Origin of the sequence: Oricola nitratireducens (genome assembly GCF_014904745.1) — a bacterium.
Classification (GTDB): Bacteria; Pseudomonadota; Alphaproteobacteria; order Rhizobiales; family Rhizobiaceae; genus Oricola; species Oricola nitratireducens.
On the sequence record NZ_JACZCS010000048.1, the window covers coordinates 1 to 57,671 of the forward strand.

Below are 57,671 nucleotides of genomic sequence, written 5' to 3' on the forward strand. Positions count from 1 at the left end.
AGATCGGCGGGCACTGCATCCTCGAAATCGTGGAACGGGGCGAGGCCGACGCCGCCGTTGGCGAATGTACCGACCAGCACACCGCCCTTGAAGGAGCCGTCGGAGACCTCCTTGATCGCCTGATAGACGGTGGCGTCGACATTCTTCTGAACCGAGGTCAGGATGACGCCCTTGTGTTCGGGATCGGTCAAGTACCAATCGGCGTCGACACCGACAATCTTCAGCTTGTCGGGACCGAGTTCGGCGGCAAGCGCCGCGGAACCAATGCCGACGGGGCCTGCGACCGGCATGACAATATCGGCGCCTTCATCGTAGAGGTTCTGGGCAAAATCACGGCCGTCGGAAAGCGACTCAAAGTTGCCGACGAAAAGGCCTTCCTTCGTTGCGGGATCCCAACCCAGCACCTTCACCGACGCGCCCTTCTGCTTATTGTAGTATTCCGCGCCCCACACGAAGCCGTCCATGAAATCGGTCACTGGACCACCGATGTTGATACCGCCGAAGGTGCCGATCACGCCAGTCTTGCTGACACCGGCCGAGACGTAGCCGGCAAGGAAAGCCGCCTCGTGAGTGGCAAACACCTGGCCAAGGACGTTCGGGATCGCCGGATCGTAGGCGTAGTCGACGATGGAGAATTTCTGGTCCGGATTGGCTTCGGCGGCCGCCTTGGTGGCGTCGCCGAGCAAGAAGCCGACCGTCACGATAATTGCGCAGTCCTGGGACAAGAGCGAGTTGATGTTGGGAACGTAGTCCGTTTCGGCATTGGACTCCAAGACCTTGGCTTCCATACCGAAGTCCTTGGCAGCGCGCTGCGCGCCTTCCCAGGCCAACTGGTTGAACGACCGGTCATCCACACCGCCTGTGTCCGTCACCTGGCAGGCGTTGGAGGCGAATGCCATCGAAACCGAGCCGAGGAGAAGAGCCGTCGAGACGACCGTGCCGCCCATTATCCTGCTGAAATTTTTCATCACTTCACTCCTTCAAAAAACCAGAACCGCAATACAAGCCGAACTTTTCGCCGTTGGGAAGTGATGACTTTTACATCTCTTTTTCCCGAACCGCTTTTTCCGTCCCGTCGGCGCCACCGTAGCACGGCTACGACGTGTATCAACGGTCAAGTTGATCGCCGTCATTGAACCGGCCCGCATTCATTCGCTACAGTTATTCTTCAAAAGAAACATGACGTTGCGTGTTTCACGCACCGAACGCGTTTCGATCCGGAAAACGGAAGCAAGATCATGATGCGGGCAATGCAGTTTGAGGGGGTTGGCAAGCCGCTGAAGATGGTTGAGCGCGAAGTTCCCGCGCCCGGCCCGGCGCAATTGCTGGTCAGGATTTCCGCCTGCGCCGTCTGCCGGACCGACCTTCATCTCATCGACGGCGATCTGCCCGACCCGAAGATCCCGGTGGTTCCAGGCCACGAGATTGTCGGCCACGTGCTGCAAACCGGCGACGGCGTCTCGGATTTCGCCGTCGGCCAGCGCGTCGGCATTCCGTGGCTCGGCCATGTCTGCGGGCATTGCCATTTCTGCGACAGCGGGCGCGAGAACCTGTGCGACGAGGCCAGGTTCACCGGCTACCAGATCGACGGCGGCTACGCGACGCATGCGGTTGCCGACGCCGACTTCTGCTTTGCCCTGCCGGACAGCTACGACGACGCGCATGCGGCGCCGCTTTTGTGTGCCGGGCTGATCGGACACCGCTGCCTTAAGGCAGCGGGCGAGGCGCGGCGCATCGGCATCTACGGTTTCGGCGCGGCCGCGCACATCATCACCCAAGTGGCGATCGCGGAAGGCCGGGAGATCTATGCCTTCACCAGCCCGGGCGATACAACGGCGCAGGACTTCGCGCGGTCACTCGGCTGCGTGTGGGCCGGCGGTTCGAACGCGTTTCCGCCGGTCCCGCTGGAAGCCGCGATCATCTTCGCGCCGGTCGGGCCGCTCGTGCCGGTCGCGCTTGAGGCCGTCGAGAAAGGCGGCACCGTTGTCCTCGGCGGAATCCACATGAGCGACATCCCGTCGATGCCCTACCGCATCCTGTGGGGCGAACGGGTTGTCCGCTCGATCGCCAACCTGACGCGCGACGATGCGCGGGAATTCATGCAGATCGCCGCACGCGTCCATATCGATACGTCGGTGACCACGATGCCGCTGGAGCAGGCGAACGAAGCGCTTGCCAGGCTCCGCGCGGGCAATGTCAGCGGAGCCATCGTGCTCGTGCCCTGAAGGCGCCGGCTGTCATATCCGTATCGCGAATATCGGATTACTTGACCGCGACCGCGCGACAATTTCGCGACATGGGAAGTTTTCGCCCATTTTACGCCGCGGGTATGTCCGTATATGGAAATAATGGCATATTACTGTTGCATATTTTGAAAGAGTGCAATCCCTGGATCCGCGATGAACTTTCTTTCCGCAACGAGGCCCGCCACATCGAAATGCGACGTCTGCCCGGTTCGGGAGAACGGGATTTGCGGTGCCGCCGACCGGCAGGCGCTCGCCGAACTCGACCGGCATTCGCACCTGAAAAATTTCGAGCGGGGCCAGACGATCATGTCGCCGGAGCATAACCCGCCCTTTGTCGGCATTGTCGTGCAAGGCGTGGTCAAGCTGGTGAACAACCGCGCCGATGGCGGCGAAAGCATTGTCGGCCTGCTTTACCCCTCCGCCTTTTGCGGACGCCTGACGACGGAAAGGCTCGGCTTTTCCTGCGAGGCCGTCACGGATGCGGCGATCTGCTGCATCGACCGGACGGTCTTCGACAAGCTGCTGGCGGCGCAGCCGGCAATCGAGGCGCGCCTGCTCAAGGCCACGATGGACGAACTGGACTGGATGCGTGTCTGGCTCGCGCTGATATCGGGACGCACGACCATGCAAAGGCTGACCACCTTCCTGGCCGTCATGGCTTCGCGCGCCGGCACGAGCACCGGCCAAGAGACGGCGACGCGCGACGGAGCATATGTCAAGCTGATCCTCGACCGGCGCGACCTCGCCGAAGTACTCGGCACTACCGTCGAGACGCTGAGCCGGAATTTCCAGTCGCTTGCGCGACAAAACATCATTGAGGTCAAGGGATCGCGGCTGTTTCGCGTCATCGACCAGAATCGGCTGATCTGCGAGTCCGGCGAAACCGGGCGCACCATTTCCAGGGTCGCGGAGGGCCGCCCCTATATCGATCCGGACAGCGCCCGCCCTTGCGGCACGTCTTCGACTGCGGCGGATCGCGATCTGGAAGACGTGAGCGACAAGCGACGCGTCGGGTAACCTGCGCCGGGATCAGGACGCGCCGGACGACAGTTCGATGATCTCGGTGGTCGTCTCTTCCTGGCGCGCCTGGTGGAACTTGCGCTGCAAATCCTGGGCGATGTGCTTCACATTGGAGCGCGCCCGCGTCATGGCGTTCATGCGGGCATCGTTCTCGGCGGCAAATCCGAGCATCAGCGCCTCGCAGATCTCGGTAAAGACATACTCCTCGACAAGGCGCGCGATCAGCAATTGCGGGTCGATCATGGTGAGTGGCGGAACGAGGCTCTGGGCCCGCTCGATGCGGCTGAAATCGAACGGCATCAGCGTCCGCACGGTCAATGCCTGTCCGGACGAGTCCGGATCGACATAGACAACGCTGACGCTCTGCACCTCGCCGCTGTCGAGTCGCGAAAACAGCGCATCGACGATGTTGCTGGCAAGCGCCGGCACTTCCGCCGCATGGGCGACCATGCTGGCCGACCAGTCCGGCGTGATGCCGCGCTCGGCGAACTCCGACAGGCAACGCTGGCCGACGAGCATGAAGCAGCGGTTTTCTCCCTTCTCGCCGAGTTCGAGTGCGCCGGAGACGATCCTCTCGTTGTAGAGGCCACTGAAGCCCTGCGCCGCGCCAACCACGATCCGCAGATGCCTGATGGCTCCGCGCGGCGGTGGCCCGGATTCGCCGGCCGGCGCCATCGACAGGGCTTCGGCCATGGACCGGGCTACCGTCGCCTCGTGCTCGCGGATGGCGCGCAGGTGCTTGCGGGCCTCCTGGGCATGAGCGGCCGCCATCGCCCGCATGGCGACAATGACGCCCTCGATCTGGCCGACATTGGCGATCCGGTCCCTGATTTCGTCGAGATGGGGCATCAGCCGGGCGCCGCGGGCACGGGCTTCTGCGCCCTTGCTGCCGCCTGCCGGACGCAATCGACGAGGATAGCGCGAATCTCCTCGGTGAGTTTCTGCGGATCGGCCCGGAATTCGGCGAGCGCGGGATTGGCGCTGATGACGGCGGGCAGGATGTCCTTGACCGTCTCGATGGCATCGAGCGGCACGTCCTCGAGCGTGCCGGCGTCGAGCGCCGCGAGCAACGCCACCTGGTCCGCTGGGCCGAGAGGTGAAAGACGGCGCTGCGCCAGCAACGCCCCGATGCGGTCGCCATGGGCAATGCGTTTTTTCAGCGATTCGTCGCCGAATCCGCCAAAGCGCGAGAACACCCGCAGCTCGAGATATTGCGCGTAGTCGAGGCGCACCTTTCCGGCGACCTCCTTGAGGGCATCGGTCTGCGCCTTGCCGCCGACGCGGCTGACCGACAGACCGATATCGACGGCGGGGCGCTGATTGGCCGCGAACAACTGGTTCGACAGGACGATCTGGCCGTCGGAGATAGAGATCAGGTTGGTCGGGATATAGGCCGACAGGTTTCCGGCCTCGATCTCCGCAATCGGCAGCGCGGTGAGCGAACCTCCGCCCTTTGCCGGAGACAGCTTGGCGGCACGTTCGAGCAGGCGCGCATGCAGGTAGAATATGTCGCCGGGATAGGCTTCGCGGCCCGGCGGCTGGCGCGCCAACAATGCCAGTTCGCGGTGGGTCACGGCATGCTTGGTCAGATCGTCGAGGACGATCAGCGCATGGCCGCCCCGGTCGCGGAAATATTCCGCGACGGTCATGCCGGCGAAGGGTGCGAGCCAGCGCAGGCCGGGTTCGGCCGTCGCCGGCGCAACGACGAAGACGCAGCGTTCGGGCGCGCCCTTTTCGCGGATAGCATCGATCGCGCGGCGCACGGCGGTCGTCCGCTGGCCGATGGCAACATAGACGCAGACGAGGTCGCTGTCTTTCTGGTTGATGATCGTGTCGACGGCGATCGACGTCTTGCCGGTCGCACGCTCGCCGATGATCAGTTCGCGCTGGCCGCGCCCGATCGCGAAGAGCGCGTCGATGACCAGGATTCCCGTTTCGACGGGCTCGGAGACGAAATCGCGGTCGATGATGGACGGGGCGGGCTTCTCGATCAGTTCGTAGCCGGCCGCCTCGACCGGTCCGCCCTCGTCGAGCGGGCGGCCAAGCGGGTCGATCACCCGGCCGAGAAGGCCTTCGCCGACCGGTATGCTGACAAGGGCATGAGTGCGGTGGACGGGATCGCCCGCTTCGATTTCGACGCCGGGATCGAGCAGCGCCGCCTGCAGGCTGTCGACATCGAGATTGAGTACAAAGGCGCGGCTGCCATCCTCGAAGGCCAGCAATTCACCGAGGCGCGCCGAACCGAGGCCGGAAACATGGATGAGCCCGTCGGCGATCTGGGTGACGCGACCGATCGCTTCGGCCTCCGGACCGAGCTGGACGCGGTCGATGACCCCGAACAGGTTCTCAAGCGCCGTTTCGCCGGCGGGTTTGCGGGGATCAGGCTTGTTCATCGCTGGCCAGAGCCTCCGCCACGCGCCCCAGGTCGGCGGCGAGCGAGTTGTGGACCACGCCGTGGCGCGAACGCAGTTCGAGCCCGGCGATCAGCGAGGGATCGACCTCGACCGGAAGCTGCCCGTCATGCGGCACCGCCGAGGCGATCTTCTTCGTCACCGCCGCCAATTCCGCCTTGCTCAATTCTCGCGGCGCGACAAGCCGCAGATCTTCGCCGGCGGCAAGCACCGCGGCCCGTTCGTCCGCGCCAAGCGCGGCAAGCGCCTCGACCAAACGTTCGGCATAACCGTCGATGCGCGCGTCGGCGGGCAGGCTGTCCATGAGCCGCCGGGTAATGGCAACCGACAATTCGGATGCCCGCCTGATGCGTTGCTCGCGTTCCTCCTCGGCGGCCTGTTCGGCGGCGGCGCGCACCTTGCCCACGACCTCGTCGGCCTGACGCCGGGCCTTCATCAGCAAGTCCTTCTTCTGCGCTTCGGCCTCGGCGCGAGCGTTTTCCAGCAAATCGACCCGCTCGGCGTGGATGCGGTCGCGCTCGGCGCGGGCCTCGGCCTCGGCTTCGTCGGCGGCTTTCCTGGCCTTCCCGGCGTCTTCAAGGACACGCGCCGTCTCGGCCTTGCGCTCGTCGATGATGCGCGCGACGGGGCGGAACAGGAAGCGGGCGAGAAGCCACAGCAAGACCCCGATATTGACGACCTCGAAAAAGAAGGTCCACCAGTCGAACTCCATGAAAACAGGACTTTCCTAGAGGGTATAGGGATTGGCGAAGAGCAGCAGCAGCGCGATGACGAGACAGTAGATCGCCATGGTCTCGATCATGGCGAGGCCGACAAAGAGCGTGCGCGACAATGTTCCGGCGGCTTCGGGCTGGCGCGCGATCGCGTCCATGGCGGCAGCCACGGCGCGTCCCTCGGCGAGCGCCGGGCCGATAGCGCCGAACGACACCGCCAGCGCGGCGGCAATGATGCTCACGATCTTGATATAGTCCATCAGTCGGTTTCCTTTCGAATGTCCTTGCCGCTTTCCGGCAGGCGTGCCGCGCCATTGCCTTCACCGACGGCCGCGCCGATGAAGACCGTGGCGAGCACGGCAAAAATGTAAGCCTGGACGGCGCCCGTCAGCAGGTCGAGCGCCATCAGCGGGATCGGTACGAGGAGGCCCGCGAGCGATAGCACGATGCCGATGACGAAGACGCCGCTCATCACGTTGCCGAACAGGCGCACCATCAGCGAGAATGTGCGGGTGATCTGTTCGATGAGATTGAGCGGGATCATCACCCATGACGGTTCGGCGAATGTCTTCAGGTAGCCCAGCGGACCGTTGACGCGGATGCCGTGATAGATCGTTGCCACAAAGACGACGAAAGCGAGCGCGGCGTCGGTTTCCAGATGCGCGGTCGGCGGCTCGATATGCGGCACCAGCGACGTCCAGTTCGCCGCGAGTATGAACAGAAACAGCGTTCCGACCAGGACGCGGTAGGGCGCGGGATCGCGCTGCATCGTCCCTTCGATCTGCGCGTCGACCGTGATGACGATCAGCTCCAGCACCGTCTGTACCGAACCGGCCACGAAACGCAAACGGCGCGTCAGCAGGACCGCGGCAAGCGTCAGCCCGGCCATCACGAACCAGGTCGTCACGACGATCGTGGTGACCGGGACCGGCCCGATATGGAAGGCAACCTGAACGGAAAGCGGAGAGTCGTTCACAGTTCGGCCTCCGTTTGCGACAGGACACGGCGGCGCGCCAGCAGGATGCCGGCGGCGCCGGCGATCAGGACATGAGCGCCCCATCGCGTAAACAGGAAGAGAAGGCCACCAAGGACCGCAAGCCGTGCGACCTGAATAAGAACGGCGGTCCAGTCGCCGTCAAGGATGCGCTTCGCCACCGTCTTCAGCGACCGGAAATGGAACAGGCCCGCGCCGTAACCCACCGCAAGCGCGATCAGCGCCGCCGCGATCCAGGCGGGCGAAAAGGCAGTCAGGTCGTGCGGCGCAAGCAGGTTCATTGTTCACGCATCCAGCGAAAGGCGAGCCACAGGCCGAGAGCGGCACCCAGCATGGTCATCGCGGTGGAAAAGACTATGCCGGTATGAAACATCCTGTCGATCCAGTGGCCGAGCAGAACGGCACCCAGCACCGGCGTGACGATCATCCAGCCGAGAATGCCGATCTGGCCGAAACGGCGGGCGAGCGACGGTTCCGGGTCCCTGACCAGGAGTTCGTCGCGGTCGGCGGCCTCGCGCGCAGCCTGGCTCAGATGGTTCTGTTCTTTCGCCTTCTTGTCGTCGCTCATTGGAATATCTCGTCCATTGAGGAGCTGACGGACATGCCGTGGTCGGTGGACAGATGGCGCATGATTTGCCGGATCGCACGCGCATGCAAGCGCGCCTGGCTGACGCGGGCTGTACTCGCGGCCTGGGATTCGACCGCACGTTTCTGTTCCACTTCCGTTTCCAGCGCGAGCAGATCGGCGCCGACGACACCTTCGCGGCAGGCGATGCGGATCGTTTTTCCGTCCTCGACCGTGATGACGCCGCCATAAAGCGCGCAGAAGCGCCAGTCATCGCCGGCCTCGCGCCAGCGCACGACGCAGGACTTGAGCACGCTCAGGAGATTGGCGTGGCCCGGCAGGATGCCGAAATCGCCGCTGTCGTCGGCGGCGCGAAACGAGGTGACCTTGTCGGCGCTGACGACGACCTGCAGCGGCGTCGTGACGATCAGCGACATGGTGTGCCTGGTCATGCCGCAGCCTTTCCGGCCTTCTTGCGCGCCGCCATCTCCTTTTCGCGCGCCTCTTCCAGATTGCCGATCATGTAGAGCGAACCTTCCTCCCAGTCGTCGCATTCGCCGTCGAGGATGGCGCGGCAGCCGGCAACCGTGTCGGCAACAGACACCGAGCGGCCGGGCGCGCCGGTAAAGGCCGCGGCGACGAAAAAGGGCTGGGTGAGAAAACGCTGCAGGCGTCGGGCGCGCCCGACGGCGCGGCGCTCCTCGGCGCCAAGCTCCTCGACGCCGAGAAGGGCAATGACGTCGCGCAGTTCGCGGTAATGCTCGATCACCTCGCGCACCCGGCCGGCGACATCGGCGTGCTCCTGGCCGATGACCAGCGGATCGAGCAGGACGGACGTCGTGGCGATCGGATCGATCGCCGGATAGATGCCTTCGGCGGCGAGCTGGCGCGACAGCACAACCATGGAATCGACATGGCTGGCAATCGCGCCGACCGCCGGATCAGTGAAATCGTCGGCGGGCACATAGACCGCCTCGATGGCGGTCACCGAGGCATTGCCGACCGAGGCGATGCGCTCCTGCAGGTCGGCAACCTCGGTTTCCAGCGTCGGCTGATAACCGACACGCGACGGCATGCGCCCGAGCAGGCCGGAGACCTCCGACCCCGCCTGGATGAAGCGGAAGACATTGTCCATCAGGAGAAGCACATTGCGTGCCTTCTCGTCGCGGAAATATTCCGCGACGGTCATCGCCGTCAGCGGCACGCGCCAACGCGTGCCGGGCGGCTCGTTCATCTGGCCGTAGACCAGAACCGTCTGGTCGAGGACGCCCGAGCTTTTCATCTCGTTGAGCATCTCGTGGCCCTCGCGGCAGCGTTCGCCGACGCCCGCGAAAACGGAAATGCCCTCGTAGCCCGACACCATGGCGTGGATCAGCTCCATCACCAAGACCGTCTTGCCGACGCCGGCGCCGCCGAACATCGCCGCCTTGCCGCCCTGGGCGAGCGGTGCCAGCAGATCGATCACCTTGATCCCGGTTTCGAAGATGTCGGTCGCGGCCGTCTGACGCGCAATCGTCGGCGCAGGACGATGGATCGGGCGGCGCGGCGTCTCGGGGCCGAACGGTTCGCCGTTATCGGCAGGATCGCCAAGCATGTTGACCAGGCGCCCGAGCACGGTCTCGCCGACCGGGGCCATGACCGGGTTTCCGGTCAGCGTCACCGGCGCGCCGCGCCACAGGCCCTGGGTCGGTTCCAGCGCGATCGCGCGGACCAAGGTCTCGCCGAGATGCGCCTGCACCTCGGCAACGATGGTGGTCGCGCCGGCATTGACGAGGACCGCCTCGTTGATCTCGGGCAGACCGCCCTCGACCTCGATGTCAAGCACGGGCCCGCGCACGGCGACGACGCGGCCGGCGCGCTGTGCCGCAACGGGAGGTTTCTTCGTCCCGTCAGCCACTTGCCTGCTCCATTCTCGTCCGCCCCGGTTGCGATCGTTTCATGCATGGTAATGCGATTCAACGCCCGCCACCACATTGACCTTCGTCAATCGACGAGAAGGAACCGGTATCAGTCGAGGGTACGGCGGAAGCGGAGCAACGCGATACCGGACAGGACCAGGACGAAGAGGATCAGCGCGGCGATATGGTTGGCTACCGTGTCGAAGGTCGCGCCCTTGAGCATCACCGCGCGCACCATGCGCAGGAAATGGGTGAGCGGCAGCAATTCCCCAAGCCATTGCGCCCAAACGGGCATTCCGCGGAACGGGAAGACGAAGCCGGAGAGCAGGATCGACGGCAGGAAGAAGAAGAAGGTCAACTGCATCGCCTGCATCTGCGTGCGCGCAAAGGTGGAAATCGTGTAGCCGAGCAGCACCAGCGCCAGGACGAAGATCAGCACACCGGCGAGCAGCAGGCCGAGTCCGCCGACGAAGGGTACGGAGAACAGCACCTTGGCGGCGACGAGAATCACCGCGACCTGAACCGCGCCGACGATGAGATAGGGCAGGATCTTTCCGAGCATGATTTCCAGCGGCGTCGCCGGCAGGGAGAGCAGGTTTTCCATGGTACCGCGCTCGAGTTCGCGGGTCAGAGCGATGGAGGTCATCATCACCATGGTCATTTGCAGGATCACCCCAAGGAGACCGGGCACGACGTTGTACTGGGTGATGCCTTCGGGATTGTAGCGCTTGTGCACGACCACCTGGAGCTGGCTGTCCAGCGCGGCTGCGGCCTCTGCGGCGGCCGGTTGCTCGCGCAGCAACGCCTGGGCGGCAACGGTGCCGAGCGTGGAAACGGCGCCCGAGGCAACGGAGGGATCGGTCGCGTCGGCCTCGATGAGAATCTGCGGATGATCGCCGCGCTGGACGCGGCGGGCAAAGTCCGACGGAATCGTGACGACAAACGATACCTCGCCCCTCTCGAACAGCTTCTCGGCTTCCTCGGCAGTCTGGACGATGTGGTTGAAGTGATAGTAGCCGGTCATCTCCAGCGCCGTGACCATGGCGCGGGTGTAGTGATCCTGGCTGGTCGTCACCAGCGCGGTCGGCAGGTGCTTGGGATCGTTGTTGATCGCGAAACCGAACAGCACCAGCAGGATCAGCGGGATACCGAGCATCATGGCGAAGGTGATGCGGTCGCGCCGCATCTGGATCGATTCCTTGTCGAGGATCGCGCCAAGACGACGGAAGGAGAATCCGGGAATCACGACGGCTGCCCTCCCGGGTTGCCCATGAGCTGGATGAAGACGTCCTCGAGGCTGGTGACGCCCGGACGCGCGGTGACGCCGTCCGTCGCCAGCTTCTCGATTGTCTGGCGCAACCGGTCCGCGTCGCGGCCGACCACATGCAGCGTGGTGCCGAAGGGCGCGACCTGATCGACGCCCGGCGCGCCCTGCAGCTCATGCATGATCTGCGCGAGGCCGGTCCCTTCGAGAACGTAGGTGGTCAATCCGGCTTCCGAGACGACCTCGTCGACCGTGCCGCTCGTCAGCACCTTGCCGTGGGAGATATAATGGATGCGATGGCAGCGCTCGGCCTCGTCCATGTAGTGGGTCGAAACCAGCACGGTTATGCCGCCGGCGGCGCGTTCGTGGATCTCGTCCCAGAATTCGCGCCGCGCCTTCGGATCGACGCCGGCGGTCGGTTCGTCGAGCAGCAGCAGTTTCGGCTTGTGCATGACGCAGGCGGCAAGCGCGAGACGCTGTTTCCAGCCGCCCGACAGCTGGCCGGCAAGCTGGCGGCGACGCTCGGTCAGTCCGAGATCCGCCAGCGTGTCGCGGACATAGGTCCGCACGGGATGGAGTTCGTAGAGCCGGGCGACGAAATTGAGGTTCTCCTCGATCGACAGATCCTCGTAAAAGGAGAAGCGCTGCGTCATGTAGCCGACCTCGCGGCGGATGCGCCGGCCCTCGTTGCGAATGTCGAAACCGAGAACCTCGCCGTCGCCCTCGTCCGGCGTCAGCAGGCCGCACATCATGCGGATGGTCGTGGTTTTGCCGGAGCCGTTCGGGCCGAGGAAGCCGGAGATTTCGCCTTCCGCGACCTTCATCGAGACGTGGTCGACGACGGCGCGCCCGGAATAGCGCTTGACCATGTTCCGGACATCGATGACGTCCACTATTTCTGCTCCGGAATGATGGCGTCGACGATCTGGCCGGGTTTCAGCGCGCGCGCCGTCTCGTCCGGCCGCGCCTCGACGAGATAGACGAGCTTCTGGCGGTTATCGAGCGAATAGATGACGGGCGGCGTGAATTCGGGCTCGTCGGAGATATAGCTGATTGTCGCATGCATGCCCGGAGTGCAGCCGTCGCAGCGCACGTCGAGCTTCGTCCCGACCGAAATCGAGGACAGCGCGGTTTCCGGCACATAGACGCGCAGCTTGGTCGCCCCGTCGGGCAGAACCGAAATGATCGGCGCCTGCGGGCCGGCCGTGTCGCCGTCATTGCGGATCACGTCGAAGACCATGCCGTCCACCGGCGATTCCACCGTTCGCTTGCCGAGCCGCCATTTGGCGTTGTCCAGAACCGCTTGGGCCTGGTCGACGGCGGCCTCTGCCGCCGCGATGGCGTCGGGGCGCGCCGGCAGTTGCACGACGGCGAGATTGGCCTCCAGTTCGGCGGTTTTGGCGTTCGCCAGTTCCAGACTGGTGGCCGCGGAGTCGTAACTCGCCTGCGAGGTGATTCCCTGCGCCAGCAGGTCCTTCTGGCGGGCGAGAACCCGGCGCGCCTCGTCGGCCTGGGCGCGCGCCGAATTGAGCGAAGCCCTGACCATCTGGATTTCCTCGGGCCTCTTGCCGACCTTCAGGTCGGAAACCTGACTCCTCGCCTGCGCCAGAGAGGCTTTCGCCTGGGCGACGGCGATCTCGGCTTCCTGACGCTCCATGCGGGCAAGAACCTGGCCGGATTCGACACGGTCGCCGCGGCGGACCTCGACGGATTCGATCTGCGCGGCCTCGATGGGCGCGATCAGGACATAGTCACCTTCGACATAGCCAACGGCGGCGCCGCTCGGCTCCGCGCAGGCAGTGAACAGGCTAGCCACGAGCGGAAGCGCGCACAACAGTCCCATCATCGGCTTATCATCCTTGCGTCGCAGTTCGCGGAATCGGGTTCGCGGAGCAACCTATACGATTTTGGGGCGCCTGCACCAGCCCTTATTGAACTCATGGGTCATTAATTATTTGTGAGGCTTTTGGACCATATTCGGCTTTGCCGGCGCCACAATCGAAGACTAGTGTCAGGCCATGTGCGGAACCGGAAAAAGACGGCCACGATGAGCGCGGAACCGGAACCGCCGGGCAAGCCCGGCATCGATCCGACATGGTCGTCAAGCGCCAAGGACGCCGTCTCGACAGCGCTCGGAACGAGCCGTATCTGGGCGACCTTCGGACACGGAATCGTCAACGAAGTCTACTGGCCGTCGACGGGCCATCCACAAATCCGCGACCTGGGTTTCATCGTCGCCGGTCCGGACGGCTGGACAGAACTCAAGCGCGCATACCGATATTCGATCACGACGCCGCAGGCCTGCGTGCCCCTGCCGCATGTCGTTCACGAAGGTGATGGCTTCCGGCTCGAGCTGGAGTTTCTCGTCCATCCCCTGCGCGATGTGCTGATGATCCGCCACACGCTGTACGGCGACGGATTTCGCCTCTATGCCCTGCTCGCGCCGCATCTGGCGGGGGCGCGCAACAACAGCGCACTGGCCGGCGAGGATCTCCTCGCCCGTGACGACGGAACGGCGTTGTGCCTGCGCAGCGATGCCGGCTTCTCGCGCACCAGTGTCGGCTATGCCGGCTTTTCAGACGGATGGCAGGACTTCGCCCGCAACGGCGCGATGACGTGGACATATCGGCATGCCGGGGATGGCAATATCGCGATGATGGGCGAACTCCCGGTCGCGTCGGGCACGATGGCGCTTGGCTTCGCGGAAACGCCGGAAGGCGCGCGAACGCTCGCCCGGTCCAGCCTTGCCGACGACTACGACGAAACGCGGCGCATCTTCGTCGAGCAGTGGGAAAACTGGGCCCGGACGCTGAGCCTGCCCGACACGTCGCCCGGCATGGCGCGTGAAGCGGAACTGTCGGCCACCGTCATCAAGGTGCATGAGGACCGCACCTATGCCGGCGCGATCGTCGCCAGCCTGAGCGTGCCGTGGGGCAACCGCCACGACGACACCGGCGGATATCATCTCGTCTGGACGCGCGACACGGTGGAGGCATCGCTCGCGATGATCGCGGTCGGGCAGGTCGACGACGCGTTGCGCACGCTCGATTACCTCATCGGCACGCAGGCCGACGACGGAAGCTGGCCGCAGAATTATTTCCCAGACGGGCGCGGTTACTGGAGCGGGCGCCAGCTCGACGAGGTGGCGCTGCCGATATTGCTGGCGGCAAAGCTGAACGCGCGCGGCCGATCGCACCATTCCGACGCTGCGGACGCGATGGTGGGGAAGGCGGCGGAGTTCCTTGCAAGAAACGGCCCGATCAGCCCGCAGGACCGCTGGGAGGAAAATGCGGGCGCAAGCCCGTTCACGCTCGCCGTTTCGATCTGTGCGCTCGTCGCCGCATCCGAAGCGTTCGGGGACGCCGAGCGCGACTACCTGCTGTCGCTCGCCGACAGCTGGAACGAATGCATCGAGGAATGGACCTATTCGGACGGCGGGCCCTACTGCGCCGATTATGACGTCGACGGCTACTATGTACGGCTGGCGCCACCCGAGAACGAGGGCGGGCTTCACGCCACGATCAGCGTGCGCAACAGGGTGCAAGGCAGCATTCCCGCCAGCGATATCGTCGGGCTGGAATTCCTCTATCTGGTCCGCACCGGGCTGCGCGCAGCCAACGACAAGCGCGTGACCGACACGGTCAAGGTCATCGACGCGATGCTGCGCGCCGATACGCCGAGCGGTCCGTGCTATTACCGCTACAATGGCGACGGATACGGCGAACACGAGGACGGGTCGCATTTCGACGGCACCGGCGTCGGACGGCCGTGGCCGCTCCTGACGGGCGAGCGCGGCCATTACGCGGTCGCTGCGGGCGAGGATGCCTCACCCTATCTCGACGCCATGACCCGCATGACCAGTCCGGGTGGCCTGATCCCCGAGCAGATCTGGGATAGTGCACCCATCCCGGAGCTGGGCCTCGAACCGGGAAAACCGGCCGGCAGCGCCATGCCGCTGGTCTGGGCGCATGCGGAATTCCTGAAACTGCTCGCCGCGCAGGCCAACGGACGGCCGGCGGAACTGCTGGATGCGGTCGAGAATCGCTACGGCGGCAAGTGGCGCGGCGCGACGCGCTGGCACTGGCGCGAGACGTGCCCGTTCAGGACCCTGCCCGCCGGCCGGGCGCTGCTGATCGAGGCGACCGAACCCTTTGTGCTGCACTCGGGCCGCGACGGCTGGGATCTCGCCGCGGACCGGCGTTCGGCGCCGACCGCCTTCGGATTTCACGGAGTCGAATTCACCGCCGCGCAACTCGCAAAAATCGGGAAACTGAAATTCACGTTCTATTTTCCCGAACGTGACGCATGGCGCGGCGTTGATTTCGAGATCGCGATCGGCGGTCGACCGGACAATCTTTAGCCGGCAAATTATGAAACGCTGGAGCACGCCCATAAAAGCTTTCCGGACCGTTGCACCCTGCACCAGCTCAGTCAGGAAATTCGGATATCGTCCGATAGCCGGCTAACAATTCTTTCAGGTGCGGACGTCAGGCTCCGACCGGCCGGTGAAACGGGTAATCCCGCCGATCTCGTCGGCGGCGGATATCACGGCCGACAGCGCCTCCTGGGCGTCCCGATGCATCTTCGCCGGATCGGACTCGACGTCCTCGAGATAGACGCGTAGCGTCGCGCCGACGGTTCCGGTACCGGACAGGCGATAGACGATGCGCGCGCCGCCCTCGAAGGCCACGCGGATGCCCTGATTTTCCGACCGCGAACCGTCGACCGGATCGTCATAGGCGAACTCGTCCGCCGTCTCGACCGTGAGCCCGGAAAAGACCTTGCCGGGCAGATCGGCGAGCCTGGCGCGCAGATCATCCACCAGCGTGTTCGCCTTGTCCGTCTCGACGCCTTCGTAATCGTGGCGCGAATAGTAGTTCCGGCCGAATTCGGACCAGTGTACCGTCATCATGTCGGCAACCGCCTGGCGTTTGACGGCGATGATGTTGAGCCACAGCAGAACGGCCCAGAGACCGTCCTTTTCGCGGACATGGTCGGAGCCCGTGCCGGCGCTCTCCTCGCCGCACAGCGAGACGCGGCCGGCGTCGAGCAGATTACCGAAGAACTTCCACCCGGTTGGCGTCTCGTAGCAATCGAGCCCCTTGGCGGCGGCGACGCGGTCGAGCGCGCGGCTGGTCGGCATGGAGCGTGCGACGCCTTTCAGCCCCGCAGCGTAACCCGGCGCCAGATGGGCGTTTGCGGCCAGCACGGCGAGGCTGTCCGACGGCGTCACGTAGATGCCGCGGCCGACGATCATGTTGCGGTCGCCGTCGCCGTCCGACGCCGCGCCGAAATCCGGGGCGTCGGCGGCGAACATGGCGTCCATCAGCTCCTTGGCCCAGATCGGGTTCGGGTCGGGATGGCCGCCGCCAAAATCGGGCGACGGGACGGCGTTGACGACGCTGCCCGCCGGTGCGCCGAGTTTTTCCTCCAGGATCGCCTTCGCATAAGGTCCGGTGACCGCATGCATGGCGTCGAAACGCAGCCGGAAGCCGGACGCGAGAAGGCCGCGGATGGCATCGAAGTCGAACAGTGTTTCCATCAGCGCCGCATAGTCGGCGACGGGATCGACGATCTCGATCTCCATGCCGGCAAGCCGCATGGCGCCCAGCCGCGACAGGTCGATGTCCTGGGTCTCGACGATATCGTAGGACGTTACCTGTCTGGTTGCCTCGAAGATGCGGTTGGTGACGTCCTCCGGCGCCGGACCGCCGTTCGGCGTGTTGAACTTGACGCCGAAATCCTCTTCCGGCCCGCCGGGATTGTGGCTTGCCGACATGATGATGCCGCCGCCGGTCTTGCGGATACGGATCAGGTTGGAGGCAGCCGGAGTCGACAACAGCGCATTCTGGCCGACGATGACCTTTTTCGCGCCGCTCGCCGCCGCCATGCGCAGGATCACTTGGGCGGCGCGGTCGTTGAAGTATCGTCCGTCACCGCCGAGGACGAGCGTCTTGCCGGCTACGCCGCCGATACCGGCCCAGATCGCCTGGACGAAATTCTCCAGATAGTGCGCGCCCATGAAGACGCGGGTTTTCTTGCGCAATCCGGAGGTGCCGGGCTTCTGCCCCTCGATCGGCGTCGTCTGGACGGTGATACGCTGCATCCATTCCTCCTATCGCCCTGACCGGGCCATGATGTCCGCCGTGCGCCGGAACCGTTCGTCATCCGCGAAGCAGGACGCTGCAACCGGCAGGCGGCGGCGCCAGTTCGCATGTTCGAAGACGGTGCCGGGCAGATTGGCCTGTTCCTCGACCCCCAGAATATCCTCAACCTGCAGCGCGACAAGCCGTGAACTGGCATTGGCCAGAAAGGCGTGCATGGTGTCGGGCGATCCGGAATGATCGCCGACCATGTCATCGAAGGCCGCGACATCGCCGTGGCGCTGTTCGGTTTCGAACTGCGCGGCGCCCGGATCCATGTGCCCGAGCCTCTCGCGCCACGCGATATCGAGCCCCTTGCGCCAGCCCAGCCAGGTCGGCAGGTCGTGCGACGCAAACGAGGCCAGCGTCTGCGCGTCGTAGGACGAGGATGGCAGAAAGCCGCGCGAGCCGTGCCAGTCGCGCTCGAAGATCGCGACGCGGCAGCCGAGAATGCCCGACGTGTCGAGGTCGGCGCGCAGTCCTTCGGGGATGTTGCCGAGGTCTTCGCCGATGATCGCCGCGCCGGCGCGCGCCGCCTCGATGCGGGCGACCGCCAGCATCGCCGCCTTCGGCATGGAGACGTAGAGGCCAGGCAATCCCTCTGGACACCAGAAAGCGCGGTCGAAGCCGAGGATATGGTCGATGCGCAAAAGGCCCGAAAAACGGAACTGCTCGCGCAGCGTCTCGGCGAGCACGCAGAACCCGGTATCGGCAAGCGCGCGCGGCGACAGTGGCGCGACGCCCCAGACCTGGCCGTCCGGCGAGAACGCGTCCGGCGGCGCGCCGAGCGACACGCCGCGCGCAAACAGCGACGGATCGGCCCAGGTCTCGGCCCCGGCCGGATGAGTGCCGACGGCAAGATCGAGATAAAGTCCGTAATGCATGCCGGCATCCTGCGCCGCCTTCTGCGCGCCGCCGAGTTGCGTTTCCGCGCGCCATTGCAGCCAGGCATGGAAGCGAACGTGATCGGCATTGGCCGCAGCGAAGTCCTGCACCGCCACGTTTCTCGGATCGCGCAATTCCTCCGGCCAGTCGGTCCAATAGGCACCATGGACGCCGGACAGGGCCTGGTGGATCGCGAAGCGGGCGAGTTCCTCGCCACGCGCCGCGCGCCATGCCGCGAAAGCCGGATCGCTACCGCCCGCCGCAAAACGGGCATAATCCGCTTCCAGCGCATCGCGCCTTGCGGCGAGCGCGGCGGGATAATCGATCAGGTCGCCGTCGCAGGTTCCGGCATCGCCCTCGACCGCGATGTGATTGACGTTCAGGTGCCGTCGGCTCGACGGCGCGTAAGGGCTAAAATTGAGCGGGTCTTCCGGAAAACCGGCGTGAACCGGATTGATGCCGAGAAAGGACGCGCCGAGGCCGCCGAGCGTTCGCGCCGCGCGGGCCAGATCGCCGTAGCTGCCGAGTCCGCCGCCCGACTCCGGCTTCAGGCCGTAGAGCGGCGCCATGACGCCCCAGGCGCGCGGCGGTTCATCGAGACGGTCGGGCGCGACGAGCAACGTCGTCGTGTCGTCACCGACATGAAGCGCGTGGCGTCCCGCCGGAAGCCGCTCGAATTCGATCCGGCCGTCTGACCGGCCTTCGGCGGCATCGCCGTTTTCGAAATGCAGCCGCCACTCGGGCGACCCATCGCCGCAGAATTCGATATGCGTCGGTCGGTCAGCGGATAGTACCAACCATTCGGGCAACCGGCGACGGGCACGATCCTCGCGCAGGAAATGCACGTTTTCCCAGGCCGCGGCATCGTTATCGGCGCCGTATCCGAGCGCGGCCAGCACGGCCCGCAGGCTTTCCGCCGGCGCTTCGCGCCACTGGTTCGAACCGTCATTGTAGCGCCAGACCAGCCCGGCTTCGGTGGCCAGGGCCTCCAGCGCCTCGCTCACGCCGCCTTCTCCAGAACCAGGACGACGACCGATTCCTCGGTAACGGTAATCTTGCCGCCGTGAACGGGTTTCGCTTCCGTATCGGGATGGGCGGTGTCGATCTGCAGGCACCAGATCTGGCCGGGCGGCTCCTGCGGGACGATGACCTCGGTGGCCGGCCCGGCGTTGAAGACGGCGAAGATCGCGTATTCGAGCGCGGCGTAACGCGGCGTGCCGGACGCGGTGCGCATCTCGACGCAAACAAGGCGCAACTGGGGATCCTCCCAGTCGGAGCTGGCCATCGGCTCGCCGTCGGCGCGCCGCCAGAACAGGTCTTCCTTGCCGTCGATGACGCGCTCGCGGGCATGCAGGAAACGCTTCTGGCGCAGGATCGGATGGGCCTTGCGGAACGCGATCATGTGCCGGGTGAATCCAAGGAACGCCTCGTCGGCGTTGTCCCAGTCGATCCAGCTCGTCTCGTTGTCCTGGCAATAGGCGTTGTTGTTGCCGCCCTGGCTGTGTCCGACCTCGTCGCCGGCGAGGATCATCGGCGTGCCCTGGGCAAGCAGCAGAGTCGCCATCATGTTGCGGCGCCGGCGGGCGCGCGCCGACAGGATGGCGATATCGGCGGTCTCGCCCTCGATGCCCATATTGTCGGAAAAATTCTCGTTGTGGCCGTCGGCGTTGTGCTCCCCATTGGCCTCGTTGTGCTTGTGGTTGTAGGCGACGACATCGGCCAGCGTAAAGCCGTCATGGGCGGAGATGAAGTTGACCGACGAGGTCGCCGGCCGGCCGGAATGATCGAACTGCAGCGCCGATCCGGTCAAGCGGTCGGCGAGATCCGGCGCACGGCCCGGATCGCCGCGCCAGAACCGGCGCACGCCGTCCCGGAAGCGATCGTTCCACTCCATGAAGGGCGGCGGAAAGGCGCCGAGCTGATAGCCGCCGGGACCGATGTCCCAGGGCTCGGCGATCAGCTTCACCCGGGCGAGGACCGGGTCCTGGCGCACCGCGTCGAAGAATGAGGCGCCGCGATCGAAGCCGGCGTCGGTGCGCCCGAGCGTCGAGCAGAGGTCGAAGCGGAAACCGTCGACATGCATGTACTCGACCCAGTAGCGCAGCGAGTCCATCACCATGCGCAGTACCATGGGATGATCGAGGTTGAGCGTGTTGCCGGTGCCGGTGTCGTTAACGTAGTAGCGCGGATTGCGTTCGAGCCGGTAGTAGCTGCGATTGTCGAGGCCGCGGAACGAAAGGGTCGGGCCGAGTTCGCTGCCCTCGCCGGTGTGGTTGTAGACGACGTCCATCAGGACCTCGATCCCCGCGGCATGAAACCGCGCCACCATGGTCTGGAACTCGGCGATCGAGGAGTCGTTGAGGTAACGCGGCTCGGGGGCGAAGAAACCGATCGTCTGGTAGCCCCAGTAATTCGTCAAATTCTTCGCCGTCAGGAACTGGTCGTCGAGGAAGGCCTGCGACGGCAGAAGCTCGATCGAGGTGATGCCGAGCTTGACCAGGTAGTCGAGCATCGGCTCCGACGACAGGCCGAGAAAGGTGCCGGGCGGCGTCGCCGCCGGATGCCGCTGCGTCATGCCCTTCACATGCGCCTCGTAGATAACCGTCTCGGCGACAGGCACGTTCGGCGCGCAATCCTCACCCCACGAAAAGGCTGGATCGGCGACGACGCATTTGGGCATGAAGGGCGCACTGTCGCGCGTATCGAAGCTCAGATCGTCGCGTTTGGACCCGGCCTCGTAGCCCATCAGAACGGTCGACCATTTCGGGTGGCCGGTCAGCCGCTTGGCGTAGGGATCGAGCAGGAGCTTGTTCGGATTGAAGCGGTGTCCCTCGTCGGGGCGGTAGGGACCGTGCGCGCGGTAGCCATAGAGCTGGCCCGACCGCAGGCCCGGAACGTAACCATGCCAGACATCGCCATCGCGCTCCGGCAGGTCGATACGGGCAGTTTCCTTCTTGCCGTCTTCGGAGAACAGGCACAGCGTCATGCTGCTCGCATGTTCGGAGAACACCGCGAAATTGACCCCGTCGCCATCAAAGGTCGCACCGATGGGCGCCGCACTACCGGCGCAAATCGTGAATTCGTCACTCATGTGCTCGAACCGAGGCTTTCATAAAGCGCGGCATAGCGCGGCGCGGATGCTGCCCAGCCGACGGGATGGCGCATCGCGTTGCGTTGCATGCGATCCCAAACCGGTTTGTCGGCGTAAAGGTCGCAAAGCTGCAGAAGCGCGCCGGAAAGCGCGCCGGCATTGACCGGGTGGAATTGCAGCCCGGTGGCGACGCCGGCCGTGATCGCCGCGTCGTTTGCGGGAATGATGGTGTCGGCGAGCCCGCCCGTCAGCGCGACGACCGGAATCGTGCCATAGCGCAGGCCGTAAAGCTGGGTCAGGCCGCAAGGCTCGAAACGCGACGGAACGATAACGGCATCGCCGCCGGCCATCAGGCGATGCGACAGTTCGTCGTTGTAGCCGATATGCACCGAAACCTCCGGCATGGTATCCGCCGCCTTGAGCCAGGCCTTTTCGAGCTCGGCCTCGCCGGACCCCAACATCGCCACCTGACCGCCGCGCTCAACGAAGGCCGGCAGCGCCTGCAACAGGACATCGAGGCCCTTCTGGTGGGTCAGGCGCGAGATGACGACGGCAAGCGGCCCGTCCTTGGCGGCAAGGCCCAGTTCCGTAATCAGCGCCGTGCGATTCTCCGCCTTGCGCTTGGGCGACTTGTAGCGCGACACCTGCGGATCGGTCTGGGGATTCCAGACGGTTTCGTCGATGCCGTTGAGGATTCCGACCAGATCCGCCTGACGCGCGCGCAGCACGCCATCGAGCCCCATGCCGAAATCGGGCAACATCAGTTCGCGGGCATAGGTCGGGCTCACCGTCGACAGCTTGTCGGCGAAGACGAGGCCGGCCTTCAATGCATTGATCTGGCCGTAATATTCGAAGCCGTCGGGATGAAACCCCCATTGCGGCAGCCGCAGATCCTTGAGCCGCGCGACGGGAGCCATGCCGTGAAAGGCTATGTTGTGGATGGTCAGGAGCGTCCCGACCTGGTGCGACGCTTCCATCTCGCGCAGATAGATAGGTGTGAGCGCGGCCTGCCAGTCATGCAGATGCAACACCTCCGGCCGCCAGTCCTTGATCCCCTCGACCGCGATCCGCGCCGCGACCCAGCTCAACGCGGCGAAGCGCTCCGGATTGTCCGTCCAGTCGCGCCCGTCGGGACCGAGATAGATCGAGCCTTCCCGGTCATAGAGATGCGGCGCGTCGAGGATCAGCAGATCGACACCGGCCACCTTGGCGGCGATCACCCGCGCCGGTCCGCCCATGAGAGCGTCGTCGCTCCAGACCTCGCTACCCTTGCGACCGAGCACCTTCATGACGGCCGGATAACCTGGCAGGAGCGTACGTAATTTCCAGTCTTGCGCCGCGAGCGCGCCAGGCAGCGCGCCGACGACATCCGCGAGGCCTCCGGTCTTGACCAGCGGCGCACATTCCGACGCCACCGACAGGGCATTTCTCATCCGGCGGCTCTCCTGTCGAGCATATCCTGGGTGATCAGGGTTATTCCGTTCTCGCTGACGCGGAACCATTTCGCGTCCTCTTCGGGATCTTCGCCGACGACGAGACCGGTCGGGATGACCACGCCTCGGTCGATGACGACGTTTGTCAACCGCGCCGACCGTTCGATGACGGCGTAGGGCAGCACGACCGCGTGGTCGAGAACGGAGTAGGAATTGGAGTGAACGCCGGTGAAGAGGAGCGAGTTGCGCACCTCGGTACCGGAGATGATGCAGCCACCGGAGACGAGGCTGGAGACGGCGGTGCCGCGGCGCGTTTCCTCGTCATGGATGAATTTCGCCGGCGGCACGCTTTCCGAATAGGTCCAGATCGGCCAGTTGCGATCCCACAGGTCGAGGTCGGGATTGAAGTCCGTGAGGTCGATATTGGCCTTCCAAAACGCATCGACCGTGCCGACATCGCGCCAATAGGCCGGTGCTTCCGGCACGTGCCTGACGCAGCTCTGGCCGAAACGATGGGCGACGGCCTTGCCCTTCTTGACGATTTCCGGGATCAGATCGCCGCCGAAATCATGCCTCGAATCGGGATTGTCGGCGTCTGCAAGCAGCAAGTCGCGCAGGAAAGGCCAGGAAAACACATAGATCCCCATCGAGGCGAGCGCGACGTTCGGGTCTTCCGGCGTACCCGGCGGATCGGCGGGCTTTTCGAGAAAAGCGGTGATGCGATCCTTCTCGTCGATGGCCATGACGCCGAAGGCGCTGGCCTCCTCGCGCGGAACCGTCAGGCAGCCGACCGTCACGTCCGCGCCGGTCTCGACATGCTGGCGCAGCATGATCTCGTAGTCCATCTTGTAGACGTGATCGCCAGCAAGGATGAGAACGTAGTCGACGTTATAGCTGTCGACGATGTCGATGTTCTGGGTCACGGCATCGGCCGTTCCGAGATACCACTGGTTTTCCTGAACGCGTTGTGAAGCCGGCAAAATATCGAGATATTCGTTGCGTTCCGGGCGAAAGAAGTTCCAGCCGCGCTGACAATGGCGAATTAGCGAATGCGCCTTGTACTGGGTCGCGATCGCCATCTTGCGAATGCCGGAGTTGAGGGCGTTGGACAGGGCGAAGTCGATGATGCGCGTCTTGCCGCCGAAATAGACCGCGGGTTTCGCCCGCTTGTCGGTCAGTTCCTTCAGGCGACTGCCGCGGCCTCCGGCAAGGACAAAGGCCATGCTTCTGTTCGTCAGGCGGGAAAATTCCATGATTGCTTCTCCTCCCTAGGTCTGCCCGTCATAGGTCAAGAAAACGGCCGAAAGCGGCGGCAGTGTCACCGGCGCCGAGGCCGGCTGGCCATGGCGACCCCGGGCCGTCGCCGTGACGTCGCCCATATTGCCGCGATTGCCGCCGCCGTAGATGCCTGCGTCGGTGTTGAGCGCCTCGCGCCACTTTCCCTGCAACGGGAGACCGCAACGCCAGTCGCGCCGTTCAACCGGAGTGAAATTGCATATCACGACCACCGGCGGATCGTCCGGCCCGCCGCGCCTGATCCAGGCAAAAATGGAACCGTCGGCATCATTGGCCTCGATCCACTGGAAACCGTCACTGTCGCAATCCTTAACATGAAGCGCCGGTGTCGCACGGTAGAGCGTATTCAGATCGCGGACCAGCCGCTGCACACCATGATGGGCGGGACGTGACGCCGCATCCCAGTCGACCTCGCCGGCCTGGCTCCATTCCGACGGCTGACCGAATTCGCAGCCCATGAAGAGCAACTTCTTGCCGGGATGCCCCCACATGAAGCCGTAATAGGCGCGCAGATTGGCGAAACGCTCCCAGTCGTTGCCGGGCATACGGCCGAGCATCGACCCCTTGCCGTGCACGACCTCGTCGTGACTGATCGGCAGGATGAAGTTTTCCGAAAAGGCGTAGTGGAGCCCGAAGGTCATCTGGTGATGATGGTACCTGCGGTGGATGGGCTCGCGCTTGATGTAGTCCAGCGTGTCGTTCATCCAGCCCATGTTCCACTTGTAGCCAAAGCCGAGGCCGCCTGTGTCGACCGGACGCGAAACGCCGGGATAGCTCGTGCTCTCCTCGGCGGCGGTCATGATGCCCGAGACCTCACCATAGACGGTGGTGTTCATGCGCTGAAGCATCGAGATGGCTTCGAGGTTTTCACGCCCGCCATGAACATTGGGGATCCACTCGCCCTCCTTGCGCGAATAGTCGCGGTAGAGCATCGAGGCCACGGCATCCACCCGCAGGCCGTCGACGTGGTATTCCTCAAGCCAGTAGAGCGCGTTCGAGATCAGGTAGTTGGCAACCTCGACACGCCCGTAATTGAAGATCAGCGTGTTCCAGTCCTTGTGGAAGCCCTCGCGCGGGTCGGCGTGCTCGTAGAGCGGCGTGCCGTCGAAATGCGCCAGACCGTGCGCGTCGGTCGGGAAATGGCCGGGCACCCAGTCGAGGATGACGCCGATGCCCTTGTCGTGCGCCGCCTCGATGAGATCGCGGAACTCGTGTGGCGGACCGTGGCGGATCGTCGGCGCGTACAGGCCGACCGGCTGGTAGCCCCAAGACCCGTCGAATGGATGCTCGCTGAGCGGCAGGAACTCGATATGGGTGAAGCCCATGTCGTGGACATAGTCGACGAGTTCAATCGCCGCCTCCCTGTAGGAGATCATGCGGTTGTCCTCGTCATGACGGCGTTTCCAGGAGCCGAGATGGACTTCGTAAATGGTGATCGGCGCCGTGTGGGCGTTCCTGCCGGTACGGTCGCCCATCCAGGGGCCGTCTTTCCAGCCAAAACCGGAAATGTCGCGCACGATCGAAGCCGTATGGGGCGGATGTTCGGCGCCGAACCCGATCGGATCCGCCTTCAGCGGCTGCACCGCGCCGTCGGGTCCAACGATACGGTACTTGTAACGAGCGCCCTCGCCGACCTCGGGAATGAAGATTTCCCAGACGCCCGTCGATCCGCGGCGGCGCATGACATGGCGCCTTCCGTCCCACCAGTTGAAATCGCCGACAACGGATACGCGCCTTGCGTTCGGGGCCCATACCGCGAAATGCGTGCCGCGGGTGCCTTCGTGCGTCATCAAATGCGCACCGAGGACCGCCCACAATCGGCGATGCGTGCCCTCTCCGATCAGATACTCGTCCATCTCGCCGATGACCGGGCCGAAGCGGTAGGGATCGTCATAATCCCATGTCTGGCCGTTCGCGGAGCCATGCAGGCGGTACGGCTTGCGGCCGGGAATCTCGCCGAAAAAAACGGACGGGACATCGGGCACCGGCGAAAGCTCCGCCATGGCGCCGTCGATCTCCGCCGACAGCGAATCGGCGCCCGGATCATAGGCGACGAGCCAGGTTTTCTTACCGATTTCATGCGGGCCGAGGACCGCGAACGGATCGTCATGCGTGCCATCGGCGATTTGCCGCGCCACGGCCGGAGGAACAAGCTTGTCGATCGGTTTCGCGGCCTTCATGGGGCCAGCGTATTCGCTTGTCGCCGAATAGCAACAGCGAAACGCGGCGCAATCGGTTACAGTTATGTGACGGAATGGGCTGACCAGATATCCGCCATGTAGCCGCGGATCGTGCGGTCGGACGAGAACCAGCCGGTACGCGCCGTATTCAATGCGGCCATGCGCATCCAGCGATCGCGATCCCTGAAAACCTGGTCGACCTCACGCTGCTTGTCGTAATAGGCCTGGAAGTCGGAACAGACGAGGAAGTAGTCCGACCAGCGCAGGTTCTCGGCGATGTCGGCATAGCGGCCCGGGTCTCCCGGCGAAAAGACGCCGCGCTCGATATCGGCAATGGCACCGGCCAGTTCGGGGCTGGCGTCGATCGCCTTGCGGGCATGGTCGGGAACCGCGCGGCGCGCGACCACTTCCGGCGCGGTCATGCCGAAGAGGAAGAAGTTATCGGCGCCGACGCATTCGCGGATCTCGACATTGGCGCCGTCGAGCGTGCCGATGGTCAGCGCGCCGTTGAGCGCGAATTTCATGTTGCCGGTGCCGGACGCCTCCTTGCCGGCCGTCGATATCTGCTCTGACAGGTCAGCGGCCGGAATCAGCCGCTCGGCAAGCGTGACGTTGTAGTTGGGCAGATAGACCACCTTGAGCAGTTTCGAGGTTACGGGATCGGCGTTGATGATCCGCGCCACGTCGTTGATCAGGTGGATGATCTTCTTGGCGAAGACGTAGCCCGGCGCGGCCTTGCCCGCGAAAATCTTGACGCGCGGCGACCAGTCCGCGTTCGGATTGTCGCGGATGGCGCGCCACAGCGCGATGGTCTCGAGGATGTTCAGATGCTGGCGCTTGTACTCGTGGATACGTTTGATCTGGATGTCGAACATGGCCTCAGGATCGAGTTGCAACCCCTCGGTATCGCGCACGAAATGTGCCAGTCCGGCCTTGTTCTTCGCTTTCGCGTCGGCAAATGCGTCACGGAAACCGGTGTCATCGACATGCGGCTCCAGTTCCGACAGGCGCTCGAGATGGCCGACCCAGTCGTTGCCGATGGTCTTGTCGATCAGGCTGCTCAGCACTGGATTGCACGACAGCAGCCAGCGCCGCGGGGTGACGCCGTTGGTCTCGTTGACGATGCGCTCGGGATGCAGGCGGTTCAACTCGGCGAAGACCGTCTGCTTCATCAGGTCGGTGTGAAGCGCGGAAACGCCGTTGATGCGATGCGCCATGACGAAGGACAGTTCGCCCATCTTGACGCTGCCGTTCTCGATGACCGTCACCTTGCGGCTCGGATTCTGGCGGGCATGCAATTCGTCGATGCGCTCGATCAGTTGCAGGTGACGCGGCAACAGCGCGCCCATCAACCCTTCCGACCAGCGCTCCAGCGCTTCCGGCATCAGCGTGTGGTTGGTGTAGGACAGGCAGGCGCGGGCGATCTCGACGGAGTCCTCGAAATCGATGTCCTTTTCGTCGTGGAGGAGGCGAACGAGCTCCGGCCCGGCAATCGCCGGATGGGTGTCGTTGAGCTGTATCGCCGCCTTGTGCGGCAGCTTGCGCAGATCGTCATATTCGGACAGGAACCGGCGCAGGATGTCGCGCAGCGAAGCGGCGGTGAAGAAGTATTCCTGCTTCAGGCGCAGCGCCTTGCCCTGCTCGGTGGTGTCGTCGGGATAGAGCACGCGCGAGATGGTGCGCGCAAGCGCTTCCGGCTCGGCGGCGGCGGCATATTCGCCGCGGTTGAAACGCTCCAGGTCGAAGACGCGGGTCGATTGCGCGCTCCACAGGCGAAGCGTGTTGGCCCAGTTTCCCCGCCATCCAATGATCGGCGTGTCGTGTGCGGCCGCGATCACGCGCTCCTCGGGTTGCCACAAGGCTTTGCGGCCGGATTCCATGACGGGACCGCCAAAACCGATTTCGAAAGCGCATTCGGGTCGCTCGAATTCCCAGGTGTGCCTGCCGGTCAGCCATGTCTCCGGTTCCTCGACCTGGCGGCCGTCGACGAAACGCTGGCGGAACAGCCCGTGCTCGTAGCGGATGCCGTAGCCATGGGCCGGGCAGGCGACGGTGGATAGCGAATCGAGAAAGCAGGCGGCGAGCCGGCCGAGACCGCCATTGCCGAGCGCGGCATCGGGCTCGTTTTCCAGCACCTCGTCAAAGGACACGTCGAAGCCGTCGAAGACGGATTTCGCCTGTTCGAGCAGGCCGAGATTGACGATCGCGTCTTCCAGCAGGCGGCCGATCAGAAATTCCATCGACAGGTAATAGACGCGCTTGTGCTGGCCGGCATAGGTCGCGCGAGTCGCCTTGAACCAGGGATCGACGATATGGTCGCGCACGGCAAGCGACAGCGCCACGCGCCAGTCATAGATGTGGGCGTGCCCGGGATCCTTGCCGAGCGAGTATTTCAAGTGCTGCAACATGCTTTCGCGCAAGTCGGCGTCTGTCATGGTCTATCCCCTGCCGGTCACGGCAAATAAGCAAGCAAAACTGTCTGGATTTGGTCCTGGGAGGCCAAAGTGGATTTAACCGATTATATCGTTCATCGCCCTGCGGTCCGCAACCCGAATGATAAGCCGATGGCATATTGCCTGTCCGGCGTTGCCGCAACGACACGGCAAGGGCCGTACAGGGGCGTTTCATTCTCGGAGAAAACGCTCTAGAACGCGCAACGAAGCGATTTGCAGAGGTGGCGCATGGCCGACAACACGATCCGTTTGCACGAGGGCGACCTGTCAGAGGAGGCGCTCGCGCACTACGGCGACTCCGTCGCCATCGACACAGAGACACTCGGGCTCAATCCACACCGCGACCGGCTATGCGTCGTGCAGCTTTCGCCGGGCGACGGAACGGCGGACGTTGTCCAGATCGCCAAGGATCAGAAAAAGGCGCCGAACCTGGTGAAATTGCTGCGCGACAACAAGAAGACCAAGATCTTCCATTTCGGCCGGTTCGACATCGCGGTTCTCAAACACGCCTTCGGCGTGACGACGAATCCGGTGTTCTGCACCAAGATCGCGTCGCGGCTGACCCGCACCTACACCGACCGGCACGGGCTGAAGGACATCTGCCGCGAGTTGCTCGGCGTCGATATCTCGAAGCAGCAGCAATCCTCCGACTGGGGCGCCGAACAATTAACGGACGCACAACTGGAATATGCCGCCTCCGACGTTTTGCACCTGCACGCGCTGATGGCGGTGCTGAAAGAGAGGCTGGAGCGCGAAGGTCGCGTCAAGCAGGCGGATGCCTGTTTCCGCTTCCTGCCGACACGCGCCGACCTCGACCTGATGGGTTGGCCCGAAGAAGACATCTTCTCGCATAGCTGAGGCACGGTTCGTGGCATCGCCGCTTCTTATTTTCGATTGCGACGGCGTCCTGATCGACAGCGAGGCTATCTATCTCGATGTCGAAATGGCGTATCTGCGCGAGCTCGGCGTGAAGGTCGAGCGGCCCTGGTACATGCGCGAGTTCATGGCGCTCGGGCCAGCGGAATGGCGCATCAAATATGCCGGTCTCATCCTCAGGGAGACCGGAGAGCCGCTTCTCGACACGGGTTTCGAGCAATTGAAGGCGGAATCGCGGCGCCGTGTCGCGGAAGAGCTGAAGCCGGTGGAAGGCGCGGAAGCGATGCTGGAAAGCCTTGGCTGCGCACGCTGCGTCGCGTCGAGCACGCAATTGGCCTTCCTGCACCGGAAGCTGGATCTGGTGGATTTCTCACGGTTCTTCGGCGACGGGGTCTTTTCCGGCGACATGGTGGAACACGGCAAGCCCGCGCCGGACCTGTTCTTGCACGCGGCGCAAGCCATGGGGCATGACGATGGCGACTGCATTGTCATCGAGGACAGCGTCAACGGCGTGCGCGGCGGCAAAGCTGCCGGCCATTTCGTTATCGGCTTCACCGGCGGCAGCCATTGCAGGAAAGGCCACGACATCATGCTCGAAGAGGCAGGCGCCGACATGGTGCTCGACAGCCACGACGCGCTTTCGGAATGGATCGCTGCGGAATTGCAGCCCGCCTGAGCGGTGAAACACTCAGACCTTCTAATACTTTTCGTGGGCATCCTGCACCTCCGCGAGTGACAGGCTGCCCGGTTCGACCCCCTCGGCAACCAGGCGGCGGCCGAGATCGCACAGGAAGCCGTTCACCGGAACCGGGACGCCATGCAGACGGCCAAGCAGAACGATCTCCCCGTTGAGATAGCCGGTTTCGATGGATCCTGCCTTGCGGACAAGGCTCTGTGCCGACGAGGAGCCCGTGCGCGGCGCCCCATTGACCGGCGTGATCTGCATCAGGTCGTCGTGGCGGAACCCCTTTGTATAAGGAATGCCGGCGGTTTCCAGCACCGTTTCAGCCTCCGCGCGGGCCGCATCGGCCAATGGCGACTTGCGGGCGGCTTCGCCCGCCGCCGCGTCCAGGACGTTCGACAGGTTCATCAGCAGTTTCCCGTACTTGCCCGGCATGACATCGGCCTCCGGGAAACCCGCAAAGCCGGCACCGTCCAGGGCCATGCAAATCTCCCGGGTCGTTGAATCGATACCCTTCGGATAGCGGCCGATGTTGAAGACACCCAGTTTCGGCCCGCAATTGACCACGACTTCGCCCGGCTTGACGAAGTCCGCCGGCATCATGACCACCGCGGCATAGACGTTTTCGAACAGCCGCAGGGCCAGGCGCTCGTTTTCGATGCCGTTCTGGGCGCAGACGATCGCCTGGCGCCTGACCCCACATCTTTCGAGGCTTTCGAGCGCCGCTTTCGTGTCCTGCGTCTTCATCGTCAGGAAGATGACGTCGTCGGGCCGGAAAGAAATCTCGTCGGGAGCACCGACACAGGGAAACCTGACGGTATCGTCGCTGACCGGCGTGCGGACCCGTAACCCGTTCCGCTGGATCGCATCGAGCTGGGCGCCACGCGCAATTCCCACGACGTCGTAGCCCGCAAGGGCCAAGCTGGCCGCCAGACCGCCGCCGATGGCGCCTACCCCAAAGATCACAAATCGCATGAACGTACCCCCCTGAACTACGGCCGCGTTCAACCCCCGGCGCGTGTTTTTCCGACTATGCCGACGCGAACCATGACCTCACGCGGAATGTCGTAGGTCTCCAGCAGGTGATGATCGGTCTTCAAACCAAGGTAGTCCCGCTGGATGAACAGCACCCAGGCGCAATCGGCCGCTTCCTGCAGGAGGTCGTCACGATTGCGGTTGGAGCCGGGCGTCGCGTCATGGCGGCGCAGCGCCTCCAATGCATCTTCCAGCTTGCGCCCAATGCGCCCGAGCGCGGCGGCGGTCTCCGCCATCGCCTCGTAGCCGAAAGCGTCGAAGTTCTTTTCCGCTTGCGTGCGGCGTTGCGATGCAAGTGTGCGCGGCGGACGCATAGCCTGTCCGTTGAGTATCTCGTCCGGAAAATCGGGTGCGCCGCAAAAAAGGTCAACGCCAAGGCGAAAAAAAACCCGCCGGACGCGGCCGTCCGGCGGGTTTCGATCGTTCAGGCGCTCGGGCTTAGTTGCCTTCGCGGTTCTTCAGCGCTGCGCCGAGAATGTCGCCGAGCGATGCGCCGGCATCGGTCGAACCGAACTGCGCGACGGCTTCCTTCTCTTCGGCGATTTCCAGGGCCTTGATCGAGACCTGGATGCGGCGCGTCTTCTTGTCGAAGGAGATGACGCGGGCATCGACCTTCTGGCCGACAGCGAAGCGTTCCGGACGCTGCTCGTCGCGGTCGCGCGAGAGATCCGAGCGACGGATGAAGGTGTCGAGGTCGTGGTCGACCAGCTTCACCTCGAGACCGCCATCGGTGACACCGGTGACTTCCGCGGTAACGACCGCACCCTTGCGCAGATCGCCGGAAGCGGCGGCTTCGCCGATCGCATCGCGGCCAAGCTGCTTGATGCCGAGCGAGATGCGTTCCTTCTCGACATCGACGTCAAGCACAACGGCCTTGACCATGTCGCCCTTGTTGTAGGTCTCGATGGCCTGTTCGCCCGGCATGTTCCAGTCGAGGTCGGACAGGTGCACCATGCCGTCGACGTCGCCGTCGAGACCGATGAACAGACCGAACTCGGTCTTGTTCTTGACCTCGCCTTCGACGACGGACCCGGTGGGATGGGTCTGCGCGAAAGCTTCCCACGGATTTTCCAGCGTCTGCTTGAGGCCGAGCGAAATACGGCGCTTGGCCGGATCGACCTCGAGGACGACGACTTCGACTTCCTGCGACGTGGACAGGATCTTGCCCGGATGGACGTTCTTCTTCGTCCAGGACATTTCGGAGACGTGGATCAGGCCCTCGATGCCCGGCTCGATCTCGACGAATGCACCGTAGTCGGTGATGTTCGTGACCGTGCCCTTGATCTTCTTGCCAACCGGATAATTGGTGCCGATGCCATCCCACGGGTCGGCCTGAAGCTGCTTCATGCCGAGCGAGATACGGTGGGTTTCCTGGTTGATGCGGATGATCTGGACCTTGACGGTCTGGCCGATCGACAGGATTTCCGACGGATGGTTGACGCGGCGCCATGCCATGTCGGTGACATGCAGCAGGCCGTCGATGCCGCCGAGATCGACGAACGCACCGTAATCGGTGATGTTCTTGACCACGCCCTCGACCGTCTGGCCCTCTTCAAGGTTCTGGACGATTTCAGAGCGCTGCTCGGCACGGCTCTCTTCGAGAACGGTGCGGCGGGAAACGACGATGTTACCGCGGCGCTTGTCCATCTTGAGGATTTCGAAGGGCTGCGGGTTGTGCATCAGCGGGGTGACGTCGCGCACGGGGCGGATATCGACCTGGGAACGCGGCAGGAAGGCCACGGCACCGTCCAGATCGACGGTGAAGCCGCCCTTGACCTGGTTGAAAATGACGCCTTCGACGCGTTCGCCGTTATTGAATTTCTCTTCGAGCTTGACCCAGCTTTCCTCGCGGCGCGCTTTTTCGCGCGAGAGAACGGCTTCGCCAAGGGCGTTTTCAACGCGCTCGACATAGACTTCGACGGTATCGCCGACTTTCAGCGTGCCGTCCTTGGCCTTGGCGCCGAATTCCTTCAGCGCGATACGGCCTTCGACCTTGAGGCCGACATCGACAATCGCCATGTCTTTTTCGATTGCCGTGATGATTCCCTTGACGACCGAACCTTCGGCGGTGTCGTGGTCTTCAAAAGAGGCTTCGAGGAGGGACGCGAAGTCCTCCACGGTGGGGTTCATATCTGACATTAATGCTCCTGGGGCCCGGAAAGTTTTTCGTCGGGCACAAGCGCCGGTGGTTCGTGTTGCGTTGCTCCAAACGGCAATCCGGCCCTGAAAACTCTTGTCGGGCCAAAATCCGGCGCGGGGACCGCAGTTCGGAAGTTGCTAGCTGTTTTCGCCCAGGGCCGCGTCGACAAAGCGTCTCGCTGCCCGGAACGCCGCTTCTATAGTCATTTCCGATGTATCAAGCAAGTGTGCGTCACGCGCGGGCTTGAGGGGCGAGTCGGCGCGGTTCATGTCGCGCTCGTCGCGCTTGACGATATCGGCGAGAATCGCCTGCTCCTCCGCCTCGCCGCCATTGCCGAGGATCTCGTGGTACCGGCGCCTTGCACGGACCTCGGGAGACGCGATCACGAAGAGCTTCACCGGTGCATCCGGGCAGACGACCGTGCCGATGTCACGACCGTCGAGAACGGTGCCGGGCGGGCGGGTGGCGAATTCGCGCTGGCGCTCGACCAGAACACGACGGACGCCCGGCATGACCGCGATCCGGGACGCCGCTTCGCCGATCTCGTGCGCGGCGAGCACGTCGCGCTGCATGTTGCCGATGTCGAATGCGCGCGCTGCATCCACCGCCGCAGCCTCGTCATCAAGGGGCATGCCGGCGTCGAGCATCGCCTTGGCGACGGCGCGATAGGTGAGCCCTGTGTCGAGATGGCGGAAGCCGTAATGGGCCGCCAACCGGCGCGCCAGCGTTCCCTTGCCCGACGCCGCCGGACCGTCGATGGCGATGGTGAATGTCATGCGAAAAATTCCATCTGCGCGCCGAGCCCGGTCATCAAGTCCATGAACTCGGGAAACGAGGTCGCGATGATCGCCGCATCGTCGACGAATGCGCCATGCTCGGCCGCAAGGCCGAAGACAAGGAAGCTCATGGCGATGCGGTGATCGAGATGCGTCTCGACGACGGCGTCCTTCGTCATCGCGCCGAGGCCCTTGCCGCCCGGATGGCCGCGGACCGACAGCCAGTCCCGGCCCTCGGTGCAATCGACGCCGTTCAGTTCGAGGCCGCGCGCGACAGCGTCGAGCCGGTCGCTTTCCTTGACGCGCAATTCCTCGATGCCGGGCATCACGGTCTCGCCTTCGGCGAAACTCGCCGCGACGGCGAGTACCGGATATTCGTCGATCATCGACGGCGCGCGATCGGCGGGAACGGTGACACCCTTCAGATCCGAGGTGCGCACACGTAGGTCCGCGACATCTTCGCCGCCGGCCCGGCGCTCGTTCATGATGTCAATGACCGCGCCCATCTCCAGAAGCGTGGTGATCAGGCCGGTCCGTGTGGGGTTCATCAGCACATTTTCGATTGTTATGTCCGAGCCATGCACAATCAGCGCAGCGACGAGCGGAAAGGCTGTCGAGGACGGATCGCCGGGAACCGCAATCGTCTGGCCGGTCAGACGGCCCTGGCCGACGATGCCGATGCGGCGCGCGCCGTCGGCCTCGGTGCCTATTTCCAGTTCCGCACCGAAGCCCTGCAACATCTTCTCGGTGTGGTCACGCGTCATCGCCGTCTCGATCACCGTGGTGATGCCGGGTGCGTTCAGGCCGGCAAGCAGGACCGCCGACTTGACCTGCGCGGAGGCCATCGGCACGTGGTAGGTAATCGGATTGGCTGTGCGCGGGCCATGCAGCGTCAGCGGCAGGCGGTCGCCCTCCGACGCCTCGACCTGCACACCCATCAGGCGCAGCGGATCGAGCACGCGACCCATCGGCCGCTTGACGAGCGAAGCGTCGCCGGTGAACCGCGTCAGCATGTCATAAGTGCCGGCCAGGCCCATGGTCAGGCGCACGCCGGTGCCGGCATTGCCGAAATCGAGTACGTCTTCCGGTTCCAGCAGGCAGCCGTTGCCGGTGCCGTGGATGATCCATTCGTCCCCAGCCTTGCGTATATTGGCGCCCATGGCGCGCATCGCATTGCCGGTCGCCAGGATGTCCTCGCCCTCGAGCAGGCCGGTGATGCGCGTCTCGCCGGAGGCCAGCCCGCCGAGCATGAAGGCGCGGTGCGAGATCGACTTGTCGCCGGGAATGCGTACGGTCCCCGACAGGTCGGAGGACCGCCGCGCGGCGGCGGGTTTGAGGGAGACGGAATGGGGCATAAGTGGCGCCTGCGTGACGGATGGCTGTCGGTCACCGGCGCCCTAACACAGGATATCACCAAAATCACCTTGCTTGTCGCAAATGAAGATCGCGGCGGCGCAACGTGAATTGACCTTTGACAGGCATTTTCTTTGTCGTTATGGACCGACGATATTTTTCAGGAAAAACGAGCCCCCGTTCCGCCGCCAAATCAGACGGAACCCAAGGATTTACAAGGACGCGACCGTGGCAAAACCGGAACTTGGAACCAAGCGCATCTGCCCTGAAACGGGCCGCAAATTCTACGATCTGAACAAGGATCCGATCGTCTCGCCCTATACCGGCAAGACCTATCCGCTGTCTTTCTTCGAGGACACGAAGCCCGAAATCATCGAAGAAAAGGTCGAGAAGGTCGTGGAAGCCGAGGCGGAAATCGAGGAAGAAGACGATACGGCAGACGCCGAAGTCGTCTCGCTCGAGGATGCCGAGGAAGAAGAGGACACCAGCAAGGAGGACAACCTGCCCGATCTCGGCGACAATACCGATGACGAGATCGAAATCGACGACGACGAGGACGATACCTTCCTGGCCGACGACGAGGACGACGACGACGACGATGTGACCGGCATCATCGATGTCGCCGGCGGAGACGACGACGAAACCTGACGAAAAGAGCGCCGCGGGGACTTGATCTTGGCGCGGCGCGAATGTATCGAACCGCGATCCGCAAGTCAGCGCGAATTGCGGATACGGTCGGGGCCATAGCTCAGCTGGGAGAGCGCCTGCATGGCATGCAGGAGGTCAGCGGTTCGATCCCGCTTGGCTCCACCAATTTTCTCCATCAGAAGATGGCTATTGCATTGAATTAATAGGTAATTTTTTCTGCATCTTCCGCCTTGCGCCACGCGTGCCCCCTTTTCTGCCCCCCTTCTTGACTGTCTACTGGCGCTTTTCGCATCGATTTTGCGGTGTTACATTTTCGCGCAAATCAGTAGCGGGGCATTTTCGATGACATCGTCAGAATCGACAAAATGGCCAGAAAAGATTCTGCGCCTCAATTGGACACGCGGCCTGATCAGGTTGTGGATTGTTGTTTCGACCTTCTGGATCATCGGTGTATTGAGTGTCGCGTCAACGACCGTAGGTCTACGCGTTTTTCTTCCAGCTTCGTGGGACCCCGTTTTGAACTGTGGAGGAGCGTTCGCTACGCCTGAACGGTGTGATCCGGCTCAACAAGGGCTACCCGATCTTCCAAAAGGATTTTATCTCGAAAGAATCCCGGATGATCTATCCAGTCAACGGTCCGCTGCGTGGGGAGCCTTGTTCATGGTGCCAGCAGCCGGTCTCCTAATTGTTATTCTTGCGGTTCCAGTCGTGCGATTGGCGAGTAGGATAATCATCTGGATGGCAACCGGATTTGCTCACACAAAAACCGAGTAACAACAGTAACCGCCATTCTCACCCCCCGGCGTCACCGGACGCGAGGTATAATTTCGGTATCTGCCGCGCTTACCAAACGCGCGGGCGTCCTACTTTTCTGACAGTCCAGACAAATGAACTGGCCGGTCAGCATCTGCCTCCAGAACATATGGGGGCGAATGAGTGGTGCTTGATTAGATTGTGATCTCTTCCAAATATTCGGAGCCCGGCGCCACGCCTGAAACGAACAGGCGGTCCCTCGCCCTGGTCGCTGCCACATAGAGTAACTGCCTTTCAGTTGAAATGACTTCGTCGAGTTCGAATTCATCGGCGACATCGGCGACGCGGCTGGCGAGCGGAAGGACGCCTTCATCGCACGCGACGACGGCAACCGCACGGAACTCCAGACCTTTCGCGAGATGCATCACGCCTACGAGTGCAGCGGCGTCCTCGGATTGCACCCCCGTCGCCACAGTGCGGAATGCGAGGCCAGCGGACTTTGCGATTGCTCGGGCACGGGGAAGTTGTTCCGTAGTGCGGACGAAGATTGCGATCTCCTCCGGCGCTATGCCGTCGGCGAGAGCGGCGCCGATGAATTCGGCCGCCGCTTCTTTTTCCCCATCCTCGTCATCAGCCACGATGACAGCCGGCTCCAGACCGTCGAACACGGACACTGTGCCGCGCCTATCGTCCTCCAGGCCGTCGACGTCACGGATGGTCCTGGGCAGCAGTCGGTCGGCCACGACCCTAATCTGCTGCGAGGTGCGGTAATTGACCTTCAACGTGAGCGAACGACCGCGCACATCGATTCCCAGACCCTTCCACGAGAAGGGTTGCTGAAAGATGCGCTGGCCGATATCCCCCGCGAAGAACAGCGCGTCCGGCTTGTCGGGAGCGATTGCGGCCAGAAAGCGCAGTTCCGGCACACCTAGGTCCTGCGCCTCGTCAACCACGATGTGCGTGAAAGGCTTTTCGTCACGCCGAGAATAGATCTCCGTTACTGCCTCGAACAGCGCCGCCGGTGTGAACAACGCGCGTTGCCGCAGTGCCTCGCGGACCTGCGAAAAGACTTGCCACAGCCCCTCTCTCTGCTTCTGTCCAAGTCGGTTCTTGCGACCCATGCGCGGCACCTCGGCATATGCTTCCGCACTGTCGATCCGCCAGGCGTCGATGACGTTCTCCCATTCGGATATGAGGAAACGCGGCGAGAAGGAGTTGATATTCGCCGCCTGAGCCGCCTTCCCAATCATCCCGCGCACGGTATCCCGATCCGCGATGTGAGCTTTTCGGCCTGTCGTCAGCGCATGAAGTTCTTCGGCAATCCTGCGGAATGACGCGACGGTGACACGGCTCGCAACGTCTGGATCACCTCCGCCCGCGAGCAGCGCAAGCTTGGTTTCAAGCGCGGCAGCCAGCGGGTCGGAAAAAGTGGTCAACAGTACCTTTGCCTGTGGATCGCGGCGGAGGATCCGTATGACACGGTGTAACGCCACGACAGTCTTACCGGTTCCGGCGGAGCCGGCCACACGGGCGGGGCCAGAATAGTCGCGGTCGACGACGCTGCGCTGCAAAGGATGCAGAAACACCGCCCATTTCTCAAAAGGTGCATCAAGAGCCGCTTGTAATTCGTCCAGTCCTTCCAGCACTCGGAACCGTCGCATCGTATCCGGATGCGCCATCGGGTCTTCGACTTGAGCGGCCGCCGGTTGAAGGATTCCTGTCGCCGCATATTCAAGCAACGCCTCTGCCGCCTCCTGCGGCAAGCGGCCTGCCAACGTGAAAAAGGAATCCTCGTCTACCGCGGAAACATCGTCCAGCCAGTCTTCCGGAACACCGACCGACAGCAGATCATCCTGCGTGAGGTTAGCAAAAATTGGCGGCGTGGGTGCTGCCTGTGCAGAAGGGGTATCGAATGGAATGTCCACCTGCTCCGGCTCTGACGGAGCTGCGACTTCCTCGACTAATTCCCGCACCTCGACGATCTGTACCGCCCCGGTTCTAGGATGGGTTTCGATCCTTCGCCTCTCGGCCCAGTCATAGGCGTCATCGTGATGGTCGACATAAGCCAGCATCAGGCTCGCGCCCGTCTTGTGGACGATAATGCGGATGTCGCGGGACACCCGCACCGACCAGAAATTCGAATCCTTCGATTTATCGATGCGGTGAAACTGAAGACCCGGCCGGTTAGGCTCGGTCATCAGAGTGTAGGCGGTCAATTGCACCTGCTTCTGCTCGTCATTGGCGAGTTTGGCGAGCGATGCGGTGAAGCTGTCGGCGAGGATGGTAGGCACGACCAATCAAACCGACTTTTTGAGTGTGTTCAAAGCCTCAAGTACATAAGTAAACCCCGGCTTCTCGTCGACGCCCTTGACCTCGCGTCCAATTGCACTAATGGCACGGTTCGCAAAGCCACGAATTTGGGCGCGCAACATTTCATCCGCGATAACCGGTGAGCGTGTCAGATAGGAAAAAATTAGCGTCGCCGCGTCCAGGAACACGTCGTGCTTCTTGCGAGCCAAGTCCTCGACCAGAATGAAAAATTGTTCGACTTCGCGTCCAGCGCGCATGACAAACTCGCGAAGCGGCCTTTCAACCCAGCCTAAACCAAGACTTGCATCGAAATCAGGCGACCGTTGTCCGACCCACATACCTTCGCAATAGCAGACGATAGAATTCCTAAAATGTATTAGAGCTTTGTCGTTACTTGAACTCGACACAGCCTGAGCCTTCGATAGCTCACATGCGCCAAGCTTACTCCAAAACTCACTCCTAGCACGCTGAGTGATCTTGGGGTCATCAATCATCACTCGACAAATTCGCTCGGCCTCCGTCTGACCGTAGCCTGAATAATGTTCCATGTTGAACCATCGGCGCATCATAAATATGTCGCGGTACCCCAGTCCTTCCGCATGCTTGAAACAGGACCTAGCTCTCTCGCGAAAATCCGACCCCAACTCGGAATAGGCCTGCCCCAATAGGGACTGCACCCTTGGATTAACCGCAACTGGATCATGCTGCGAGTAGTTCGCTGCGACTCGGACGATCTCTTCATACGATTTCGTTTTGATAAGGCTTTCCATGCTTGCAATCACTGCCGCTTCTTCTCGGCTAACTTTTAGGCCCTCTGACCGAAAATGGTCGACCCTGGTTTTCAAGCCACCTATATGAGGCAGCTGCTCGGACACGATGCCGATAAACGGCCTACAAGGGGGAGTAAGTTCATAAAGCGTCTCACCACTGGTATCTTCAGAGCGAGAGATAAATATACTTCCCGCTTCGCTTAGCCCTTCTCTTAGATGCTCGGGTGACATCTGAGTTAGCCCGCAGAACGCTGAAAATGTTATTGGTTCGCCCAGTAGGTGCAGCCCAGCGAGCACGTATCGAGACTTACCCTGGGTCGATAGGCGATCGTACTCTCTTTGGTATAGATATCGGCGAGCCTCTTCTCCGCCTCTATCGCTAAATGACTGTATAGCCTCGACGTAGTTGCTGCAATGTTTGCGAAGCCCCACGAGTGTTTCTATTAGTAAAGGTAGCCTGCTCGTCACGTCCATTATATGGGGCGTATTCTCCGGCGGCGGTTCAGACACGCTAAAATATTCACAACACTCAGATTGAAATGGGAAATATTCGCTTTCGGGATCTAGCCCCGGCACTTCGATCGAACTATTTAAGGCGTGCGATGGCGGATGCCTGAGGGTGTATAGAATCTTTGTACGGCCATTACCTTTCATTACCTTAAAAAATAATAACTCTTCCCCAGTATCAATTCCTCGCCTACTTATCGCATCGATGTCGTCTATTACTATTAGGCCGGAGAAGTTATCGAATAGTTCTTGCAGGTCTGCGTCCCTAGACGAGCTATCGCTGTCGACGTCGTCCATATTGCGTATACCTGAGTGATGCAATATTTGTGATAACTGTTCATCAAGGTTGGAAAAATCCCTACGTAAGAATGGTTGCTGCTGGCCGCTGTGTGGGTCTAATTCAGACTCTTTACCGGAGATATAGATTACATAGTCGAGGCGATGGCCATCCTTAAAGACTACCTGACTACCAATCTCAGCTAGTTGGCGCGCGAATTCGTGAGCGAGAGTACTCTTTCCCGACCCGCCAGGTCCATGAAGATATACGCGGGGGTTGTCTGAATAGACAAACCAGGTCCAGAGCTGATCTAGTAAGATACCTCGGTTTACGAACTTCTCGATTGTTGCAGGAGAAGGAGGAAGGGATCTATGGACGAGCCCGATGGCTTCAGTTCCTATATCCGAAGGGAGGACTGAGCGATCCGAGTATAATTGAGCAAGGTGGCGCGGTCCGGCTTCAACCACTTCATGGCGGTCGCGGACCCAGAGTATGTTCTGTGGATATTTATCGAGCTTTCGGCGAAGGCGGATCGGCGGATTCTTGCCTCGTCGAGGAACAAGAAGAACTGAGATATTCTCATTACCGCTCTTGAGCGGAACGGTATATTGCTTGCATAGACATTCGATCGTCGCACCGGTGAAATCGCTCAGTGCTCGATTAAAGGATTCGACATCGAAATTTCTCTGGATACCAGCCAGAGACAACTCGCGGTCCCGAACACCAAACACGATAATGCCGCCAAACGAGTTGTGGTAGGCAATCGCTAACCGAAGGATACCCGCACCATAACCTTGTGCAAGTTCTTCGGGAACAGTCTCCTTGTAGTCGATGATATAAGTCTCTTGAACGTGAAACCGCTCGTTTGATGCGTCCCACGCGTCTCCGAGAATGGCGTCGAAAGAGACTGGAAGCTCCTGTATCTCTATCGCCGCTGAGATCTTTGTTAGTTCAGTACGCATATTCCCGCCCTCACACGCCAAATACCTTCAACACTTCGTCGCCGAAGTGATTGATCACCTTCACCGCGATCCGTCCCGTGGCCGGTCGCAGAAACGGTCGGGAGGTGTCGGAATAAAGCGTCTCCCACGCTTCCTGGTCGATCTCGGCCTTCAAGGCGGTCTTCAGCGACTTGTAGGGGTCGTTGGCGCCGAGGAAATAGGCGTGGCGGACGAAGAAGCTTTCCTCGTTGTAGTCGGTGTCGATGAACCAGGCGGCGATGCCCTTGACATCGTCGGAGCGGATTTCGCCGGTCGACGGGTCGAAGATGTCGACGCCGTTGACCTTGACCTGCAACTCGCCGTCTGCGGTTTCGATCAGGTCGACGTCCGGCTCGCCGAAGACCACGAAGAGGTTGCCCTTGCCTGTGTTCTTCAGGTCCTCGGCCATGTGCAGGTCGGGATTCATGCGGGCTTTCAGGATCGGCAGCGGGCCGAGCCGGTTGAGGTCGCTCGCTTGGGCCTCGAAATTGAAGGCACAGGCGATCAGCGCGTCGAAACGGGCGTCGGAGGCTTCTCGCGCTGCAGCGGTGATCTGGCTGCGCGTCAGCGTTCCGAATTCCGGGCCGATCAGAATTCCGGCCCGCTTCTCGCGGCCGTCGCCATCGGTGTAGCGGCCTTCCGCCGCCAGCCAGTTGCCCGGCCACGGATCGACCGAGTTGAACTGGATCGTATCGCGCTTCTCCTGCTGGTGGACGCCGGCGGAGCGGAGGTGGTCGAGCACCATCTGGCCGAAATCCATTTCCGGCACATTTTTCGGGTCGGGCTGCATTCCGCCCTCGCCAGCCCTTATCTCGTCAGCCAACGTATCGTCGCGCGCGGCGATGACTCGGTGTGGCGACAGGCTTTCCACCGTGAATGGGCCGGCGACGCGCACCTTGCCCTTGTCCTCATAGGGACGGTCGTAGAGCGTCTCGACATCGGCCGCCCTGGCTATGGACTCGTCGATCTGCTTCTGACGGGCGATTCTCCCTTCCCACCAGTTTGCGTGCAGCTTGCGCGCCTCGGCATTGGCGAGGCCGGCCTTGCCCTGCCCCTGCTTGCTGTCGAGCCAAGCATCGAGATCGCGCGGGATTTCCCATTCCTCCCAGGCGGTCTGCATGGCCGCATTGAGCTTGTCGCGCAGCGGCTCCAGCACCTCCTGCCAGCGCTCCCAGATCACGTCGATCTCGGCATTGTTGGCGATGGATTTCAGCGTGATGTGCGGCGCACGCTCATAGACGAAGCCCTGCCGGATATCACCAACAGTCGGCGCTTCGGTCTGGATTTTGCCCGAAACCTTCTGCTCCTGCGCGCGGCCTTCCGGGCTATCGGCTAGATGGTAGTAGGAATAACGCGCCGACATCAGCCGGGTGCGGGCCAGCGCCAGCGCCACACGCGAAGTGTCGATAGTGATCCAGCGCCGACCCCATTGCTCGGCCACCGTCGCAGTCGTGCCGGAGCCGCAGGTTGGGTCCAGCACGAGGTCGCCCGGGTCGGTAGACATCAGGACACAACGTTCTATCACCGTTGCGGTGGTTTCGACTACATACCGCTTGTCCGACGCAAACCCAGCTATGACCGTATCCGACCATACATTTGCCAGTCGAATGATTGGGTAATCGTCCTCGTAGTTCACATAAATCGGTGTCTTTCCAACCAAATCGAGGCGGTCAGCTTTTAATGCACGAAGCATTCCCGCCCGGGTTGTTCTCCAGCCGCGCGGGTGAGGATTGAACTTCCTTCCGAAAAGATCGAGATCATATATCGTCGTGGGTTGCTGCGCTGTAAGGTCAGATTGGCGATAGCGCCTTGCGCCCCGAGGAAGTTCGACTAATCCGTCACGCTCTTCGCGCGACATTGGCCGCCTATATCCGTCGCCATGTTGAATGAATCGATAAGCGGCATCGAACGAACCGGATCGTCGCTTGTCCAAGAACAGATCGCGAGCTTTTATTCGTTCTGCAGATTTTGCGAACCAAATTACGTAGTCGAAGACGTTTTGTAGGGTGGCCGTCTTGCCCGTCGGACTGTTGGCGCTACTTGTTTTCTGAAACGCAATCTGACTGACAAAATTCTCCTCTCCAAACACCTCGTCCATCAACGCTCGAACTCGGTGGACATTCTCGTCGCCGATCTGAACGAAGATGGAGCCGCTTTCGGTCAGCAGTTCGCGCGCCACCATCAGCCGGTCGCGCAGATAGGTCAGGTAGGAGTGGATGCCGTCCTTCCATGTGTCGCGGAAGGCTTTGACCTGTTCCGGCTCGCGCGAAACGTCGGCCGCCTTGCCGTCCTTGACGTCGCGCGACAGGGTGGAGACCTGCCAGTTGGAATTGAACTTGATGCCATAGGGCGGGTCGAAGTAGATGCATTGCACCTTGCCCCTCATCGCCTCGCGCTCTGCAAGGCTCGCCATCACCTGCAGGCTGTCGCCTAGGATAAAGCGGTTCGTCCAGTGCTGCGAATGCTGGTAGAACTCTGCACGCGCCTCGGGATCGGTCAGGCCGTTAAAATCGGCGAACAGGTCCGGCGCGCCGATTTCCGTCTCGCGCCGCGTCTCGGTGCGGCGCTTGAGATCATCAATAATCGTCTTGGGGTGAACCTTCTCCTGCACATAGATCGGCGGCGCATTGACCACGAGGTCGGACCAGTCCTGGCGGTCCTTGCCGCGCCAGACGAGTTGCGCATCGCCGAGCTCCAGCTCACCCGTCTCGGCAAGCTGTCGCATTTGCTCCTTCGTGATCCTGATCTTTGCGCCGTTCCAGACGATCTGCGGGTCGAGGTCCGGATCACGATCGCGGGTTTCGCCATTCGCCAGCGGGCGAGGGCGGGGGATTGCCATCTCACGTTCGCCTTCGCCGAGAATCTCCTGCTGCTGCTCGAACAGCGAGGCCATTTCGGCAGTCGGTACGTTGATGCGCCGCGCAGCGTCGTGGGTGAGCGTGTCGATCTCGCGTGGGGCTTTGGCCATTAATCAGTTCCAGCTTTCATGTCGAGGATTCCCCGCCAAGGGTTTCCCGCAATGCCTTTTCATACCGCTGCGACGTCTCCCAGAGGAAATCGGCCGCACGATCCCAATTGTCCTCGACGTTCATGTCGAGGTCGAGCCGACTGGAAAAGAACTTGTCGCTCTCGCCCGGACTCTTTAGCGGGACATCAAGTATGGGTATCAATTCGTCCTGCCAGTGCGCCAGCCGCTCACGTAGTTTTGCCGCCTTGCCGCCTTCTATGGTGCGTATGAACACCCGGACGAAATCTATGCCGGTGGTGATCGAAACGCAGCAACCGAGCTCGGGCAGCGCATGCCAGCGCGCGCCGACGGGCTGCGCCAGACCATAGACCATTTCACCTTTGTGACGACGGATCATGTGCTGCCAGAAGCGCTTGATCACATCCGTCTTGAGATCATTGTAGGGACCGCGCGTGACCATCACTCCTCCTCCGTCGTCCGCCGCTGCATCCTATTCAGCCGCGATCGTCATCTCAGCCTCGAAGCCGTCGTCGTCTCGTTCGTCGTCTTCGCCTTCCTCCGGCACAACCCCCTTGTAGGCTTCCTTGCCCATCGCCTTCTCGATCAGAGCGAGCAGCCTGGCCTGCCTGTCGGCCATGAAGGATTCGAAATCATCCGAGCGAAGAAGCAACGGATCGATCAGGTGCGAGACCAGATATTCGTCCAACTGATTGGGTGCGATCGACGGTGTCGTGGCATTGCCGGCTTCGAGCCGGCCGAGATAGATCGACGGGGCGTCTCCGCCGATGATCCGGTTCGTGCGATAGGAGAGCGGCGTCTTGTTGATGATCGAATCGAAGACGTCCGGCTTGCGACCGTTCTTGCGGCACCAGTCCTGCGGAAAGATATGGTGAATGTCGACGTTCTCGCCGAAGAAGACGATGTGGTCGAACTTCTGGCCGGAGCGGAAATCATGGGCGCCTTCCTTCATCAGAAGTGCGTTGACGCCCTTGTAAGCCGCCGATAGGCGCATTCGCATCGTCTTGAGACGATCCGCGCGGAACATCGTTTCGGAGACGGTGGATGGCTCGGGGCCGTCGGCAAGCCATCTCGGAACTTCCACGAAATCCCTGGCGATGCGGGTGTCGACAGCGGAGCCGTAGAGCTCTCCGAAGACGCCGTTCCAGTACCACCGGACCAGCTTCGCGTGGTTCGCGGTATGCTCCCAGGCATTGCCAACATCAGCTAGGATCGCGGCGAGCGGAACGATCTGCGACTGATAGGGCAGATCGAAAATCCGGTAGATATGCAGCATGTGCAGGAATTTCGCGGCCTGCACGAAACCCCATTCGACCTGTTTTTCGTATTCTTTATAGGCGTCGAGCGGAAGGTTCAGCAGCGCCTGCCGATTGCCGGTGACAGATGGCAGCTCCTTGCCCTGCTTTCCTTCCGCCTCGGCCTGCCTGCGCCGGTCGCGGGTGTGGAAGAGCGAGATCGCCTGTAGGAAATCCGTGTTCGCCACGTTGGCGATGATGCCCACTTCGGCGCCGGCGGGACGCAGCGTTTCGGCAAAGAGCTTGTGGCGGCCGCGCGCGGTCTCGTCTCCGTACCAATCCCTGCGCAGTTCGTGCCCTTCGGCTGCATACATCGCCGTGACGAGTTCGAAAGCGTCAAGCGGCTTGCCGCCGGTGTTGACCTTCTCGAAGACGACGCAGACCGCTTCCTTCGAAGTGGACCTATCCAACGCAATCACCGGCACTCGGTAGTATTTGAAATTTTCGAGAACGAGCCGTTTGAAGTTCCTGAACTCCTCACGGACGTTTTCATGCTCATCGCCACGCCAGTACTTGTCAAAGCCGTCCTGCCAGCGATCCCAGTCGAATACCTTAGTGACGGGATACATTAGCTCTGCGTATTCCCTCTCGGGCGTAGACAGGTCGAGCGTTTCCTCGCGGCCAAAGTCACTGCGTACGATGCGATCTTCCGGAACGCCGATGATCGCCTCTTCGCGATCGGCGGAGGGATCGAGCGCCTTGCGGATGTCGATATAGAACCAGCGCTTTACCTTCTTCTTTTTCGGCGTAACCGTCTCTACGACCTGGTCACGAAGCGTTACCTGATATAGCGATGTCATGCGCTGCTGCCCGTCGAGCAGAAGCGATTGCGGAGAAACACTTTTTGCCGTGGCCGGCGCTCCCTCGACGGGACGCGGTTTGAAATCGACTTCGCCGCCCGTGTCGAGCGTCATCAGCGCCCCGACAGGAAACGCGCGCGAGATCGATGCGATAAGGCTCTTGATCCTGTCCTCGTCCCACACCCAGCTCCTCTGGAAGTCGGGCAGTTGCACTGCGCCCCGATGGCAATCCTCAAGGAGTTTGTTGAGGTCGAAAGGATTTGTCTGAAACGTCGATCCCGCCATCTTCAATTTATCTCCGTTTCAAGTGTCCTGGTCGATGTTCCCGCCGCCAACTCGGCAACAAAACGGCCATACTCCTCTTGGATCGCAAACACCTCGCGGAATTCGGCGAATGCCCAGCGGCCGAAATTCTTAAGATTGTTCACTCCGGGGACCCACAACGCCTCTATCGTCTGCGCCTTGAGTTGCGCATCGAGACCCCGGAATCCCTTGATTTCGACCACCAGGTTGAGCGGGTCGTCAGGGCCATGTCCGTCGTCGACGACGACTATGAAATCGGGGATGTAACGACGTGCGACGGAGCCGTAGAGATACGGCACCTCGAAGCCCAACGCCTGGTTCTTGACGTAGGAAATTGTCGCCGGGTGGCTTTCGACGACGCGGGCGAATTCGGCCTCCCAGTCACTGTCGCAAACTACGTAGTTGATGTGCGACTTGTCCGGCGCAGTTGTCCAAAGATTGGTCTTGGTCGTGTTGAAGGCCACGAAGTAGGTCGAGCCGCTCGGATTGTACGGATCAAGCATCGCTTTCACGATAGGCGAGCCGTCGGCACTCGCCTCGCGCACAATCGCCGCATAGATGAGTGACGCGGCCTTCTCGGCGATCTCGGCATAGGTCAACATGCCGACCTTCGTGCTTCCGGTCGTCTTCAGATGGTTCTGAATCCAGCGGCGCGTGATCGGCTGGATGAGATTGTAAAGGTGATAAGGTGGATCCTGATCGCCATCGCGGAAATACCGCTCGACAAGTCGCTTCGTCAGATGCACCGCCACGGTGTTCGGCCGCATGTCGTCGAGCGCGTCCGGAGAGATGTCGTGCCCTTCGCCGACAAGTCCTTCCAGGCGTGTTTCACAGGGTCCAACCAGTTCAGGTGTCAAAGTCAGCGTCGATTCGGGCGTGAATTCCGCCGAGATCCGGTCCGGAGGGAGCTCCGTGCGATAGCCCGCCACACGCGGAAAATGGATAGCAAGTCGCTCGCGCTCGCGGACGGCGCTGACGCGCGTGACAGGCTTCGGTGGTGTCTTTATCACCTTCTGTGGCTCTGTCGCGAAATCAAACGGGATGCCGAGAATGTCAGCATATTCGGTGTCGAATAGGCCCTTGTCATTTAACTCGTATGACTGACGGCGCAGGCCACGACCGATGACCTGTTCACATAAGAGCTGCGTACCGAAGGCCCGAACGCCGAGAATGTGCGTCACAGTGTTTGCGTCCCAGCCCTCGGTGAGCATCGAGACCGAGACGACGCAACGAATCTGCTCACCGAGCCGGCCTTTCTGGCCGACCGTGTTCATTACCTCGCGCAGAAGCTCGCTATCGGAAATGTTCCCGGCAGCAGCACCCTCACGTTCCTGTTTTTCGCGGCGGAACTGCTCAATTTCTCCGGCAGCCATATCGCGAAAATTGGCATCCAGTGCCTCGCCGGATTCGATTTGCTGAGAGTCGATCAGCAGCGTATTCATGCGCGGCAACGGTTCGCCCGTGTTCTTGTCGTAGTTGCTGAAAAGCTCGAGGTGACCGTGATGGATGGTCTGCAACTCCCCTTCACGCTCGCGCTGCCAGCCGGAAACCCATTCATAGACCAGTTTGGAGCTCGCGGTGTTGTTGCACACGACGATGAAGACCGGCGGCACGGGGATGGGGACGCGCTGCCATTCCTCGAATTCCGTTTTGTAGTGGGTGTAAAGCGAATGTAGCGCGGTTTGTAATTGTGCCGGGATCGACAGCGGATCCAGTTCGCCGGACTTGCCAGCACCCTTCTTGGGCATCGCCTTTCCGATATGGTCCCATAGGTTGCGGTAGACAGGCATTTCTGCATCGATCGCATTGTCGGCGACGGGCACGCGCGGCAGCTTGACGATGCCGCATTCGATCGCGTCGACAAGCGAAAAATCCGACACGACCCAAGGAAATAACGTTCCTTCCTCGTAACCTGATCCGCGCAGAAAGAATGGCGTAGCCGACAGGTCGTAGACCGCCCGCAGGCCGACCTTGCGCTTCAGCGCCTCCAGACCCGAAATCCATAACCGCGCCGCTTCGTTGTTTTTCTTGGCTTCTTCCTTCTCCTCGCCCTTGACCTCGGCTTCCTCGTCCGTCCCCGGCCGCTCGCGGTAGCAATGGTGGGCTTCGTCATTGATGACGACGATATTCTTCAGTGGTAGGAGCTCGCCGCAGGCGCGCGCGAGCATCTCGCCCTCGCTCTCCTGCTTCTCTATCGGCTGCCCGGTGCGTCCCTGCATCAGGCGCTCGCCGACCGGGTTGAGGTCATGCGCCTTGCGGCGCTGGAAGGCATGGTAGTTTGTGATAACGATCTTGGCTTTGCCGAGGTCAGTCATCAGATCGGGCGGTACCAGTTCCCGCGTACGATAGTAGTTGTCAGTGTCGGAGGGATTGAGCACGCGCAACCGGTCCTTGATGGTAATGCCCGGCGCGACAAGCAGGAACCCCCTGGAGAATAGCGTCGAGTTCGGCTGTCGAGCGGCGTTGATCGACTGCCACGCGATGAGCATCGCCATGACTGTCGTCTTGCCGGCACCAGTTGCCAGCTTCAAGGCAAGCCGGAACAGTTCAGGATTGGCATCTCGGTTGGCTTCCTGCAGATGGCGAAAGATGTGCGCGTATTGCTTGCGCCCCCGAGCGACTTCGGCCAACCAGATCGCCGTCTCGACTGCCTCGACCTGGCAGAAGAAGGGCCGCGCGCCGGTAAATTCGTAATGCCGCCAATGCTGAAGCAGGCGCTGCGTGACAGGTGTTACGCCCCAGTCGTTGGGATTCGGCAACGCTCGCCAGGATTCGATGTGGCCCCGGATTTCATTGATAATCGGTGTCGGATTGTAACCGGATGCGTCGTCCTCGCCGGCATCGAACTCCAATGATGCCTGGTCGCGTCCACGTCCGGATTTCGAACGGCGCGCCTTCGGCACCGGTGTGATGTATTTTGAACGTCTTCGTCCTTCGATCGGCGGGTGTTCGAGCGGTTGCCCATCATCACCAAGCGCATGATGGCGGGTCGGCGGCAGATACGGCGAATTGAGGATGGGTTCCGCGTAAAATGGTTTGGTCATGGTCCCGAATCCCCCGGATCGAATCGAGCGCACCTTGCACGCGATAGAACCTGATTATCAACCTGAAGGTGGCGGTGCCGACGCAATTTCAACCATATCGACTGGTTGCCGGAGCCGAAATCGTTCACGCAGTCTGCCCAAATCAAAATACTGACTGATTTCGCAATTTGCTTTGTTTCGACTGCCGACTTCCGCACGCACGACACCCGTAAAGAATGGCTAGAATTGCCGACACCTGCCTGACACGAACGGACGAACATTCGGCCTCGGCTACCATATTATTCATGTGCCTAATATTGGCAGATTCTGTAAAATATTACCCATGGATGGTTCTACCGGGAGATATTCAAACATTTTGGAGGTCAAACGCACCCAAACACAATTTGGAGGCGTGGGACGGACAATCTGCGGCGCTGGAAACCGTCATGGGGGGATTTGCAGACGGCCTCCTATTAAGGAAGGGCGCGGGCGGTGCCTAATGCACTGCGGACCGAAAGCTGCGAAGGAGTACCGGGAGCGCCAGCGGCAGGAATTCCTTAGTGGACGGATTTCCGCGACGGAGTGGAAGCGACACGAGGAGCGGCGCGCGACGAACCGACTGCGCGAAAACTGGAAGAAGTCTCCTTGGAAGCCGGGCCAGACTATCGACCTCGGAAAATGGACCGCCGACTTTGAGCGAAGCTTACGCGAGCACGGGATCGATCCGGTTGCGTTGCCGCCTGCCGTACTCGATTGGGCGCGTTGGAAGTTCCGGCGGTACCGGCTGGATCGGCGCGACGATGCAAAGTGGCGGCGGATTCTACGAGAGGATCTGCCGGACCGGGTTCGCAGCGCCGGTCCATGTCCATCGGATTTGGCAACGTCAACTGACGTGGGTCCAGGGTCCGGAGCGATCAGCCTAACTCACCCGCCGGACCGATCATCAAAGCGTGTGCGGCCGGATCAACCGAAAGCAGTGTCTAAGGTCCGCGTCCGCAAGCAATTCCATCGTGGACGCCCGAGGAAGCACGTCACGATGACCGAGGCCGAGGAAAACGAACTGGCACTATTTCAGGTTAAGCACATTGCAACTCTGCGGCCATTGTATGAGCAATGTCGGAGCAATCGGCAACGGCTAAACGTTATTCACGCCTTACGGTCATTCGTGAGCAATCCAAATGACCGTGGCGCCCAAGAACACTGGATGGCGGTCCTCGAAGCGTTGAAGCCCCACTGAGAGGAAAGGGCGGCATAGAACCGCCCTTTCAGAATATTAGTCCGATTTAGATAACGCCGGCAGTTACAGGCAGGTTGGTATGTATCGTCTGGAAGGACGAGTAGCCCCTGCCCATGCCGTCGTGCCACCGCTTCACCTGATCGGCGGCCCATATCTGGAGTGCGTCAGGATCGTCAGTGATTTCACAGGGGATCACCATATTCGGCGCCAAGAGGCACGCGGGGATTGGTGCGCCACCCCATTTCAGGTGCAGCCTCTTTTCCGTATGGAAGTATTCCCGCAGGAAGATCAGCTTGTGGGAACCTGGCGGGTTGATTAGGATTTCCATGCTCGAATTGTATGCGTGTTTCGGCGGGTGGTCGACACTTCCTATCAAGCGGAGGCGGCGGACGCGCCGCAATTCTTCGTGGTTGATTTCCATAACGAAGAATTTGTCATTGGGGTTGTCCGCGAAGTAGCGCAACGCGTCACGTACGAAGCGTTCACCTCCGTAAATTGCAGGCGTAATGTTTGGCGTTGCGTACACCGTCTTCACGATGAAGCCTTCGCGTTTCAACTCGACGAGTTGCGAACGCAAGAAGTCATTGATTGCGATTATTTCGGAGGGGAGAAGCCTTTCGTTAGGCATCAGTGTTGTCCTCTAGTAGTGTTCGGGTTTGGGCCATTTCAAACCCGCTCGTGATTGCACCCCGGCGTTGTGCTGAGTTATCACCGGTTCGCTTTGGCAGGCATGCGCTACAGCCAAAACAGATTGCAGATAGGCCCCGATCAAAGCTCCGCCGGGGTGTATTTCGCGTAGGTCGCCGGCGGCGACCGATAGTTTGACAGCCGAAGCATATCCAAGGGTGCGCAAGTCGCGCCTCCTAAGGATAAACCTACCTACGCAGGTGCCCCTTGAGGGGCGCACACTGCAGCCGGCACGTGTGTTGGCATAGGTCCGCGCAGGTCCGCACAATTCAAACCTACGCGAACTTACGCGGCGCCAAACCGGATTACCTTTTATCCAAACCAGTGGCAGGCACGGTCGGCGGGATCGCTGGGCCTGGTTCATGCTCGGTCCTCAATTTCCGAACCTTGGTCCGGATCTGACATGACGGCCGGCGTCCCGATCTCAACATAGGCGAAGGAGCGGCGCGCTTGCGGATCACGGTCATTAACCACGCGCAAACAGCCTTCGGCGATCCAGTGCTCGACCATCGCGCGGATACGTGCAAATGCATTGGCCTGCCTCGCGGTCCGGTCTTTGGACGCGAGCCCCCTCGGCCCGATGTCCAGGCACAACGCATCTGCAACCAAGTAGCCGATCCAGTCGGTGGACCGGTGGTCATGGCGAGGCCGGACCCGGGCAGTGACTATTGCAGCCTGTATGACAGCGAGTTCGGATGCGGTGCCGGTCACGGCGCTCGGCGGGATCCAGCTTTCAACGGTTGCTACGGTGTCGCCCTTCGGCCACAAGCCAGCGCCGTTGTTAAGCCGGATAGGAAGCTTGCGCAGCCAACGCGCTTCATGGGCACGGGTGAGGTTTGCCTTACCGTTTTCGATCCGAATGTAATCCCGGCGGTCTTCTTCCGAGATGCCGAAACGAGCGGCCTCTTTCGATGTCATGGGAACGACCTGCTCCACGATACGAGCCGCATCTACAAACGCGGACGCACCGCGCGCTGCACCTGCCCCGGCAGCATCCATATCTGCCCCTGCGATTTTGCTGGTGTGGTGGACCAAAAGAATCGCCACACCCGCGCGATCTGCAATTTCGCGTAGCGCACCCATCAAGAGGTTGATTGCTTCGTTGCTGTTTTCCGGGAGCGTGTGCATGGCTCCCACAGGATCAAGGATCAGTACGTCGATCTTGTTGGTGAGAAGCATGTCCACAAACCAATGGACTACACCGGCAACGCGCTCAGGACCGTTCCTCCCCATGCGGGCGAGACTAAGCGGCAAATCGCGCCCCGTTTCGAGGAAGAGGCGACCGCCCAAGTCCGCGTCTGTTAGTTGGAAATGGCTCAATGCGGCGCCCAACCGACGACGCATCTCGTCCATGGGATCTTCGGCATTGAAATAGAATACCCGCAGTTGGCGAACTGGACTTTCGCCTGCAAGTAACGTGCGACCGGTCGCCATCGCGATGGCTCGTACCAGCGCCAGGACCGACTTGCCGATACCGCCAGGGGAAACCAACGCGCTGATAGCACCATAAATCAGGAGAAATCCATACAGCCACTTACGGGGCGGGATTTGGCTAGGTGCAGGGGCAGTGACCGGTTTGGGTACGTAAGTCGGCAGCACATTGCGTAGTTTTCCCGCGTTTTCGGCGGGGTCCATGGCGTCTTCTCGACGGGCGGCCATTGCGCGGGCTTCGGCTTGGACCTTGGCCGTGTCGTCAAGCCCGCCGTGACGCCGGAAGTCCTCGCGGGCCAGAAACTCCGACGCCGATCCGGCGGCAGTCGGCAGACCAATCGCCACGCGCGCCGACACTTGCGCCTCGAATTCCTCGCAGATCAGCCGCTTGAAGTCCGCCGATGTGAGCGACTGGCAGTGGTCGTGCATACACTGCATCAACCCGCCGCCGATGAAGGCGAAGCCCGTGTCCGCGACCGACGTGTGGTTCTTCGCGTTCGGGCAGATCGCTTCAACCACGCCCTGCCGGACTTGGTGCGGGTTCAGACCGATTTCCTGCGCCATGAGCATGATCGGTTCGGGATTGTTCATGTCGGCGGACCGCTTCAACGATCCGGCCTGCGCCATCGCGTTCAGCTTCGCGCCGTTCGCCAACTCAACAGGCAACGGGGCTTCGCGCCAGTCCGCCCCCGCCAAAGCCTGCCCCATGGCTTCCAAGGTCGCGCGGCGGGACAGGCCCAACTCCAACGCCCACACCTGCGGGAACTTCCCGTCCTCACCCTTGTACTTGTCCTTGTTGTTGGTCCCGCCCGGCAACCGGATATACCGCGCCGGGTCCACGGCCACGGCTGCGTCACTCAACCCCTTGGCCGCGATCAGGGACCGGACTTTCACAACGTCCTGCTCGGCGGCGTCACCGACCATCACCGGCTTGTCCAGCACCCAGCCCCAAGTCTCGTTGCCCTTGGACGTTTCGATCTTGAACGTCGGCTTCGGGAAGCCTGCCGCGATCATCTGTTCCCAATCGGCTTTGGACGCCTTGGTCCCGATGTCGTCGGCGATCACCATCCAGTGCCCGGCGACGTTCGCCACGGACCGGCGCGTTGCGTCCGGCGTCATCAGGCCGATGGCGAAGTAAAGGTTCCGCTCGTCATCCACCGCCAGCGGCGCGTCCCGCCACTCTTTCGCCCGTGCCCCGCTCCACTCGCCCACTTGCGCTGGCAGCGTTTTCGTCGCAGTGATCCACACGTCCTGATAGTCCGCGCCGAAGCATCCTGAGACGAAGTCCCGCAGGTCAGGATCCAACTTCAGTTGCGGGTTGTTACGGTTGTCGTTCTTAGCGCTGGACCCGGCCCCGATGGGCCGTTCCGATGCTTGCGCTGAAAAGTGCGCCATTCGGAAAGTCTCATGTATTCAGAGGGTTGTTGAATTTTTCATCGACCCACCTCGGAAGTGGCGGGGCGGCTTAATTTGCTTAGGCTGCAGCCTTACGCCGTGCTTTCTGCTGTTCAATCCAGTCGACGACTTCGGACAGCGGCCAGCGGCTTGCCCGACCAATTTTTACAGGCTTCGGAAAGAGGTTCTCGCCATTTGCGATTTGTTCATAGATCCGTGAGCGGCACATGCCGGTCAAGGCCATTACCTCATCAAGCCGCAAGAGCCGGTCGGGTTTCAGTTCGGGAGTGAATTGGTGCATTCGCTACGTCCTCGGATTACAATGGACGGACAAAAACACCGACAGAATATGCACGCAACAACTGAATATTGTGAAATCGGTTAATCGCCATAAAAACTGACAGATCAGACAAATACTCACCTATGTTTGTCTGAAATGTCAAACGACTTATTCCGTGCGCCAGCCAAAGCAGGATCTGTTTGTGCCGATTATCAATATGACGAAACTTCTAAATTGGAACTTGTCGCGCGCCGCTTGTACTGCAGTCTTTGGGGTTACTTTTTTCAAACACGCGCGTTCAATACGGTCACATTCCCCTCGAATTGGGTCCCGCGCCCTTCGCAAAAGGCCTCCCAAGCTTCCATCATCAATCGGCGTTTTTTGATAGCTTGTTCGCGACGGTAGCTGCGCTCCACATCCGGAAGTGTATGCGCCAATGCTTCCTCAGCAAGTTCCCGCGCGAAATCGGTATCTGAACCCGCCCAATCCCGAAAAGTGGATCGGAAACCGTGCACTGTATATTGACCAACACCCATTCGTCGCATGACGGCTCGCAGTGTCATGTCCGACAGCTCTTTGCCCTCAGTGTTGCTTTGGAAAATCAGCGCATCTGGCTCAAGCTTTGTAATACCGCGCATGGCGCATTGCCGCGAATAGGCGATTTGGAGAATTTCGATCATACGGCGGGTCAAAATCACCGAGTGGACGTAGGTGCGGCCATTTCGCATTTTGACCTTCATTCTTTCGCCTGGGATGTTCCAGAGTTCCAAATCGAGATCGATTTCCCCCCACCGCGCGAGACGAACTTCTCCTGACCTGTTCGCGCCTAATATCGTGAATTCGAGTGCTAGCGCTCCCATGCTTGTTTTTTGGCGTTCACGAAGCGCTTTGATGAACTCGGGAAGTCTGCTTCTCGGCATCGCAGCGAGTGGTCCTCTGCCCTCCTGTTTGCGCGGCGAAGAAAGGGTAGCGTTGAAGAGCGACCACCGCGCGGGATTGTCCCCGCGAAATGCACGGTTCTGAATTGCGTGGTCGAACACGCGCTCTAAACGCCCTCTAAAACGGGTTGCGGTGATATGCTTTTCATCCCAGATCGGTTGAAGCAGGGCGAGGATGTCATCTCGCGTGATGCTTTCCAGTTTCTTGTCCCAAATCGGGGCAGCATAAGTCTCAAGGCTTTGCCGCCATTGATAACGGTGTTTGGCGTTTCGATATTGCGGCAATTTGGCTTTCAAGTAGTCGCCGACATATGCACCGAAGGACGCTGCCTTCGCCTCGATTTCGCGCGCTTGGCGCTCTTCATCGGCTTGCCGTTTGATCTCCTGAATGGGATCAAGCCCCCGCTGGACCATTTCCCTCGCGTCTTGTGCTTTCTCACGCGCTATCTTTAGCGAAACGCCCCCCGCTCCCGCAGCTCCAAGCCCCATTTCTCTGCGAGGTTGACCTGGAAGTGTGTAGCGAAACAGCCATCGTTTTCCGCCGTTTTCGCTAACCCGCATGAAAAGTCCGCCACCGTCCATATAGTAACCGGGGATTTTGGCAGCCTCGACCGCCTTTGCTGAAAGCCTGTTTATGCCTTTCGCCATTTGTTCAAACCTCTAAGAGATCGATGTCTGGCTTCAGAAACGAGATCGACGGGGTTTTGCAAGGTCCGCGAACAACGCATTCGTGCATCCAGACGGGATTTTCGTATGACAAAATAAGAGGGGGCAGAATACTCCGCCCCCTCTTGTGCCCCCTTTTTGGCGCGGCTGTCAATGGACTTTCTTGGATGGCCCTGGACGAGTCGTTTTGACTAGTTATTGTTTTTACGTAGTTTTTCTCATCTCGAAAAATGCCCCAAGACGAAGTTGGAAGTTTGTTTGGTGGAGCTTGGCTCCACCAAATCCCTCCGGACATCATTCGATCTTCAGACCCCGGCTTGCCGGGGTTTATTATTTGATCCGGTTGCCGGTGCCGTCCGGGACGGCGGCGGCTTTGGTTGACTTAAAACGAAAACTCTTGGTGACAAAACGAAGGCTTTCGAAGATAAGCGCTGCTGGACATAAATTACCTCCGAGAGGCCCGCCGCGCAGCCGGCGTCGACCTCATATCACGGACCGGCAGCATGAATGAGACAAACGGGGCCACAGCGCAGCATTACGACATCCTCGTCATCGGCGGCGGCATCAACGGTGCAGGGATCGCCCGGGATGCCGCCGGACGCGGGTTTTCCGTCTGCCTCGCCGAGGCCGGCGATTTCGGCGGCGGCACGTCCTCGGCTTCGACCAAACTGATCCACGGCGGCCTGCGCTACCTGGAGCATTACGAGTTCCGGCTCGTGCGCGAGGCGCTGATGGAACGCGAGGTGTTGTGGGAGATGGCGCCGCACATCATCCGGCCGCTGCGCTTCGTGCTGCCCTATCACTCGGGATTGCGCCCGGCGTGGCTGCTCAGACTCGGCCTTTTCCTTTACGACCACCTCGGCGGCCGCAAGCTGCTGCCCGGCACGCGGACGCTCGACCTTTCACGCGACGCGGCGGGAAAACCGCTGAA

The 57,671-nt window shown here is 61.7% G+C and carries 42 protein-coding genes and 1 tRNA gene (1 of these 43 running past the window's edge); 8 read left to right on the forward strand and 35 right to left on the reverse strand.

The window, feature by feature from the left end; translation table 11 throughout:
• Positions 1-968: BMP family ABC transporter substrate-binding protein (locus IG169_RS19900; RefSeq protein WP_193178016.1), on the reverse strand; the 968-nt coding region annotated here is incomplete at its 3' end.
• A 273-nt stretch (positions 969-1,241) separates the two neighbouring features.
• Between IG169_RS19900 and IG169_RS19905 the strand changes: the two genes are divergently transcribed.
• Together IG169_RS19905 and IG169_RS19910 are read left to right on the forward strand one after the other, a co-directional pair.
• Positions 1,242-2,225, forward strand: coding sequence for a zinc-dependent alcohol dehydrogenase family protein (locus IG169_RS19905; protein WP_193178128.1), 984 nt, complete (start codon positions 1,242-1,244; stop codon positions 2,223-2,225).
• 174 nt (positions 2,226-2,399) lie between these two features.
• Complete coding sequence (locus tag IG169_RS19910; protein WP_193178017.1) at positions 2,400-3,263, forward strand: Crp/Fnr family transcriptional regulator; 864 nt, start codon at positions 2,400-2,402, stop codon at positions 3,261-3,263.
• A gap of 12 nt (positions 3,264-3,275) precedes the next feature.
• Here the strand turns inward: IG169_RS19910 and IG169_RS19915 are convergent, their stop codons facing one another.
• From IG169_RS19915 to IG169_RS19970, 12 genes are all read right to left on the reverse strand, one after another.
• The gene (locus IG169_RS19915) at positions 3,276-4,115 is read right to left on the reverse strand and encodes a F0F1 ATP synthase subunit gamma (protein ID WP_193178018.1); all 840 of its coding nucleotides are present in this window, start codon (positions 4,113-4,115) and stop codon (positions 3,276-3,278) included.
• Positions 4,115-5,659, reverse strand: a complete 1,545-nt coding sequence (locus IG169_RS19920; protein ID WP_193178019.1) for a F0F1 ATP synthase subunit alpha — start codon at positions 5,657-5,659, stop codon at positions 4,115-4,117. Before IG169_RS19920 ends, IG169_RS19915 begins: the two co-directional genes overlap by 1 nt.
• Positions 5,646-6,389, reverse strand: coding sequence for a F0F1 ATP synthase subunit delta (locus tag IG169_RS19925; protein ID WP_193178020.1), 744 nt, complete (start codon positions 6,387-6,389; stop codon positions 5,646-5,648). Before IG169_RS19925 ends, IG169_RS19920 begins: the two co-directional genes overlap by 14 nt.
• A 15-nt stretch (positions 6,390-6,404) precedes the next feature.
• Positions 6,405-6,650: a F0F1 ATP synthase subunit C gene (locus tag IG169_RS19930; protein WP_210326117.1), complete on the reverse strand. Its 246-nt coding sequence runs from the start codon at positions 6,648-6,650 to the stop codon at positions 6,405-6,407.
• Positions 6,650-7,366 carry a F0F1 ATP synthase subunit A gene (locus IG169_RS19935; protein WP_343225683.1) on the reverse strand — a complete coding sequence of 239 codons (717 nt, stop codon included), beginning with the start codon at positions 7,364-7,366 and terminating at the stop codon, positions 6,650-6,652. Before IG169_RS19935 ends, IG169_RS19930 begins: the two co-directional genes overlap by 1 nt.
• On the reverse strand, positions 7,363-7,665 hold the full coding sequence (locus tag IG169_RS19940; RefSeq protein WP_193178022.1) for an N-ATPase subunit AtpR: 303 nt from the start codon (positions 7,663-7,665) through the stop codon (positions 7,363-7,365). The genes IG169_RS19935 and IG169_RS19940 overlap by 4 nt, the downstream gene beginning before the upstream one ends.
• The gene (locus IG169_RS19945) at positions 7,662-7,952 is read right to left on the reverse strand and encodes an AtpZ/AtpI family protein (RefSeq protein WP_193178023.1); all 291 of its coding nucleotides are present in this window, start codon (positions 7,950-7,952) and stop codon (positions 7,662-7,664) included. Before IG169_RS19945 ends, IG169_RS19940 begins: the two co-directional genes overlap by 4 nt.
• Positions 7,949-8,401: a F0F1 ATP synthase subunit epsilon gene (locus IG169_RS19950; RefSeq protein ID WP_193178024.1), complete on the reverse strand. Its 453-nt coding sequence runs from the start codon at positions 8,399-8,401 to the stop codon at positions 7,949-7,951. The genes IG169_RS19945 and IG169_RS19950 overlap by 4 nt, the downstream gene beginning before the upstream one ends.
• Complete coding sequence (atpD, locus tag IG169_RS19955) at positions 8,398-9,846, reverse strand: F0F1 ATP synthase subunit beta (RefSeq protein WP_193178025.1); 1,449 nt, start codon at positions 9,844-9,846, stop codon at positions 8,398-8,400. The genes IG169_RS19950 and atpD overlap by 4 nt, the downstream gene beginning before the upstream one ends.
• 110 nt (positions 9,847-9,956) lie before the next feature.
• The gene (locus IG169_RS19960; protein ID WP_193178026.1) at positions 9,957-11,093 is read right to left on the reverse strand and encodes an ABC transporter permease; all 1,137 of its coding nucleotides are present in this window, start codon (positions 11,091-11,093) and stop codon (positions 9,957-9,959) included.
• Positions 11,090-12,007, reverse strand: coding sequence for an ATP-binding cassette domain-containing protein (locus IG169_RS19965; RefSeq protein WP_193178130.1), 918 nt, complete (start codon positions 12,005-12,007; stop codon positions 11,090-11,092). The genes IG169_RS19960 and IG169_RS19965 overlap by 4 nt, the downstream gene beginning before the upstream one ends.
• Positions 12,004-12,954 (reverse strand): HlyD family secretion protein, encoded by a 951-nt coding sequence (locus IG169_RS19970; RefSeq protein WP_193178131.1) that lies wholly within the window; start codon positions 12,952-12,954, stop codon positions 12,004-12,006. Before IG169_RS19970 ends, IG169_RS19965 begins: the two co-directional genes overlap by 4 nt.
• 204 nt (positions 12,955-13,158) lie before the next feature.
• Here IG169_RS19970 and IG169_RS19975 point away from each other — a divergent pair, with 204 nt between their 5' ends.
• Positions 13,159-15,471 carry a glycoside hydrolase family 15 protein gene (locus tag IG169_RS19975; protein ID WP_193178027.1) on the forward strand — a complete coding sequence of 771 codons (2,313 nt, stop codon included), beginning with the start codon at positions 13,159-13,161 and terminating at the stop codon, positions 15,469-15,471.
• 114 nt (positions 15,472-15,585) lie between these two features.
• Here the strand turns inward: IG169_RS19975 and IG169_RS19980 are convergent, their stop codons facing one another.
• The 7 genes from IG169_RS19980 to IG169_RS20010 form a co-directional block, all read right to left on the reverse strand.
• Positions 15,586-17,217: an alpha-D-glucose phosphate-specific phosphoglucomutase gene (locus tag IG169_RS19980; protein WP_193178028.1), complete on the reverse strand. Its 1,632-nt coding sequence runs from the start codon at positions 17,215-17,217 to the stop codon at positions 15,586-15,588.
• A gap of 9 nt (positions 17,218-17,226) precedes the next feature.
• Positions 17,227-19,143, reverse strand: coding sequence for a 4-alpha-glucanotransferase (gene malQ / locus IG169_RS19985; RefSeq protein WP_193178029.1), 1,917 nt, complete (start codon positions 19,141-19,143; stop codon positions 17,227-17,229).
• Complete coding sequence (gene glgX / locus IG169_RS19990; protein ID WP_193178030.1) at positions 19,140-21,230, reverse strand: glycogen debranching protein GlgX; 2,091 nt, start codon at positions 21,228-21,230, stop codon at positions 19,140-19,142. The genes malQ and glgX overlap by 4 nt, the downstream gene beginning before the upstream one ends.
• The gene (glgA, locus tag IG169_RS19995) at positions 21,227-22,663 is read right to left on the reverse strand and encodes a glycogen synthase GlgA (RefSeq protein ID WP_193178031.1); all 1,437 of its coding nucleotides are present in this window, start codon (positions 22,661-22,663) and stop codon (positions 21,227-21,229) included. Before glgA ends, glgX begins: the two co-directional genes overlap by 4 nt.
• The gene (gene glgC / locus IG169_RS20000) at positions 22,660-23,916 is read right to left on the reverse strand and encodes a glucose-1-phosphate adenylyltransferase (RefSeq protein WP_193178032.1); all 1,257 of its coding nucleotides are present in this window, start codon (positions 23,914-23,916) and stop codon (positions 22,660-22,662) included. The genes glgA and glgC overlap by 4 nt, the downstream gene beginning before the upstream one ends.
• Before the next feature lie 15 nt (positions 23,917-23,931).
• The gene (gene glgB / locus IG169_RS20005; RefSeq protein WP_193178033.1) at positions 23,932-26,139 is read right to left on the reverse strand and encodes a 1,4-alpha-glucan branching protein GlgB; all 2,208 of its coding nucleotides are present in this window, start codon (positions 26,137-26,139) and stop codon (positions 23,932-23,934) included.
• A gap of 62 nt (positions 26,140-26,201) precedes the next feature.
• A complete protein-coding gene (locus tag IG169_RS20010) occupies positions 26,202-28,574 on the reverse strand; it encodes a glycogen/starch/alpha-glucan phosphorylase (protein WP_193178034.1) in 2,373 nt (790 codons plus the stop codon).
• Between the two features lie 246 nt (positions 28,575-28,820).
• On the opposite strand from IG169_RS20010, the gene IG169_RS20015 reads away from it, so the two are divergent.
• Together IG169_RS20015 and IG169_RS20020 are read left to right on the forward strand one after the other, a co-directional pair.
• Positions 28,821-29,450, forward strand: a complete 630-nt coding sequence (locus IG169_RS20015) for a ribonuclease D (protein WP_193178035.1) — start codon at positions 28,821-28,823, stop codon at positions 29,448-29,450.
• 10 nt (positions 29,451-29,460) lie between these two features.
• Positions 29,461-30,144 (forward strand): HAD-IA family hydrolase, encoded by a 684-nt coding sequence (locus IG169_RS20020; protein ID WP_193178036.1) that lies wholly within the window; start codon positions 29,461-29,463, stop codon positions 30,142-30,144.
• Between the two features lie 21 nt (positions 30,145-30,165).
• On the opposite strand, the gene IG169_RS20025 is transcribed toward IG169_RS20020, so the two are convergent.
• From IG169_RS20025 to aroA, 5 genes are all read right to left on the reverse strand, one after another.
• Entirely contained in the window at positions 30,166-31,125 is a 960-nt protein-coding gene (locus tag IG169_RS20025; RefSeq protein WP_193178037.1) for a ketopantoate reductase family protein, read from the reverse strand.
• A gap of 29 nt (positions 31,126-31,154) precedes the next feature.
• Positions 31,155-31,499 (reverse strand): DUF6665 family protein, encoded by a 345-nt coding sequence (locus IG169_RS20030; protein WP_193178038.1) that lies wholly within the window; start codon positions 31,497-31,499, stop codon positions 31,155-31,157.
• Positions 31,500-31,623: 124 nt separating this feature from the next.
• Positions 31,624-33,324 carry a 30S ribosomal protein S1 gene (rpsA, locus tag IG169_RS20035; protein WP_193178039.1) on the reverse strand — a complete coding sequence of 567 codons (1,701 nt, stop codon included), beginning with the start codon at positions 33,322-33,324 and terminating at the stop codon, positions 31,624-31,626.
• Positions 33,325-33,462: 138 nt separating this feature from the next.
• A complete protein-coding gene (cmk, locus tag IG169_RS20040; RefSeq protein WP_193178132.1) occupies positions 33,463-34,110 on the reverse strand; it encodes a (d)CMP kinase in 648 nt (215 codons plus the stop codon).
• A complete protein-coding gene (gene aroA / locus IG169_RS20045) occupies positions 34,098-35,456 on the reverse strand; it encodes a 3-phosphoshikimate 1-carboxyvinyltransferase (RefSeq protein ID WP_193178040.1) in 1,359 nt (452 codons plus the stop codon). The genes cmk and aroA overlap by 13 nt, the downstream gene beginning before the upstream one ends.
• Positions 35,457-35,682: 226 nt before the next feature.
• On the opposite strand from aroA, the gene IG169_RS20050 reads away from it, so the two are divergent.
• Together IG169_RS20050 and IG169_RS20055 are read left to right on the forward strand one after the other, a co-directional pair.
• A complete protein-coding gene (locus IG169_RS20050; RefSeq protein WP_193178041.1) occupies positions 35,683-36,102 on the forward strand; it encodes a TIGR02300 family protein in 420 nt (139 codons plus the stop codon).
• A gap of 89 nt (positions 36,103-36,191) precedes the next feature.
• Positions 36,192-36,267 (forward strand) — tRNA-Ala (locus IG169_RS20055).
• Between the two features lie 782 nt (positions 36,268-37,049).
• On the opposite strand, the gene IG169_RS20060 is transcribed toward IG169_RS20055, so the two are convergent.
• The 10 genes from IG169_RS20060 to IG169_RS20105 form a co-directional block, all read right to left on the reverse strand.
• Complete coding sequence (locus tag IG169_RS20060; RefSeq protein WP_193178042.1) at positions 37,050-39,146, reverse strand: 3'-5' exonuclease; 2,097 nt, start codon at positions 39,144-39,146, stop codon at positions 37,050-37,052.
• A 6-nt stretch (positions 39,147-39,152) separates the two neighbouring features.
• On the reverse strand, positions 39,153-41,681 hold the full coding sequence (locus tag IG169_RS20065; RefSeq protein ID WP_193178043.1) for a hypothetical protein: 2,529 nt from the start codon (positions 41,679-41,681) through the stop codon (positions 39,153-39,155).
• Positions 41,682-41,691: 10 nt separating this feature from the next.
• Entirely contained in the window at positions 41,692-44,667 is a 2,976-nt protein-coding gene (locus IG169_RS20070; RefSeq protein ID WP_193178044.1) for a site-specific DNA-methyltransferase, read from the reverse strand.
• 16 nt (positions 44,668-44,683) lie between these two features.
• The gene (locus IG169_RS20075; RefSeq protein ID WP_193178045.1) at positions 44,684-45,127 is read right to left on the reverse strand and encodes a hypothetical protein; all 444 of its coding nucleotides are present in this window, start codon (positions 45,125-45,127) and stop codon (positions 44,684-44,686) included.
• Positions 45,128-45,157: 30 nt separating this feature from the next.
• A complete protein-coding gene (locus IG169_RS20080) occupies positions 45,158-47,065 on the reverse strand; it encodes a DUF262 domain-containing protein (RefSeq protein WP_193178046.1) in 1,908 nt (635 codons plus the stop codon).
• 2 nt (positions 47,066-47,067) lie between these two features.
• Entirely contained in the window at positions 47,068-50,127 is a 3,060-nt protein-coding gene (locus tag IG169_RS20085) for a BPTD_3080 family restriction endonuclease (protein WP_193178047.1), read from the reverse strand.
• Between the two features lie 1,262 nt (positions 50,128-51,389).
• Positions 51,390-51,971 (reverse strand): hypothetical protein, encoded by a 582-nt coding sequence (locus IG169_RS20090; RefSeq protein WP_193178048.1) that lies wholly within the window; start codon positions 51,969-51,971, stop codon positions 51,390-51,392.
• Between the two features lie 419 nt (positions 51,972-52,390).
• Positions 52,391-54,856 carry an AAA family ATPase gene (locus IG169_RS20095; RefSeq protein WP_193178049.1) on the reverse strand — a complete coding sequence of 822 codons (2,466 nt, stop codon included), beginning with the start codon at positions 54,854-54,856 and terminating at the stop codon, positions 52,391-52,393.
• Between the two features lie 79 nt (positions 54,857-54,935).
• Positions 54,936-55,157 (reverse strand): helix-turn-helix transcriptional regulator, encoded by a 222-nt coding sequence (locus IG169_RS20100; protein ID WP_193178050.1) that lies wholly within the window; start codon positions 55,155-55,157, stop codon positions 54,936-54,938.
• 263 nt (positions 55,158-55,420) lie between these two features.
• Positions 55,421-56,722: a tyrosine-type recombinase/integrase gene (locus IG169_RS20105; RefSeq protein WP_193178051.1), complete on the reverse strand. Its 1,302-nt coding sequence runs from the start codon at positions 56,720-56,722 to the stop codon at positions 55,421-55,423.
• A gap of 521 nt (positions 56,723-57,243) precedes the next feature.
• Here IG169_RS20105 and glpD point away from each other — a divergent pair.
• Positions 57,244-57,671, forward strand: the 5' portion of a protein-coding gene (gene glpD / locus IG169_RS20110) for a glycerol-3-phosphate dehydrogenase (RefSeq protein WP_193178052.1). 1,099 nt of this gene lie beyond the right edge of the window; the window shows 428 of its 1,527 coding nt (coding positions 1-428); its start codon is at positions 57,244-57,246; its stop codon lies off the right edge, out of view.

What these genes read in the sequence shown, in the direction of transcription:
- IG169_RS19905 (WP_193178128.1), top strand. Translation starts at nt 1,242, where the DNA reads ATGCGGGCAATGCAGTTTGAGGGGGTTGGCAAGCCGCTGAAGATGGTT.
- IG169_RS19910 (WP_193178017.1), top strand. Translation starts at nt 2,400, where the DNA reads ATGAACTTTCTTTCCGCAACGAGGCCCGCCACATCGAAATGCGACGTC.
- IG169_RS19915 (WP_193178018.1), bottom strand. Translation starts at nt 4,115, where the DNA reads ATGCCCCATCTCGACGAAATCAGGGACCGGATCGCCAATGTCGGCCAG.
- IG169_RS19920 (WP_193178019.1), bottom strand. Translation starts at nt 5,659, where the DNA reads ATGAACAAGCCTGATCCCCGCAAACCCGCCGGCGAAACGGCGCTTGAG.
- IG169_RS19925 (WP_193178020.1), bottom strand. Translation starts at nt 6,389, where the DNA reads ATGGAGTTCGACTGGTGGACCTTCTTTTTCGAGGTCGTCAATATCGGG.
- IG169_RS19930 (WP_210326117.1), bottom strand. Translation starts at nt 6,650, where the DNA reads ATGGACTATATCAAGATCGTGAGCATCATTGCCGCCGCGCTGGCGGTG.
- IG169_RS19940 (WP_193178022.1), bottom strand. Translation starts at nt 7,665, where the DNA reads ATGAACCTGCTTGCGCCGCACGACCTGACTGCCTTTTCGCCCGCCTGG.
- IG169_RS19945 (WP_193178023.1), bottom strand. Translation starts at nt 7,952, where the DNA reads ATGAGCGACGACAAGAAGGCGAAAGAACAGAACCATCTGAGCCAGGCT.
- IG169_RS19950 (WP_193178024.1), bottom strand. Translation starts at nt 8,401, where the DNA reads ATGACCAGGCACACCATGTCGCTGATCGTCACGACGCCGCTGCAGGTC.
- IG169_RS19970 (WP_193178131.1), bottom strand. Translation starts at nt 12,954, where the DNA reads ATGGGACTGTTGTGCGCGCTTCCGCTCGTGGCTAGCCTGTTCACTGCC.
- IG169_RS19975 (WP_193178027.1), top strand. Translation starts at nt 13,159, where the DNA reads ATGAGCGCGGAACCGGAACCGCCGGGCAAGCCCGGCATCGATCCGACA.
- IG169_RS19980 (WP_193178028.1), bottom strand. Translation starts at nt 17,217, where the DNA reads ATGCAGCGTATCACCGTCCAGACGACGCCGATCGAGGGGCAGAAGCCC.
- glgX (WP_193178030.1), bottom strand. Translation starts at nt 21,230, where the DNA reads ATGAGTGACGAATTCACGATTTGCGCCGGTAGTGCGGCGCCCATCGGT.
- glgA (WP_193178031.1), bottom strand. Translation starts at nt 22,663, where the DNA reads ATGAGAAATGCCCTGTCGGTGGCGTCGGAATGTGCGCCGCTGGTCAAG.
- glgC (WP_193178032.1), bottom strand. Translation starts at nt 23,916, where the DNA reads ATGGAATTTTCCCGCCTGACGAACAGAAGCATGGCCTTTGTCCTTGCC.
- glgB (WP_193178033.1), bottom strand. Translation starts at nt 26,139, where the DNA reads ATGAAGGCCGCGAAACCGATCGACAAGCTTGTTCCTCCGGCCGTGGCG.
- IG169_RS20010 (WP_193178034.1), bottom strand. Translation starts at nt 28,574, where the DNA reads ATGACAGACGCCGACTTGCGCGAAAGCATGTTGCAGCACTTGAAATAC.
- IG169_RS20015 (WP_193178035.1), top strand. Translation starts at nt 28,821, where the DNA reads ATGGCCGACAACACGATCCGTTTGCACGAGGGCGACCTGTCAGAGGAG.
- IG169_RS20025 (WP_193178037.1), bottom strand. Translation starts at nt 31,125, where the DNA reads ATGCGATTTGTGATCTTTGGGGTAGGCGCCATCGGCGGCGGTCTGGCG.
- IG169_RS20030 (WP_193178038.1), bottom strand. Translation starts at nt 31,499, where the DNA reads ATGCGTCCGCCGCGCACACTTGCATCGCAACGCCGCACGCAAGCGGAA.
- rpsA (WP_193178039.1), bottom strand. Translation starts at nt 33,324, where the DNA reads ATGTCAGATATGAACCCCACCGTGGAGGACTTCGCGTCCCTCCTCGAA.
- aroA (WP_193178040.1), bottom strand. Translation starts at nt 35,456, where the DNA reads ATGCCCCATTCCGTCTCCCTCAAACCCGCCGCCGCGCGGCGGTCCTCC.
- IG169_RS20065 (WP_193178043.1), bottom strand. Translation starts at nt 41,681, where the DNA reads ATGCGTACTGAACTAACAAAGATCTCAGCGGCGATAGAGATACAGGAG.
- IG169_RS20070 (WP_193178044.1), bottom strand. Translation starts at nt 44,667, where the DNA reads ATGGCCAAAGCCCCACGCGAGATCGACACGCTCACCCACGACGCTGCG.
- IG169_RS20075 (WP_193178045.1), bottom strand. Translation starts at nt 45,127, where the DNA reads ATGGTCACGCGCGGTCCCTACAATGATCTCAAGACGGATGTGATCAAG.
- IG169_RS20080 (WP_193178046.1), bottom strand. Translation starts at nt 47,065, where the DNA reads ATGGCGGGATCGACGTTTCAGACAAATCCTTTCGACCTCAACAAACTC.
- IG169_RS20085 (WP_193178047.1), bottom strand. Translation starts at nt 50,127, where the DNA reads ATGACCAAACCATTTTACGCGGAACCCATCCTCAATTCGCCGTATCTG.
- IG169_RS20090 (WP_193178048.1), bottom strand. Translation starts at nt 51,971, where the DNA reads ATGCCTAACGAAAGGCTTCTCCCCTCCGAAATAATCGCAATCAATGAC.
- IG169_RS20095 (WP_193178049.1), bottom strand. Translation starts at nt 54,856, where the DNA reads ATGGCGCACTTTTCAGCGCAAGCATCGGAACGGCCCATCGGGGCCGGG.
- IG169_RS20100 (WP_193178050.1), bottom strand. Translation starts at nt 55,157, where the DNA reads ATGCACCAATTCACTCCCGAACTGAAACCCGACCGGCTCTTGCGGCTT.
- IG169_RS20105 (WP_193178051.1), bottom strand. Translation starts at nt 56,722, where the DNA reads ATGGCGAAAGGCATAAACAGGCTTTCAGCAAAGGCGGTCGAGGCTGCC.